This window comes from Terrihabitans rhizophilus, assembly GCF_033898525.1.
In the GTDB taxonomy this organism is placed as follows: Bacteria; Pseudomonadota; Alphaproteobacteria; order Rhizobiales; family Methylopilaceae; genus Flaviflagellibacter; species Flaviflagellibacter rhizophilus.
In genome coordinates, this window is sequence record NZ_JAXAFJ010000005.1 from 1 (window position 1) to 51,864 (window position 51,864).

A 51,864-nucleotide genomic window follows, 5' to 3' on the forward strand; every position below is an offset into this window, starting at 1 on the left:
ATCGGATGGAAGACGATCAACGCCCGCGCCGAGACGGTCGCCACCATGCCGGCGTTTCGTTCGGCGTTCCAGAGCCGCCGCTGCATCGTGCCAGCCGACGCTTTCTACGAGTGGACTGGCGAGAAAGGCTCCAAGCAGCCGCACGCCATTGCCATGAAGGATCGCGGGCTGTTCGGGTTTGCCGGCCTTTGGGAGAACTGGAAGGATCCCGCCACGGAGCAGTGGCTTCGCACCTTCACCATCATCACGACGCGGGCGAACGAGACCATCGCCGATCTGCACGAGCGCATGCCGGTGATCCTGAAGCCGGACAGCTACGCGCAGTGGCTGGCGCCCGATGCCGACGTGCGAGATCTGCTGCGCCCGTACCCGGCCGACGAGATGGAGCACTGGCTGGTCAGCCCTCGGGTCAACGGGCCCGCACTGGACGATGCGGAGATGCTGAACTCGCTGTAGTCTGGCCGATCTGGATGGGCAGGCCCGCGGTCATGTGCCTTCAGAATATTCCCCATTCCGACGGCACCGGGCGAGCGCCAACAACTCGCTTAACTGCGGCCATCGCATTTCGCTCGTCGCCGCGAAAGATCGGCATCACAAGGCCGCGATTTTGGGCCCGCTGAAAGCGGCGACGACCTAAGACGTCAATCTTCTCAAAGTCTTCCAAAAGGGCGACTACATCGAACGAGCTGTTGTCGTTCTGACCCATGATCTCTGCGTGCAGCAGCTCCGCCTCCTGCAGAGGAACGATGCCATTGGCAAAGTAGACTGCGGTGCTGCGGCCAGAGGAGTGAGGGTGGACAACTGCATCGGGCTGAAAATCTTGATACCTCTCTCCCAGCCGTCCACGCTCTTCGACTCGCGCTATATCGGCGAAGTGCTCCACTAGAGCTCGCAGAGCGTCTTCTTTGAACGTTGACTTCACAAAGTCTCGGTTCAGCCGCTCGACGTCCCGAATCCGCATGAGGGCCGAAACGAAGCGCAGGGCCATTTCGGGCAATCGCTCCTGCGATATGGTGCCGGTCCGAATTTCATAGGTGTCCGCGTCATAGTGCGCGCCTGCCGAAGCGAGCACGCTCTCGATCAAAGATCGGCGCTGACCCTTCTCGATATCGATCCCTGATGCGATGAGATGAGGCAGGTAATCGCCATCATCCTCCAGGTGAAGGCCGTCTTCGTCCTCTACGGCATAGAAGCCGATACGATCCCCTGATCCATCTTCGAAGACAGTGCTGATCGCGAGCCCGAACGGGACCGGGTTTACCGTGATCCCTGCGCAGAACGAGGAGCAGAGCGCTTTTCTGAGGCTTGTGCCGGTGTCGCTCATATCAAAGGCCCAGTGGGAAACTCGATCCTGAAGAACTTTCGAGCGTGCTCCCAAAAAGTGTGATCCCGGAACGTTAAAATTCTCCGGTGAGGCTTAGACGCGGCAGGCCAGCGCGGGATGTCTTCGCCTATCGTCGTCGGCCCCTCTTCGACGCCGGCCTTCTCACAGTGAGCATGTGCATGCAGGCCCGGATGACTGCCGTGGTACTCGAGCCGCGCGATCATTGAGCCCCCACCGGATGGCATTTTTAAGATCAACCAAGCCTTCCAATTGTCCTTCCGGATGTCCAGAAAGGTCAGGAAGATATACTCCTCTGTGGGAGAATTTGCCACTGCGGAGCGCCACCGGAGGTGCGGGGCAATAGGCCGGCTTTTCTCGTAGATCACTGAATGGCGAGGAGGTAGAGCGTCGCCGCGCCAACCCGTATCACCGGTTAGGACCTTCATGTCCTCCAGGTATTTGCGGACAATCACTCGGCGCTCATTTCACGACCCCGAAACAGCGCACCACGCGCCCGACGATTCGGTGCCGTCGACGCTACAATGAAACGCCCCTCGCGCTCCTTCCAATCCGTCAATCTGCCGCACGTTCGCCTGCCGGCACATCCGCCGCAGCTCGTGGAGAGCCAGCAATGTCTTGGAACCGCGCCCCGCACCGCGCCTCATACTTCCTCGGCGGCCGCTGCCACGGCTTTCGTTCGTAGGGGCAGTCTTTCGCGATCTCGTGCAGCACATCGACGAGGCGCGCGTCGGCGCCGAACCGGACAGCCAGCCGCACGAGCCTGTACACGCCCCGGCGCGGGCACAGCACGCAGGTGATCCGCACCTTCACCCACGGGAAATCGGAGAGTCGACTCGGCGTCCACATTGTGAGAACAAAAAGCGAACACGCAGAGGAGTCAACGATGGCCCGCGAGACCCTGTTTTTTGCTCAGTCCTTCCGCGTCGACGGGCGGAAGTTAGTTGGCGGCACGCCCGAGAAGCACCGGTCGGCAGAGAAAGCCAAGGAGGCGGCCGAGCGCATGTCGGCGACGAAGATCGGTGCAGTAGCTTTTCAGGTGACCGGCGATCATGACAGTGAGTTTGATCCGCCTGTGGTGCTGTTCAAAGCTGGCCGGTTGCCGAACGACCTTGAAGAGGCCGAGGTGTTGGGCGAACCGCAGTTCGATTAAGCGGCGAGCTCGCCCATGTGGACAGCCCTATTCGGCGGGGGCCCGGCCCGCTATGGTAAAAGCGCTCGCCGGCCGGTGATGCTGTCACCGGTTTGTTGCTCAATGCCGCTCTTTCACTTTCAAGTTCGTACGGACAGCCACGTCTTCGTTACCGAGCCGATGGAACTTGCAGACACGACGCTCGCCCGCATCGAGGCGGCAAAGCGTTCAGGCGACCTGTTACGCGAGCACGCTGAGCAAATCTGGACTGACGAAAATTGGCAGGTCGACATCACGGACGCGGCCGGCCTCATTCTCTTCGTGCTTCACATTTCAGCTCATCGGACCAGCGCCACAAGCGCCCATGGCGTAGCGGAAGCTTAGGAGCGATGATCTTGGAACCAGATGCAGGTTTTCTGGTTCTTGCTTCGACGGTGCCGGATAGGGCCTGCCACTACTAAGGCGGTGCGCTCACCCCGGATGCACTAGAAGAAATTGCCGCCCTAACCGTGAGCACTTACAGGGCGGCGGCATACTTCCGGCACCTCCTCGCCCCCCATCAGTTAAGCGCCCGTCCAGCCGACTCCGAGCCCTTCTAGCGCAGCGGTCAGTTGGTAGTGCGGGCCGCAGCCAGACGCCTGGTGTGTACGATGCTGATGATGTGTAAGACGGCACTACCTCGACGCGCTCCGATTTGATCGCTGCATGGAGCTGCACCGCGTAGGCGTATGGGTCGGGAGATGGCAGGAACGCCGCGCACGATGTCCAATGCCGCTCGGTGCTCCCGGGATGCTTGGCAAGGTGCTCCTCGAGTTCTACGGCTTTGCCGCGAAACTCGGCGAAACTGCGGTGGACGATCTCGACCTTCATGGCGGTCATGAGCCATGATACCGGCAGGGTGTGATAGCCTTGGACCATGGGCACGATACCTTCTGATACCACCCCTCTGGCCCGAGCTCTGCTCGCTGTTCGCAGGGCTCTCACCTCAGCCGCCGGCCGGATCGCATCGAGCGCTGATCATGGGCAGCAAGTCGTGACCAATGAGAAGATGCGACCCATCAGGGTCATGCTATTCACAGCCGGCCGCCAGAACGTTCAGATTGAAGACCTACGTCAAGCGATCCGGCCACAGTGCGTCAGCCATGTCGTTCTTCTCGATTTTGAAGGCGTGCTGAAAGCCGGCGATTATCATGAACTGCAAGCCCGGATAGAGGCTGGGCTCGAGGTCCTTGACGGCAGTCAGTTCGACGCCTTCTTGAAAGATCTCACGCCCTACGTGGCCAACCTTTCGGCCGAGTTTTATCGCCATGAGGATCTGGTCCTCTCGTTCTCATACTTCGACAACACCTACCTGACGTTGGCCGGTGAGGAGGACCTAGTGCGGCCGATTCTAGACCTAGTCGAGCGGCTTGTGCGAAATTCTCCAACAATGATTGATAGTTGATGTGCGGCCGTCTCGTTTAAAAGTCGCCGCCCGACGGCGTAGAGTGGTGGTGATCGGTGACGTCATGGCTGGCTGACATCGTTGTCGTGAACGAGAGCAGTGAAGAGCAGACACCCGGCGACGTGTCGGTGTTCCGAAGCATCGGCGGAGCCATGCAATGGCTTGAACCCTGGTGGTTCGCTGAAGGCCACGGCACTATCCTTACAGCCTCAGGCGAGCGTCTGAGCATGAGAGAGAGCCCACGCGGCTATGTCGAACTGGACCGCTGCGAGCCAGACGCCGAAGGCGAGCGACTCGTGCGCGAATGGCTCCACCACAAGGCCAAAGCCATTCTCCAGGTCCGGAGAGAGCGTGCGGTGAAGGGCAGAGCGATCTTGGCTTCCCATGAGAAGTCGGGACTGCTTCCGTCGACGGTAGAAGGCCTGATTGCCTATGTCGGCTTTGATGACTGAGATAATCGGGGCATGACCAACTCAAATTGGACAGCGGGTGCGGAGGCGCTCTTTGCAAGTTTCGCGGAGAGGCACGCGCTCCGTTTCGAAAAATCGGCGGACGCGAACATGGAAGTCCTGTGGAACTTTCCGGCGCCGCCCCGCCTCTCGATACCTATAGAACTGGGCTTGCAGGACAACGACGTGCTCAACTTCGGGGTCGAGGACTTCTGAACCAGTGATATCAAAGAGGCTAAAGCAATGAAAGCCAGAATATATGTTGCTCTCATCTGCAGTGGGGATGATGTGTCTCTCATTCCTGACGACGTCGCGCGGTTCCTCTCTGGCAAGAGAATACAAACCCTTGATAAAAGAATTGCTCTGCGATCGCCCCACGACGAAATCGAGTTCGACGACCTCGGCGAATGCCTGCACAACTATTGCTTAGATAAATACATTCCAGACTTCTCTTCTTTGACATTCACGGTCGAGGCATATGTTCAGGTCGTGCCGGAAATAGACGATGATGTGCTGCGTGTGTATCTAAAGTCTGAATTTCTAGAAGCTCTGGCGAACAAAGCGCTGGGATTGGAAATCCATACCCAATGATCAGAGCTAAGGACGTCGCAGCCACCCGGCCACTGCGTCGGCTTCAACGCGATTGGCGACTACAACCCGCCCGTCGCGCTGTTCAAGGCCGGGCGGTCGCGGCCTGCTGCGCCCCTCCCGCCCGGCGAGATGGAGCGCTGGATGGTGCCCGCGCGTGAACGGAGCGGCGCTGGACGATGTCGAGATGCTGAACTCGCTTTAGGCTTGAAGCGGGCGCGAATGTCCAGAGACAGATAGCGGCCCCAGCACCGTCCTCCTTGATTTATGTTATCGCGTCAGCCTCCATCAGCCCTCTATACTCCGTTATCGCCGCACTTACTCTAAGCGTATGCGGCGACTGAGTGACAGGTGCGCTCCCGCTATGGCTGGGATGCTGTCATGATAGCCAATGCCCACGCAGGTCCATTGCTCCGCAAACTGGAGACAATCGTCACGCTGACGCAAGGCGAGCGCGACGCCATTGCGGGCTTGCCCTTCATGGCGAGGGAAATTAAGGCCGGACAGGACCTAGTCCGGGAGCATGATCGGCCGTCTCAATGCTGTCTGATCCTCGAAGGCCATACCTTCCGCTACAAACTGCTGGCTGACGGGAAGCGACAAATCCTGTCCTTCCACATCGCGGGAGACATTCCCGACCTTCAGTCCCTCCATCTTCGGATCATGGATCATGGCCTGGCCACTCTCGGTGCGGCGAGGGTGGCGTTCATTCCTCACGAGATCCTGCGCCCCTTCCTCCATGCCCATCCGCGGATCTCTGATGCGTTCTGGCGCGACACGCTCATCGATGCCGCGATCTTCCGTGAGTGGGTTGTGAATGTCGGGCGTCGTTCGGCTTACAGCCGGCTCGCCCATCTCCTCTGCGAAAACTTCGTGCGCATGAGGGCTGTCGGCCTCGCTGGCCCCGGCTCGTTCGAGTGGCCGGTCACGCAGGAGCAACTTGCTGACGCGACAGGTCTATCCGCTGTTCACGTTAACAGGACCCTGACGGAGCTGCGGGACCACGGACTGATCGACCTGGCGCGGCACAAGATGGTCGTGAAGGACTGGCAAGGCCTGCAGGACGCCGCAGGGTTCGAACACACGTACCTTCATCTGCAGACCCCGCCCGAAGAGAATGGCACCATGGCCTCATGAAGCTTTGGAGCCACAGCAATCCTATTGTCTGGTTCCGCACCCGCATGCTCGGTCGACACTAGCGCGCCGCCGTGTACGGTGACCTTATGGCGAGATTTTTTTTCGATGTGCGCGAAGGTCACAAGTTCTTCTCTGACGGGGAAGGACAAGAGTTCCGCGATATAGCTGCGGCGGAGCATGAGGCCGCGTGCGCTGCGGCAGAGATCGGCCGAGAACGGCTTCCGAAGGGCGACCTCCGCACCATCATTGTCGAGGTTCGGGACGAGCAGGGGCAGCGGGTCGCGACTGCGACAGTTTCTCTGACCATGGAGCGGGTTGACCCCCCGCCCGAGCATTCATCGCCTTCCTGAGGTCTTCAGACGTCGCATGCAGCAGAGATCATGCTGCTTTGCGTCGCGGCGGTACGTCCGCGCTGGACAATGCCGAGATGCTCAATCCGCTTCAACCGTTGTTCTCAAGACCCTGCCCGTGTTCTCTACGGGATTGGGACGTTGGTGACGGATAACGGGAGGTCGCTCAAATGAGCTTAGTGCTAGGTGCCGTCTGTTTTTTGGCCGGCCTTCTCATGATCTTTATTGCTCGACCAGGCTCTACCGGAGAGAACCCGGCGTTCGTCCGCAACGGTTTCGCTGAGGTCTTTTACCCTGTGACCTGCCTCGGACTGCTGGTCGTTGGAGCCGCTTTCGTCGGGAAGGGGCTAGGCTTGATTTAGGACGACATGTCCTCCGCAGACCGCGCTGTGGCTTCGATATCCTGGAACCGCACGCCGCATTTAGGATGCGTACTTCCCGCTGGCCGCTGCCTAAGGCTCACGTCCGCTACTGCTGCGGCTTTTCTCGCAATGGAAGTGGCGGCCCCTCGGTAGGCGTAGCAGCATACTTGCTGGCCATAGTCTCCCACTCCGCGGCCATCTTGAGCCAGGATGCTTGATCGCTAGGATGTGCGGCCTTCTCTGCGTTTGCACGGCACTCCTTCGCTCTCAATCGAAATTCATCGCCGGCATTTCGTCTCTCGTTCGCCATACGGACCGGTCCCTAAATTGCCGGAGTGTTCGGCTTCGGAAGAACATGATTTTACCGCTTCATGTGCGATCAGAAAAGGCGGACGGAACCAGTTGCAGGTTTTCTGGTTGTTGCCTCGACGGTGCCGGATAGGGCCTGCCACTACTAAGGCGGTGCGCTCACCCCGGATGCACTAGAAGAAATTGCCGCCCTAACCGTGAGCAGTACAGGGCGGCGGCATACTTCCGGCACCTTCTCGTTCCTCAGACATGATTCAGCAACACCTTCTCGGCAGGATCACCTAGCAGGGCGGCGTCTGCCTCATTGGCGTTGTGCTGGCTGCGGTCAGATCAACGTAGCGAGCACCCGAGCGAAAGCTCGCGCCCTGCACTGCTGTCAGCAACTGTCGGTAGCATTGTCTTAAACTTGATCGATCGAAGTTGCGCATAAGCGTGAGCTACTGCTGGCTGACTAAGCCTTGTGCCCCTAAGCTGATTTCGCTAAGCGCCGCGCGCCAGTTCCACCGGGGGGCGGATCATGTCTCAAGATGCTGCGAGAGAAGAGCGCGTCGCTCGCTTCGTCATGACACTGTCAATTCTAGGACTCTTCGTATTCTGCTAGCTTACCGCACGCGTGCTACATCTGGCCTAAGTTTGGCTGTGACAGGAGCCTATGGTTCAACGCTTCTCTGCCCGCCGTCTGGTTGGGTGGGGTTCCTGCATAAGCTCGATGCAGTATGCAAGTGTGGGCGAGCTCATGCCCCTGCAAATTTCCGGGGTAGAATCGTGGTGCCACCAGAAGTAAGCACTCCCCGTGAACAGGACGATAAGGATCGATCCCAGGATTAGAGGTGTAGCTTTATCCATCTCTCATTGAGGTTCTTCCTGATCTGACGAAGGTGGCGGGCGTCAATCGAGCGCGACGGGTTCGAACTGGAGAATGCAGAAATGCTGCACCCCTATGGTCCACAACCGGGGTTGTCAGGCTCAGGTGCTTCAGTGAAACGAGAAGCGCAATTTCATCACAGGGCGGCTGGCTTCGTCCGTCACGATCATCTGCCAGTCTGACGTACCGGAAGCATCCTCGCTGAACTCGCTCAGCATCTCTCCGGCGGCACGTACTGCAGACCGCCGCACGACGGCCATGTCAGCGCACTCGGCACCCGTGGTGTCAGGAATAAATCTGCTATCGATGACATTGAAATAGAAGCGTGGCATGTCGACTCCAGATCTGGGAGCAACACGCCGCCAAATGACGGCAAATGACCGTCGCCTACACATCGGCCCTCTCAAAGGTTTCCACAAGGCTTTTTAACAAATGTTAAAAATGGAAAGCTCCTAGGTGCGTAACTCGTCTGCAATGAAACTCCGGTTCTGCGATAAGAGGCGACAATGGTGACCTCCTTTGTTCACGGAGCCGGCCCTTTGATCCGGAAATTAGAGCGCCTCATTCGTCTCGACGACGATGAGCGCCGGGCGCTTGATCAGCTGCCTTTGCGCGTGGCCACGTTTGATCCCGGTCAAGAAATCGTCAGACAGGGCGACAAGCCGCAACAGTGTGTGGCGGTGCTGGAAGGCTTCTGCTCGGCGTCAAAGATCGTCGGAGACGGGGGCCGCCAGATTGTCTCCTTTCACATCCCGGGAGACATCCCCGACCTGCAAAGTTTGCATGTAGCAGAAATGGACGTGTCCCTGACGGCCCTCACTCAGACGCGGATCCTTCTCATCCAGCACGAGGATGCCCGGAGGCTCTGTGCCCAGTCTCTTAGGATTACCCACGCCTTCTGGCGCGAAACGCTCATTGCCGGCGCGATTGCGAAAGAATGGGTCGTGAACATCGGACAACGCGATGCGCTCACCAGGGTCGCTCACCTCTTCTGCGAGACTATCGCGCGCCTTGATGTCGTGGGCCTTGCGGACGATTACCGCTGTCACTTCCCGGTAACGCAGGAAAAGCTGGGCGAGGCGATGGGCCTCTCGACCGTCCACATCAATCGGACCCTCCAGGAACTCAGGGGCCGGGGCTTAATTTCCTGGGAGCGGGGAGTGCTGGAAGCTCACCGCTGGGAGGATCTGCAGCAGGTAGGCGACTTTGATCCCGGCTACCTGAGTTTGGCACCCGATTGGGTGGTGCTTCGCTGATCTCGCAATGGGGGAGCGTTCATCTAAGCCGGTCGCGGCATTATCAGCTACAAGCGCAAACAGGCATCTGAGAACGGCGACAATCCGATGACCCGAACCCCCAATGCTGCTTCAGAGGACGACTTGCGGCTTCCTGCGTTCATCCGATTGAATATCAACCCTATCGTTGCTGAGTGGATCAGCTTCGCTCGGACTCGAACCCCGGCTAGTCATACGATGACGGAACTGGCTCTTCAGGATCACATCGTGGAGATTCTGAACTTCATCGCCGATGATTTGGAGACGGCTCAAACAGCCAAACAGCAGGTAGCCAAATCAAAGGGCCTCGGGCCAGACCATGCTCCATTCGCAAAAAGTGCGGCTGAGATCCACGCAACCCTTCGCCTGGCTGACGGGTTCGACATCGACCAAATGGTCTCGGAGTATCGAGCATTACGGGCGAGTGTTGTGAAGCAGTGGCTGGCACGCAACCAGGCTCTTGCGGCTTCCGATCTGGAGGACCTGACCCGTTTCAACGAGGCTATCGATCAGGCGATGACTGAATCGGTCACGCAGTACACCGACGCAATCACTCGTTCGCGCAATCTGTTCCTGGGCATCCTTGGGCATGATTTGCGTAACCCCATCGGAGCCGCCTCCATGGCCGCTCAGGTGATGGTCAAGATGGGTGAGCCGAATGCAAAACAAACAATTTTGGCTTCAAAAATCGTTGACACCACACAACGCGCGACCAAGATTTTGAACGATCTACTCGACGTAACGCGCTCCGCCTTTGGCACCGACATCCCTATCCACCGCATTCCTATGGACATGGGTGACCTCGGGCGGAAACTGGCTGATGAGATGCAGACGCTCGGGGATGGGCGCGAGATTGGCATCGAGGTTGTCGGAGATACCGCCGGCCATTGGGATCATGGTCGAATGGGTCAGGTGTTCTCCAACCTGCTCGGAAACGCGATCCAGTACAGCCCGCCCGGTTCGCCGATCTCAGTCACCGTTGCCGACGAGAATGCGAACGTCCGCATCTCTGTTCACAACGATGGGGAGCCAATTCCACCTGAAAAGATCGATACCTTGTTCGATTTCCTGTCGCGAGGCTATGGATCCGGGCTCACAGACGAGCACTCAACCAATCTGGGTTTAGGGCTATTCATCGCAAAGAAGATCGTGGCGGCGCACGACGGGGAGATCCATGTTGCGTCGGACAGTCATAGTGGAACAGTCTTCACCGTTATCGTGCCCAAGAGCCTCAACTGAGCGGCGGATCGCAACCGAGACCACTACCTTAAAAGCCGCATTTCGATTCACAATGACTATGTAATTGAGGCAGCAAGCTTTTCGTCCTCGGAAACAGCCGAAAAGGCCTTGTGGAATCGCACCCCCTTCAGCCGCCTTCGCGGCGGCGCTGGATGAGCTGATTGTTGATGCGGTCCTCTTCCGCCATGCGGGCAAGGATCTCGCGAACGCCCTTCAGTTCTTCGTGGAGCCGGCGCAGCTCGTCGGCGACGCATTCGATCTGCCCGGCCGCGCTTTTGCCTTCGCGATAGGCCATTTCGGCAACCTTCGTCGCGCCCATGATCTGGGCTGCGAGGTCCCGCACGGGCTCCATGTCCACGAAGCCGCCTGCCGTGACCATTACATCCTTGCCGACCGTCTCGGGTGTCGCCTTGGTGGCTTTGCCCCAGGTTTTAACGCCGCCTAGAACAGTGATGGCGAGGATGGCAATGTACAGAAGAGCGCGAAGCTCGGGCGGGAGCGCATTTACAGTCTCAGGGTCAAGCCCGTTCATGCTGCGTCCTCGCTTCGCCCATGTCGCTTATCGCGCGCCAGACATTGATGATCTCGATGGCCAGGATCATCGCGTAGGCAATCCTTCCCGTCGGGCTTGCCAGAAGCCCGATCCAGACTGAGGTCCACACGAAACAGGCTACGAAACCGGTTGATGCCCTCAGAAAGGGCGAGTGGCGGAAGCCGTCATAGGTGCCGTTGACGAACAATGCGACGAGACGGATGAAGCCGACGGCGACCGCCAGCCAACCCCATTTCATCTCAGACATGATGTCGGCCATGCCGGCCATGTACACGCTCGCGGAAAACACCGGTTCCGGGCCGAGTAGCGACATGCCCCAGCTCGCCAGGCCGACGCTCGTTACCCATTCAGGGGCCCGCGCCGGAAAGTGCTTTGCGATGTTGCGGATCACCAGCATCGGCATCAGCGCCTTATCACCATCTTCAAGCCGCCTGCCACGAAGAGCGAGCCGACGATCAAGCCCATCCACTCGTCCAGAGGGGGCGGTAGAGCGGCAATCGTCCATGCCTGCGGGAACGCGCACCGCTGGCACCACAGCACGCTGTAGATGCACACCGAGGCGAACCAGATGCCGGCCGGAATGAGGAACAGCAGCGGGAACCACCAGCCGCGCCCGGTGAGAACGCTGACCTGAGCGCGGAGGTAGTTCGATATGAACTCGCCCTTGATGCGCTCGCGTTCGGTCTCGTTGTCGACGCGCTTGTCCAGCGTGGACAGGATGCGGTCGAGGGTGCCGCCGGTGAACCAGCCGAGGATCGTGCCGAAGAAGCCCATCAGACGTGCCTGCCTTCCCGGTACGCCTCGACCTGTGCCTTCACGAAGCGGTAGCCGCGCCAGAGCATGAAGCCGCCGACGGCGAGGCAAGGCACCCACCAGGGGATGGAGAGAACGGTGTCGATCAGCGTCTTGAGCTGGCCGGCGCCGTCGGTGAGGCCGGATGCCACCTGCGCGAGACCACCGATGCTGCCGAGGCCGATGGTGCCGATCCCGACATCGCTCAAGTTGATGCCCTGACGGACAGACTTGCTGCCCTTCAGATCCTGCGCAGTAGCTTTCGCGCGGCTTTCGGCCACCTCACGCTTGGGCGCGCGCACCAGATTGGCGATCAGCGTGTCGTCCAGGCCGGAGGGCTGCCAACCGTAGTGGTTCGCTGCGGCTGCGATGGTGTCGCTGGTGCGCTCGCCCATCTTGCCGTCCACCTCGCCGACCTCGGGCCACCCCTTGTCGCGCAGCAGCTGCTGGATGACCTTCACCGTCGCAGGCTCGACCTCGATGCGGGCCACGATGGGCTCGGGCATCTTCACGGCCGGCTTGCTGGATGCGGCAAGCGCCTTCTTCACCGCCGGCAGGAACTTGGCGTGGTAGCCGGCGATCACGTCGGCCTTGTCCATCTTGTTGACGATGCGCCGGGCCTGCCTCGGGTCGTCCACGGTGTCGTTGAAGTAGTCCGACAGCTTCTTGCCCGTGAAGAGACCATCGACCATGCCTCGTATCGCGATGCGCGCGCCCGTGGTGCAGTCCAGCGCCAGGTCGGGATTGTTCAGCAAATCGATGCCGAGCAGCTGGCCGAGGCGTAGATAGTTGTCGGCCCATGTCAGCTGGATCTGGCCGCGCCCGTAGTAGACGTGCCCCGTCTTTGGATCGGCCTTTCCGTACTTTCGGCGGGCCACGACCTTGCGGGCGCCGATGTCCGTCTCGGCAAAGCCCTCGCGGACCGGCACCATACGCCGGCCGGTCTCATGGAAAACCTGCGCGAACACGTTGGTGAGCTGGCGCGGATCGCTACCGTACCGGCCACGCTCCCACTCGGCGAAGAGGGCGTTGCAGCCGTCCACCTGCTCCTGGGTCATTTGACCCCCGAACAGCGGCGTTCGCACCGCGTTGAAGAACGCTGCGTTCATGGTGGTCTCCAGACATGAGAAAGCCCGCTAGCGGATGTGCGAGCAGGCGGGGGTAGAACCGGAATATGCGCGGTTCGAATTGTGAGGCACTGCGTGTCTAGGCAGGCGCTTCGGAAGAAGCCGAGCCACCGGCGTCTCAGCCAGTGGCAGTCCCGGCGGGCTCTACCGTGAAGCCACGCGGGAGGGTGAGCTGCGACACCTCGTCAAGCTGGCATACGGAACACCAAAGCGCCGACTCGGTTCTGCATTGGTCGATTGATCGCCCGTCCCTCGGGCCTTTTGTGGAGCAGGCGTGTGGCAAACCACTACCTGATCATCGCCATCTGGGGCGCTATCGTAACTCTGGGATATGGTCTGCTTCTGTCGGTCGGCAGAGGCCAGACGAGTGGTCGGCAACGGCGCGAATAAATCAGCGCCGCCACAAAAGGCACCGCGTGACTATGACAACCTGAGAGGGTATACGGCTCGTATAACTACGGGTGTCCGATGGATCCTTTCAGCCTCATCCTCGTCAGAGCATCCGCCGTTTTCGTCCTCGGCTCAATCTGGTTGGCGACAGCCTCTCGCAGATCCTGAAGCGCAGTGGATCGGGCGTTCCTTGGGACACAGGGGAGCCCGCTAGGGGTCGCCATGTGCCGCGTGGCGGCCCCGCCTTCTCAGAAGTCCTCGGCGTCCAGCTGCGTGATGATGATGGGCAGGCGCTCGGCCACCGCCAGGTCGTTGCTCGGCGGACGGTCGCGGAGCTCGGACAGCGTCACCTCACGGGTGTCGCCATTGACCGTCTCGATCAGCTTGCGGTCATTGCGCACCAGCTTGTAGCCGGCGGTGTCGATCAGCGTGGTTTCCATGTGGGCCTCCTCAGGCGGCAAGAGCGTAGGCGTAGGGCTCGGCGATCATCGACGCGCCGACCTGGCCGGGATGAGTGACATCGTTCATCCAGCTGCGACCGTTGGCGACTTCCCAGCTCACGAACATCTCGCGGAGATCGAGGAACGGCAGGTCCAGTTCGATAGCCATGGCGACGATCTTGTTGACGTAGATCATCTGCGTGACGAGCGGCGTATTGGCGACCGCTCGGGGCGTCGGGTTGACGAGGATCACCGTGGCACCCGTTGCCATGAGAGCCTGGAGGAGACTGCGCAGCGCCGGGTCGAACAGGGTGGGGTCCGTGTTCTGGATCCAGTTGTTCATGCCGATCTGGACGAAGACCACGTCAGGCTGGGCGGCCACCACGGCGCTACGAGCCGACCAGGGATTGGCCGTGTTGTTGATGGTGTCGACGAGTGCGCCCGAGATGCCGGCATTCCAGACATCGATAATAGCCTTAGTGCTGTCGTAAGCCGTGGCCCAGCAGAGATTAAGCGCGCCACCAGAGAGGCGCTTCCAGTTGATGGCGCGCAGCGAGGCCGGGCCACCGAGTGTCACCTTGCGGATAGGGGCGGCACCGGCAGCGTTCGCCGCCACTACGGTCTCCAAGGCTGCACCACCGATGTCCACCGTGAAGGTCGCGGCGCCGGAGAACTGCGCATAGGAATATTCAAGCGTGTCCACCGGCACCTCGGGCATCCACGCCAGCGGATCGCTTGTGGTGCTGTTCTGCCAATAGCCGCCGCCGATGCCTTGGCTGATGTTCCCCCAGCCGGGGCCTGGCACGAGGCGGCTGGCACCGCCGTAGTAGTCCTGAACCGTCACGCCACCGGAGACGCCTGCGCCGCCGGTAATTGCGATGGACTGTGCCGGCAGGAGCTCCCGGTTTACCTGCTCGGCCACCTTGCGAGGGAAAGCCTTCTGCCGCGCACCCGAGAACCCGTTGGCTCCCGTGCCCGTGCCATGCCCCCCAGGGATGCTATCGCCCATGCAGATCACGCGGCCGTTCTGCTTCCCCGAGCGCACATTGCCGCGCATGGTCTGAAGCTTAGCCGTGTTGCTGTCCTTGAAGTTGTAGCAATAGGGCTTCTTCGCACCTGAGAAGAACTCGGCGATCTTCGCGGGCCACGACGAGCCGGGAAGAGCGAAGGTGTAGTCGAAGATGGAGGTGACGGGAGGAGTGGCCATCAGGTGCCTTCCGGATATGAAAAAGCCCGCACGCGCAGCGGGCTGGACGGGGGGGTGGTGGTGATCGGGAGGACTAGACCGGCGCCGCGAGGTAGTTGCCCTCGGGCGTGGTCACGTAGGAGCCATCAGGGAACTTCAGCAGCGTGTACCCTGCCGGCGGCGTGGGCACTCCCCCGCCGGGATCTGGCGGGATGACGATGGGCCCCGACCTGGAAGGCAGCGACAGTCCGAGGCCGAGGTTCATCGGCATGTCTCAACGCACCGCGACGATGTTCGAAGCCGTGGTTCCTGTGCTCCACACGCGCGCCACGGCGAACGGATAGAGCCCTGCCGCCAATCCAACAAAGGGAACCGGCTGCGCGTCGTCAACGAAGGTCACCCGCAGATCGCCGGCCGTCCCCACATACAGAGAGCGGGATACCCGGGAGAGATCGGCATTGTCCGACGGGGTCACCACCGCAGCAGATGTTGCCGGCCCGGCCGGGACTTCATTGCCGTAGTAGGGGTTTTCTGCAGGCATTGGTCACCTCATGAAAAAGCCCGCACGAGGCGGGCGGATGTCGAACACTATGGATACGGGCGGTTACTCAGCCTCTCGGCTGTCCTTGCCGGCATCGCCTTGGGGCTGCTTGATCTCGAGCGTGGTGGTCGCGCCAGACGACCGCGTGGCCTTGTGCGTCACGCTCACGATCCGATAGGTGCCATCCACGCCGGGACGAGCGCCTGAAAGCACCAGCGTGCCCTCGGCCTGCGCATCCACTGTCAGGTCCATCTCGATTGTGCCGTCGCCACCTTCCCGCTCGGAGTCGGACTTGTGGCCCTCGACGAAGCCGCCCGCCTGTTCCTCATCGGCAGCCGTGCCCCGAACCTCATCCGAGACGTCGACCTCGTCGTCGCCGGTCTCGATCTCAATCTCCTTCGTCTTGAAGCTGGCGCTCTTCCGGTCGAACCAGCGAGCGCGCGCTTTTGAGTAGCGTGGGCGACCCTTCGAGGGATCAACGCTGCACGAGATCACGTTGCCGGGGATGCGGGCCTGTACGGTCGGCATCGCCGCACCTGCGCCGTTGCTGCCAGATCCGCGCTTCACGAACACGGCCTGATCCCCACGGATCTTGAAGGTTGCACCGTGCTGGCGGGCCAGCTTCTCAGCAAAAGCCATGAACGACGCGCCGTCCGGTGTCCAATAATCGCGTTTGATAGCCCCTAACTCGGGATCGACCGAGACGCCGGACAGACCGGCGACCTTGGCGGCTTTGTTCAGAGCATCGTCCAGGGTGCCGTCGTCGAGGTGCCATTGCTGGCCTTCCTTGACCTTGCTCCGGGTGTCGAAGCCCTTCGCGTTCACCTGCAGCATGCGTCCGCCGCCGCGCGTCATCGTCCACGGCGTCGAGTCCACCACGCCCTGGAAGGCGAGCACGCCCTGCAGGAACACCGACACCCTGGCTCCCGTCTTCGGCAGGAGGCACTGCCCGCCCGCATCGTCGAACGTCAATTGCGCGGTGTCAGAGCTCGTGCCGTCCTTATCGGAAACGCTGATCTCCGTCAGATAAGGGCGCATGTTTGTGCTGACGTCCGATCCATTGATCGTGACGCGCCAGTCTACCGTCCAGGGCATGCTCAGGCCGACCCGAAGAGCGAAACGGGCTGCACGACGGCTGCGCGAGTGGTCGGGCGATCAGGGATCAGGATCGTGCGACCCATGGGAAGAACGGCTCCTTCGTCAGCCAAGCCAGGGTTAAGCAGCAGGGTTTCAGCGAGAAGCGTGCGGGCCAGCACGGGCCCGAGCTCGCGATGCAAGATCTGGTCGAGCAGGATGTTGTCGCCGCGGACAGTGATTTTCTTGGGCATCAGGCCAGCGCTCCGAACAGGGAAAGAAGGGAGCCGATGATCGCGGGACTGGCACCCTCCGGGGACGTCCGGAACATGCTGATCGTGTAGCCGACGAGGAAGCCGACGCCGTCCCGGTTCAGGTCCGTGTGCCGTTCGCTGATGCTGGTGATGACGAACCAGCCAAGCATCCTGCCGTCGCCCCGCATCACGGGAAGGCGCTGGCCGCCGCGGCGAAAGCCATGAAGGGCCTCCAACTCCGACAGGCCGCCCACCTTGGACGGCAGCAACTGGCCCGTGATCTTAAGCTCGTCATCGCCTTCGCCCATGAACTCGCGGCCCGGCATCGACCCGATCAGCGGCTTCACCGCGAAGTCGGCCGATGCATCGCGGTCTGCGCCCTCTGCATTGAATGGGCGGGTGTCGATGGTGACGGCGCCGAGTTGATAGAGGGACATCGTCAGTACCCCGGATAGGTCGTGTCGGCATGGAGGCCGTCGGCATCGATCCAAGCCCGGGCGGCAGATTGAGAGGCCTCTGCTGCCAAGCCGGGGATCCGCTGCAGGGCAGAGGCCAGAGCTTCGACCTCCCCGCGAGCGGCGCGGATGCTCGATGCGTCGATGTTCGGCCGCGCGGAGACACTGAATGCCTGCTCGATGCGGCTGCCGATTTCCTGCGCCTTAAGGGCAGCAGCTTCACCTTCGGCAGCGATAGGCGCCAAGACGTTCGGCCGAGGCGCAGGTAACGGCATCGTGGCGGCAGCGGACTTTTCCGCAGGCTTTGTGACGATGGGCTCAAGGGGGACCGGCGCCGGAACCATGCGTTCGATCTGTCGAGGAGCCTTCTCCAGAGCAACCTGCTCTCGGCGCTTCCAGAACCAGTCCCAAGTGTCCTTCACGCCGTTGCCGGAGCCTTTGTCCCGGGCTTCGTTCATCCGCCTTTCGAACTCGGCTTTCTTCTCAACGTCGGGGTTAGCCAGAAAGCCAGCGGGATCGCGGGCGAATTCACCCAGCTCTCGCGTCACCCGGATGATGCTGTTCAGATCCGCCGCGAGAGTGCTGACGGTGCGAGCAAGCCGCTCGAAGAAGCTGGACGCTGTCGACTGGCTCGTGTCCATGCCCAAGAACTTGCTCATGCCCTCATTGAGCTCAAGAACGGCGTCCTTGGCCTTCTGGACCTCGGCCCAGTCGATCTTTGCCTCCATCGAGTGCATGCCGTCCTGAACCTGTTTTACCAAGTCAACAGCGCCCTGAAGGCCCGCTTTAAACGCCGGCATACCCATAGTGCCGAGATCAATGGCAAGTTCGCTGATCTGGTTCTTCATCAGCTGCCACTGCGACCAGAAATCGTCCAGCTTCAGGGCGTACGCCTTGTCGAGCGAGCCGAACCACGCCGTCTCATTGGCAGCGAGCGCTTGGTTGCGCCGCAGTTCGCCGACTGCATCGGACAGGCGGAGGATCTTCGAGGCATGCTCCATCCCCACGAAGTTCTTCAGGAAGTCCATGCGGTCTTCGCTGTCGAGCTCCTGCACTCGATCAAGCAGCGTGAGCAGCGCACCGTTCGCGTCTTTCCCCACCGCCTTCGAGAACTTACCGACCGGCCCCATGAACCGCTCGAACGTCTTCCGGGCCTTACCAGTGAGGGTGCCGACCGTCAGCATCTTGGTCGACATGGCTTCCATAGCTGTAGAAGCCACGTCAGAAGACATGCCGATGTTGAGCAGCGTGGCGCCGGCTGCCAGCGTATTTTCCATCGAAAGACCGAGGGTCTTCAACGAGGCGCCCGCGCGGTCCACGAAGTCGACGATGTTCTTCTCGTCGGATATGCCGGCATCTGCCAGCGAGTTCGTCAGGTCGAAGGTGCGGCGGATGGCTTCATCGGACAGGCCCAGGCTCGTCTTTAGCTTGGCCGCAAAGTTGCCGACCTCTTCCGCCGGCATTTCGAAGGCGTCGGATGCCTTCACCGACAAGGCGGCAAACTGCTTCAGGTCATCTATGGGGATGCCGGCCGCAGCGCCGCGTTCGTAGGCGCCAATGATCTCCTGGATAGGCACAGCCAAGTCGCCGCTGGTGGCCAGAGCCTTGATCTCTTCGCCGAGCCGCGCGGTCTCGTCCGCGGTGGTGCCGGCCTTCTTCTGGATCCCTGTCAGCGCGCTTTCGAAGTTGGCCGCCTGAGTGATGACGGACTGTCCGCCCATCGCTCCGGCCACAGGTGCGAGATACGACGCGGTCGTGGCGAGCATCATTGCGTTGGCTTTCGCCATACCCGCTGCCGACTGAGCCGTCAGCTTCGCCTGCCGACGCATCAGTCCCATCGCCCCGCGCTGCTTGCGCTCCAGATCATCGATGGCCCGGCCGACCCCACGGGCGGGCCCGGAGACCTTGTCGGTCAGGCTCAGGACTAGTTCGGAGGAGAGCCGCGCCATATCAAGCAGTCCGCAGCGCAGGCGCAATGTGGCGTGCGCAGACTGTTACCAATTCAGCGTCTACCCAGCGTAGGAATCGCAACGCGTCCGTGGAGACGCCAGCCATGCGGGCATGAAGCTCCAACTCGCTGATGTCGCCCCGAAGCGCGTCCTCGACGTCGCTGAACGCCGGGTGACGAAGCTCGATCACGGCCACGCGCACGCCAGCCACCTCGAACGGCGCACTGAGCGGGATTTGAACAAGGGGCGGAGTGGGGTCATAGGTTGCCTCGATCCGAGGCCAGACCACGACTTCGGCGGCGGGCGCATTCTGGTGCACTGGACCTGCTGCCGTGGTGTCGGTCTCGGACCCGGATTTGCGCAGGCGGGCGAAATCTGCCTGCCGCGCTTCGACGTCAATCGACCATCCGCTTTCGGCACCAGGCGCCTCTTGGCCATCGCGAACGCTGGCTGCTATGTGGGTTGATGCTTCGGTCAATGAGTAAATCCTTGAGAGCGAGAAGGCCGCGATGCTGCACAAACTTGCCTATGCCGCTTTGCTCCTGACCGGGTTGGGGACCGGCGCAAAGGCAGAATTCTTTTCTGGCAACGACCTCATGGCCGGCTGTCAGGTCCGCTCTGCGGCGGTTTCGAGTTATGTGCTAGGCGTCGTGGACGCTGCCGAACTTCATGCCGTTGCGGGAGGGTCGAGCATCAAGATTTGCGCCCCGCCCGGCGCCACCGGCGAGCAGCTGCGAGATGTCTTCTGCAAGGCGCTTCTGGCCAAGCCGGAAGATCGTCACCGCCCAGCTGCAGCATTAGCGTCGTTGGCGCTGGACGAGGCCTTCCCCTGTAAGGACTAGCACCGCCCCTTTGCTCAGGCGCCGAGCGCCGTCCGCACACTTCGGAACAGGTCGACGCCGTCACGCCGAACGATCCGCTCCCAGAAGTCGAAGTAGATCAGCTCCTGGCCGTCGAGCGTGAACTCAAAGTGCGTCACCTCATTGAACGCATAGTTCGATGCCTGCATCTCAGCAGGATCGCTTTCGTCGGGCTCCCACGATGTCACTGCGCCTTCGATGATGCCGCGGGCGGGAATGTCCCGGTTCGTCTTCTTGTCCCGGTAGGCCGCCGCGAACGTCCAGCGGTCGACGACGCCCATGCCCCGGATGACATCAGGATCGATGCCCTTTGCCGAGAAGGTGGGTTCCAGCGCCTCGATCCGGGGCTGGGTGAAGTTCACCGTGCCGACGCCACCGCCAGGCGAGTGCTCCGACGTGATGAAGTTCACCGGCGGGATCGTCAGCGTGTTGATGGTGGTCGCGTGCGACGTGCCGGTCTCGGTTGCCCGGCGAACGTCTACGGCAGTGAGCATGAGAAGCGGCTGCTGAGCCATGGTCGGACCTCTTAGGCGGTGGTGTTGAGACGGGCGACGATCTCGGCGACGAGACCTTCGACGGCGGGGCGATAGCGGCGGATATCCGTGTCGGCGCGCTTGAAGACCGGCGCCGGCTCGATGCCGAGGTCGAGCTTGATGCGACCGAGGCGGATCTGCTCGGGGCTGTTCTGGTCGGGGATGAAGACGTCCTTGTTGTAACCAAGGATGTCGTCGTCGGCGGCGTGGTCCCGCAGCATGAACAGGATCGAGTTGATGTAGGCCTCGACCAGGTCGGGCGAGACCTTGCGGCCGAGGAACTGGCGCGTGATCTGCATAAGCTTCACGGTGATGTAGTCGGCGCCGCGGACCTGATGGATCTGCTTCCAGAGCTCACCGGTGTCCGTGTCGTCGGTGCCGATGAAGACGAAACCGCCATCGGCGACAGCCCCGTCCACGTTCACCTCGCCCGGCACCACAATGGACACCTCACCGTCCAGCAGCATCTGGCCGTCGGTCGAGCCATCGAGGAGCGAGAAGCCGATCTTCCGCGACAAGCCGGCCAAGCCATAGATCGCCCGGTTGGCGATGGGATCGAAAGGCTTGCCCTCGTTCTCGTTGTCGACACGGGCGAACAGGCCGAGGATGCGCGGACCCATCGGGCGCGTCACGACCGTTTCGCCCTCATAAACCCGCCCCGCCACGCCGACCGGCATGAGGCGCTGGGAATTCATCGTCTCGCGGGCATCAATGGCCTTTGCGGTGGCCGTGTCGTCGACGTCCACGACCGAGATTGCCAGAAGATTGCCGCACGCCTGATCCAGCGCGGCCACCACGGGATTGACCAGGAACTCGCCTGCATTTTCCGGGTCTGCCGGCCGGAACGACGTGCGGCCGGCCCAGACGAGACGCGGGGTTGCGTTTACCGCCGACGGGATCGAGGACACATTGCCCAGCGCTGCGGCGATGTTTGCAGCCGTTGCCGCCACCGTGCCGCCCTCGGCGACGCGGACGACGGTGACGTCAGCGCCACGGTTCTCGCCGGTCAGCTGCGCGTTGATGCCGCGCACTGCGTCCGCAAGGTTGCCCGTGCCGAGCCCGGCGACGGCGTCCTTGTCACTGGACGAGAAGCGGACCGGCGTCCCGATGGGGAACTCCGCATCCGATGCACCGGTGGAGCTCTCCACCAGCAGCATCTTGGAGAAGTCTGCGCCGAGGACGGGAACCGGCTCGTCTGCAGGTCGGGAAAACTGCATCCCGAAAATGGGTGCGCTCATGATTGTCTCCTGTGGGAAAGAAACCGGCGCTCGCGGCTCCCGGTCGGGCAAAGAAAAAGGCACCCGTGAAGGTGCCTGCGATCAGATCCAGTTGTTGCTCGGCGGTTCAGTCGAGCCCCCATTTGTTCCGGCGGATGGAGCCGTCATCGAGGACGGCGGGCGCGATGCAGAGCGGCCGGGTAAAGCTGCTCATGCCGGCTTCTTCACCTCAAAGGCGAGGCCGACGAGGAGGTTCCTGGCCCCGATGTCAGGCATGTCAACGGTGACGGCCGGCGAACCCTTCTGGAAGATCTTATAACCCGCCTGCAGGTTGAGATCCCCGGCGCGCATATCGATCCTGTCGAACTCGGACATCGTGAGCCGCTGCGTGGTCGGGGAGCCGGTCGATGCGTGAGAGCTCATGTAGCCGAGGACGATAACCGGATGGTTGACGGCATATGCGGACACGGTCTGCGCCGCAGGATCGTTCGCCGAATAGGTTCCCACTTGGCTGCCTGAGATGGGCGCGCCAACCACGCCCTGTCGGATAGCTCTGAAGATGAACGTTAGGTAGTCGCTGCCGACACTTCCGCTCATCGCGTTGTAGGCGCCGCTCTCGGTGCCGTCGCACGTCTTGCGAGAGCACAACACCACCGCGCCGTTGTAGGTCATGCCGCCGGCAGCGGTCATTCCTGCCGGGTAGGCGTAGGATGGCGTGGCGAGATTGCTGTTCGCGGCGGCGTTGATGATGACGGCGAGGTCGCCCGCCTTGATGCCCGGCGGCCAGTAGTTCTCGGTCCATGGCGTGGCAAGCACTTGCTTCACGCGGAGCGGGCCGCCGATGAGACCGACACCGCCGATCATGGCGCCGGCCAGGTGATGCCGTCTGCGACAGCGATGGCCTCTTCTATGCTCCCCGCCGCATTGACCGCCTTCTTAGCGCCCAGGCGCTTGCCCTCGATGGAGCCGCCTATCAACTCCCACATTGCGTTCTGGTTGAGGACGACGTCCACGACACCTTCCATGGTAGGCGCCGTGATGCCGACCTCGAAGCTCAGGAGGACGAAGTCTGCATCCTGCGGGTCAGCCGTCTCGCTCCAGCGGCGCGCTTCTGCGAGCTTCGCCTGATAGGTCATCTCTTGGCCCGCGCTCACGGTGATGAAGCCCGAGCGCGCCGTGCCGGCGGCGGCATCGATCTCAGCAGCCAGTCGGGCCTTCACCTCGGAAAGCGCCGGGCTCTGCCACTCGGCCGTGCCGATGACCACACCATCTTCGATGCTGATCAGGGTGCCGATTTTGTCGGCGAAGCGATGGGGCCGCGCGATCTGCTCCTGATAGGGCAGGATCGCATGACCCTCTTCTGCCCAATCTTCCGGTGCGCACATCACGTAGACGCCCTCGACCATGAAGGGCGGAAACTCCGGCCCTGCGCTGGTCTGCAAAAGGGTCAGGGGATCGAGCTTGACGAGCGCGCGCATCAAAGCCTCCGGATGTTGCAGGTGTTGAACCCGGCGCCGCCGGCTCGCCGCAGCTGCACGTGATAGGAGCCGTCCGTGGCGATGGTGTCGCCGTAGTCCGCGGAGTTCTGGAACCCGGCCGCTATGGTGACAGTGCCGCCCGTGCCATCCGTCCAGAAGAAGAGCTCGACGAACCCGTCTTCGGTGAGCGGGGCAATGGTGAAGGCGAACGATGTCCGGCGTCCATACTTGAGATTTCCAAGCCCGGGATCGAACGCGAGCGTCCCGGTGAGCGCGCCGATGTCCTTACCGGTGGTGCGAAAGCCGCCCGTGATGACTTGCCCGAGGCCGGTGAGCGTCGCCGCTCCGGCACCTACCACCTGCGCGAGGAGCGCAGCCGCATCGGCGAGCCCCGCCAGAGTGCGGCCATAGACCGTGAGCGCATAGGTGCCGAACGCAGTGCCACTGGTCGAGAAGATACCCCGGTTCGCCGCATAACCGCCGGCGCCAGCTATTCCGGTGAGGATGCCGCTCGCCTGTTGCTTCGAGCCAAGCAACCCCGCCTGTGTGGAGATGGCCTGATTGATTGAAGCCAGATCGTCGTCGAAGCCGGCGATGTCCTCGCCCAAGGCGTTGCTGGCGGCAACCAATTGCTCCACGGCTGCCTGGACGTTCGTCGCCGTGAGCCCGGCTACAGGCGCCAAGGTGGACGATGCTGCAGGCAGAACGCCAGTAGCGATGTCCTCATAGGCCGCGATGATCTGGTCGGCGGCTTCCTGGATCTCGATCAGCGTCTGGCGCTGGACGTCCACCACCTCGGTGATGTTCGCGGAGACGATGGCCAGCGCCTGGCTGGTGATGAGGTCGATGGCCGACTGATAGTCAGCCTCGGTCATCTCCAGCGAACGAAGCCGCTGGCCAACGCTCGTAAAGAACCCCTGGAAGAACTCCCGCGTGGCACTCTGGCCGAGCGGGATCAGGTAGTCGTTATCGGGGCTCGGCGCTGTCAACGACATCCGGACCCTCCTGCTCAACGATGGCCTTCAGGGCGCGGCCGCTCATCTCGTGCCGCGGCAAAGGCAGCAGCATCGCACCGCGGTAGTTCACGGCGCGGGTCAGCTTCACCTCGTAGGTGCCATCGCTGTCGTAGGTGATTGTGCTCGCTTCAGACATCGGCTTCACCTCAGAGCGCGAAGAGCGCGGTGTTTTCGAGGAAGGCGGTCAGGACGATGTTGGTCGTCGTGAGACCGGGGGCATTGCGGACCACCGATGTGCCGGCGGGCACCGTGTAGGTGGACAGCACCTCGCGGCGCTCGGGCCGGTCTTGATCGATGATCGTGGTGCTGACGTCCGGCGCGATCAGCGTCTGGGACGCCCCCGCCATGATACGCGGCGAGAACCCCTGCACCGCGGGGTCGAAGTCGTCGATGGTCGTCAGCGTCTGGATCGTGGTGGTCGTCAGGCCAAGGTTGATCGCTTCCGACACTGCGCGCAGCTCCGGTGCCGGCCGGGCCGTGCGGGAGACGGCGAACGCATCCATCACGATCATGGGCGCCAGATCTGGAGTGGCGAGCATCGTGCAGCGCAGCTGAACCAGCGATGGCAGGCTCGCAAGCGGCCCATCCTCGGCAACGTCCAGGAAGCTCCAAGGCAGCTCGTCGACCGTGCGGATCTCCCACTCGATGGCGGTCCCGTCCGGACGCCAGTTCGCGTAGAGCAGCATCAGTTCGGTCATGCCGTTTTCCAGCGTGACTGGCTGGAAATTGACGACCGTTCGGGTGTTCGCGAAGCGCGCGGCGTTGAGGCGGAAGTTGAAGTCGAATTCCAGATCGCCTTGCGCCCAGGCACCATCCGTCAGACGGAACGAGGTTCCGCCTGAGTAGGCATTCCCAGTCGTGCCGCGCAGCTGATGATTGCCGACCGTGACCGTGAACCAGGCATAGCGATTGCCGGGGGTCAGGTAGGTGGGTGGCAGGTTGAACTTGTTGGCGCCAAGGACCAGCTCGGAGCGCGGTTTCGTGACGTTCGCTAGCACCGCGGTGACAACAGGAGCGCCGGTCGGGTCCGTTTCGCAGAGGAACAGGTGCACGTCGCCGTCGTTGCCGACGCGGCTGAAATCCAGGTCTATCGAGGTGGCGATTGTCGGCTGCGAGACGAGGATCGTTTCGCCATGGACCGAGCCGTTCACGCCGATTTCGGTGGTGACGTAGTCCCAATAGACGTCGGTCCACTCGATCTTCTTGACCGTGCGGACGGCGTAGATGTTGTGGCCTCGGTCCTGCCGCTTCACCAAGCCGACGGTCTCGAACGTCTCGCCGTTCTTACTGAAGGTGCGGCTCGCTTGGAGATCAGGCGAATAGCGTGACCACTCCTTCGCGTTCTCGCAGATGTGGATGGTCTCGCCGTATTCGAGCTTCGAGCGAGCCACCTCGCGCCTTATGGCGTTCACCTCGCTGTGGGTGGTCTGCGAGATGTCACGGGTGGCTGTGCCGCCCCAATTGGACATGCGCGTCACTTCAGACCATGCGGGCATCATGCGGCGCCCGGTGAAGCGGATCCTCGGATCGTCCTCGGTCACCAGTTGAAGCTGGGCTTCCTTCTGGTTCGCATAAGGATGGTGGATGCCCTCGTCGACGCGGCTGCGCCACTGCGCATGGTTCGGGTCCCACTGGTCATAGAGCAGGCCCGGATCGTACCAGTCGGAGCGAGCGCCAGCCGGCACGTTGTTCTGCTGCCGCATGGCGGCGACGTCCCGGCGGATCTGCCGGATGATTTCCGGGCGGACCATGGCCCGGCGCAGATCGTTGATGGCGCTGTTCGCGTTGGCGAGGTCGGTTTCGAGCGTGGTGGTGCGCAGGAACAGCGCGGCAAGATTGACCTCGAGCGCGGTGACGCGGCCCTCCACTTCGTAGAGCGGCTTAACGCGGTGACCCTCGCTCGGCACGATGGTCTGAACCCCGGCGCTGGTCAGCCGGACGAACGCAATGCAGCAGTCGGTATCCGCCACGACCGGACGCAAGGCCGGCGCGGGAGATGCGAGACCCTGCTGGACCACGATGCCGACCACCCGACGCTCAACGTTCGGCGTGGAGCGCATGACGACAGACGCGTCATCGGCATCCTCCGCCAGATCCTTGAAGGGGCGGATGGCCTCCTCGATGTCCGTGCGGCCGCGAAGGATCAGCGCCACCCAGCGCTCATCGCTGACGACTACGGGCAGATAGGCCTGCAGGTTGACGTCCTGAACGCCGGTTGCCTCGAAGACGGTGCGGTCCTCGTGGTAGCGGCCCGGAGAAACTGTGACGACCTGGGTATTGGCCGCGGCCGAGACGGTGAAGCGCGCCCAATGCGCCGGGTACGCGATGGCATCCTCGACAAGATTGTCGATAGCCGCCTGCGGGAACAGGGTCATATCGTCGAAGTCGGAAGGCTCAAGGATCTCGGCCTCGGCTGTCAGCAGGCGATTGCTCATCAGAGCCTCTTACGGTCGCGGAAATCGCCGAAGCGAAAGGAGCCATCCAGCGGAAAGCCGTCATCGATGGTGACGGGCCGGCGGTGGCCATGATTGATCGTGATCAAGGTCTCGGGGGCCTTGGCGGCCTGCACCGCGCGGCGCACTCGGCGGATAGGTTCACGGTCGACGGTGCGCAGCGCGTCACGCCGTAGAGCCGAGCGCCCGACCACGAAGGCGCCGGATGGAAAGCGGAGCGGCACCTTCACGAGCAGATGCGCCGTGAACGGTTTGTGGCCGATAGGGTCAAGCCCTATCGCGGAGAAGCCAACGACGAACCGTCGAGGATGCGAGATCCTGTCGATGATCGAGGCGTCGACGAAAGGCAGGAACCGGTCCAGCGCCGCCCGCGTGCCGACGAGTGCGGCGAGCTCTGCGGCTTCGGCGATCATCTGCCGCTTACGATCAGCCGACCAATCGTCGAACCAGAGGTCTACGGACTCGTGCGCGGCCAGGAACGGCAGCCAATCCATCGGAGACGTGGCCGAACCGAGGATGGCCCGCAGCGGCACCGGCAGATCATCTGACGCTGCAAAGGATACGGCCTTTGTGAACGGTCCTGAGGAAGCCGGCAGGATTTCGTCTGCCGTCGCCTTCATGCGCGCACCTCGGCCGTGACGGTGATGCTGGTACAGACGGGCACCGTGTAGGGGTTCGGAAGCACCACGACCGGCACAAGATCACGAACCTTGATGACGTTCGGTCCGTAAGCGGCACCCGGCAAAAGCCCTGGCGGGATTTCGCCACCGATCAAAGTCCGCTCGTCAGTCGCCGCCCGCACACGGCTCGCGGTCTCTGCCACCAGCAACGCGGCATCAGGACCCGGTGGGACCTCGATCACGAGCGAGACCACATATTCTAGCCGCGTGGCGCGGAGCACGGATACGCCGACCGCCTCCGGCTGCACGGATGGATCCAGAACCGCGGCCCGCACCGCAGCCATTTCCTCAGTGGTGGCATCGCGTCCGCCGGGCCCCACGATCACAACGTCGGTGTCACCCGGCCGTCCATGCACGATGCGGCCATTAACCTTCGCGTCCCCGGCAAGGGGAAACACGCGAAAGACCTCGTAGAGATAGCGGCCGGCAGACCCTGCCGACGGTCTGTCGAAGGACAGCAGGTAACGGCGCAGCAGGGCCGCGTCCGTCTCCAGCACCGCAGGGGTGTTCAGCGCGATGTTCGCCGGGACAACGATCAGGCGCTGGATGCCTTGCCGCGCGACGATGTTGTCGAGGTCCGCGCCGGAGGCCAGAGGCGCAAGCACGGCGCGAACGGCGTCGTTCACTCGTGCCCGGTCCATCAGCCGTAGATAAGCCCAGGCCTTGGCGAAGATCGACGCCGGGTTTGCCTCAAGCCCTGCGACTTCGAAGGCCGGCAAGCTGGCATCGCGTCCACGTTCCTCGTCCCAGAACGCGACGAACCGCGTCAGGAAGTCGGTCTTCAGCCTGACCGGGTCCAGCGGCTCGATGGCGTTTGGCGCTGGCATACGGGAAAGATCGACGGTCGTCGGAGCGAAAGTCATGCGCCGACCCTCCTGATGCGATTGCCGAACAGGCCGAATGTCTGGACGCTCTCGACGGTCGGGTCGCCGAGGTGGCCGCGTGGCCGCCAGTCGACTTCGATGCGAACACCCGCCTGTCCAAGCCGGAGCTCGTCGACGCTGCCCGTGAGCGAGACGCGACGAACCCGAAACCTCGGCTCCCATAGATCGATTGCAGCCGCGAGCAGGATCGCGAAGGCGGCGACCGTCTTCGGTGTCAGCGCCCGGCCAAGAAGTTCGATGATGCCGGCGCCGAACTCGCGGAGCAGCACCATTTCCCCGAGCCGGGTCGCGAAGATGATCTCCACCGATTGCAGCGCCGAGGCATAGTTGTCGATGACAGCCCCGGTGCGCTGGTTGAGATCAGCCACCCTCAGCGCCTCTTGGCTGCCTGAGCAGGAGTCGCCGGCTCTGCCTCGGCCGGCACAGCGATCTCGCGCTCTTCCTTGAGCTCAATGCGTCCTTGATCCAGGTCGAAGCGAGCCTCGGCCGCCGTCAACTTGATCTCGCGGCTCTCAGGCACGCGGCTGCCGTTGACCCATTCCACACCGGGAAGGGCCTGATAGGTCTTCTTGCTCATGATGGTTCCTCTCAGGGGCCGATGAACACGTCGGCGCTGCCAGTGGCGGTCCGGCTGCCACAGGCGACAGGATCGCCGATGCGGGCTGCCTGCTTGCCGTTGCAGAAGACGGTCGGCGAACCGGCCGCCAGTACGCTGGCGTGCGTTTCCGGGATCTCGGGACAGGTGTGCGGAAGCCAAGTGTCGCCTTGGCGGTGAAGGGCTATGCCGTTGACGAAGACGTCGGGACTGGCTTCTGCATTCGGACGCGGTGGCCAGCAGCCGTGACCGGTGCAGAGGTCGCCGAGACGATGCGCAGCGGACATCAGTTCAGGTCGATCCGGGCGGACTTCATCGTGATGCCGCCCGCCGCGATGACGACGCTCGTGTCGCCTGCGGTGATCGTCAGAGCGTTGTCGGCCACAACCATGCGCACGCCCGCATCCTCGAACACATTGGCTTCCATGTTGTCGTTCGGGCTTGGATTGCCGTCGGAGTAGCCGCCGCGGAACATGAGGCCCTGCCGCATGTCACCGGTGGGATTGATCACTCCGACAATCTGGCCCTTCTTCAGCGGCACGCTCGTCTTGCCGGTCTCCGGGTGCGGATACCATGGGCTCAGGAACGGCCCATCAGCGCCTTCCCCAAGCTTTAGCCGGTAGCCCCTCTTCGCATCAATCTCTTCGACCGGGCCGACCTTCAATGCGTTGCCGAAGGCGCTCTTCAGCATCTCGATGTCGGTCTTCATTCCGTACAGGTCGAGCCGCATCAGGCGTCTCCCGCGTCGTCTTCGGTTACGCCCGGGGCCAGTGCAGCCATCTCAGGCGCGGTCAGCCCTTGGCGTCGCTGCAGGATCGTCCGGTTCGGTGCCGAGCCTTCGATGAAGCGGCGCATGGTGGCCGCTTGCTCTTGGTAAACCAGGCTGTCAGACGCCTGCAGCTTGTCGAGGAAGTCAGCGAGTGGGCTTCCGGCCTCCAGCGGCTCACCGCGTACCGGATCGTCCATCAAGGCCACGGAGATGCGGACCTGATGACCAGCAACTCGTTGCCCGTCGTCCGTTGTGCGCCTGGCGCCGATCTCGATCTTCGTGACCCGGTAGTGCAGCCGGCGGTAAATTTCGGCCCATTCGTTGTTCGGATCGGTCAGAGCCTCAACGATCTCGCGCTGAACGATGTCCAGGAAGAATTCGAAGCCACCGTCGGAGGCTGGGATGGACACCCCGACCATTTCGGACGCGCCGGTCTCCTGATCGACGACCGTCATGGCCAAGCTGATCCCGGACTCGATCACCAGCTCGCAGACGCCGTTCTCGACCAGACTACGCCCCGTGATGTCCTCGGCTTTTCCGGTGTCCGTGAACACGGCAACGAACGGCCGATCTTCCGGGGTTCGCAACGTGCCGTTCGCCTGGATGTCCAGCGCACCGTTCGGGCTGTCGAGCACGTTGTCCTCGACGAGTGTGCGACCCTTGATGGCCTCTACCGCTGCGATGCGCAGCGCGATCCTTGCGAGCGACATCAGACCTCTCCGAGCTCAAGCACAAGGCGGGTTTCGCCACGATCATCGACGCGCAGCACTTCCCACCACGGCTTGCCCGGCCGCGAGAGAGCGCAGATGCGGTCCTTCGTCTTGATGGTTGGGCCGCTGTAGACGGATGCATCGATGTGCAGTTCGGCCTTGCCGGCAGCGATTTGAGTTCGCCACGCCTCGCTCGAGCCGCCGGCCACATTCGACTGCTCGCCGCCGCCCACTCGCAGCACGGCAGTGATCTCTGTGACGGCACGCGCCGGGTCGGCGGTGCCGTTCTTCAGGAAGGAAACCCGGATCGGCTCTGCGAACTTGCGGTCGACTGCCGCGAGGACACGTTCACGCAGTGCTTGCGGGTTTGCGGCAACTGGCATGACGATCCTCAATGTGAAACGGGGCCAGCTGGACCGGCCCCGCCGTTCACTTGGCTTCCAGGGCCTTGATGATCTCGACCTTGGTGTCGCCAGCCTTGACCTCGACGCCGCGCCGCTGGGCTTCCGCCAGCAGATCGTCCTTGGTCATGCTGTTGAGGTCGACCGGCTTACCGGCTACGGGCGCCGCGCCCGCAGCCGGCTTGCCGTTCTCGCTGATGTATTCATGGGTGCCGGCGTTCACCGCATCGGCCGCCGCACCATAGCGCAGCGCGTCGATCTCACCGGTGGCGAGGTTCTTTACCTGCATGATCAGTCTCCTCAGTTGCCAGAGATCAGGCGAACGAGCAGGCCCGGGCGCTTCACCATGGGCAGCGGGTTCGACTGGCTATGGATCTTCACCCACCGCTGGAATTCAGGATCGACGGCCTGACGGACGTAGATCTGCTCGCCGAGCGTGTTCACCGTGTCGATGAAGTCGGCAGGCGCCCAGTAGGTGCGGAAGGTGTCGATTGTGCCCATCGGGAAAGCGATGGCTTCGCCGGCCGGGATGAACCGGCGGGAGCCATAGGTGCCGTTCTCCTGCAGGTAGTTGGCGGTGCCACGGTATTCCTCGAACGTCACGCCGCGATGGACGAACTTCTTGCGCACGTCCTGACGCAGCACGTTGAAGGTGCCGTCGTAGTGCGCCCAGGCTTCCTTGACGTTCTTGTGGCTGGTCAGCTTCGCAAACCATTCCGGCGAGCAAAGCACATGCGCGTTGGACATGACCTCGCCATTGAGGTTGTCTTCCATGTAGCCCGACAACTCGTCGATTTTGCCGCCGACGTTCGTGTCTGCGGTGCCAAGGAGGAAGTCGATGCTCTTCTGCGTCACGCCAAACGACGTGAACAGGTTCAGCAGCGAAGAGCCGTCGGAGTCGAGGATTTCGCCTCGCAGAGCGCTTATCCGCATGTGCTCCAGCGTGATCGCATGCTTGCGGCGCATGTTGATCTGCTTGCGGTTCACAACAGTCTGCACGCCCTCGAGCGCGCCATCCTGACCAACTCGCGCGAGGATGTTCTGGACGTCGTCAGCTTTGACGAAGTCGTCGTGCGGAATGTGGAAGGCCGAAAAGACCTTCGCGTTGCGCTGGTCCGGCATGCCAAGCGACGACGGAGCGCCGCGCTCGCGGGTTGGCAGCAGGTTAAGGGTGCCGTTCTCGAATTGCACACCCACGGTGGTCGTCGGGATCGGCTCGTTCTCGAACAGGCCGAGCTCGTTAAGCCGGCCATAGGCGTTCGGAACGATGTTGATCGCAGCGGTCAGCGACGTTGCCGAAAAGGCGTCGTTGCTGAAGATGTCGGCGATGACGGTCATTGATTACGCTCCTTCGCGCACGAGGATCGGCGGATTGAGCGCGCCGAGAGCTGCATGGATGGCTGCGCGTTCGGCAGCCGTGTCGACGTCGGCGCCGTAGCGCAGGCCCTGGTGGACCACCTTCGCCTTACGGGCGACGATGACCGCGGGTTTGTCTGCCGCGGCGTTGACGGTGTTCATCAGGATCCCTGCGGCGGTCTGGCTGCCGTCACTGGCGCCCACTGTGACAGGCTTGTACTTCCCGGTACTTGTGACCTTGCCGAGAACGGTGCCGCTTTCAACGACGCCGCTGCCTGCCGCGATGACGACCTCCTCGACGGAGTAGTCGTGCTCGTATTCCTTCAGCCAGTCGCTGGAACGACGGCCCTCAGTGATGACGGTAGCCATTATGCGGTCTCCTTCTGGCCAAGCAGCTTGCGCATGTTGGCGACCATCGAGGTCGTGCCCTTGGCGGTGGCAGGTGTCGGCTTGCCGGGGGCGTTGAGGCCTTCGCCATTGAGGCGACGGGCTTCGAGCTCGGAGACGTCGTCCGCACGAGCGGTGGCGGCGTCAGCCTTCGGCGCGGCAGCCAGTGCGGCCTTGATGCCGTCCTCGGTCAGGTCCGTGTCGATGAGGTTTTCCGCAAGAGCTTCGCGGCCCTTGACCTCTACGAAGGCCATCACCGTCTTGCGGCGTGTCTGGTAGGCCATCACCGCTTCGCGGCGTGCCCGTTCGATATCGGCGGTGTTCGGCCCGCCCTGGTTCGCTTCCGACATGGAATTCTCCTCTGCTTGTCGGGGGTCAGCGGCGGACGGGGCCGCCATATCGGCATCTTTGCGATGCCAATTCTTCTTTGCCGCCAGCGCCCGCAGGCGCTTCGGGGCATGCGCGTAGGCGCGATAGTCGTGAGGCGCTGCCGCCCGGGCCTTGGTGTCGCCCGGAGCATCGGCAAAGCCGGCGGCGACAGCCTCTTCCGGCGTGAACCACGTCTCCGCTTTCATGAGCGAGCGGCACTCTTCCGGGCTCTTGCCGGACTTGCCCGCGTAGATCCGGGCGAACGAGGTCGCCAGCGTCTCTAGATGCTCGATGCTCTTGGCGTGGGCGTCCGAATTGCCGACCGAGATGTTCTCCGGGTCGTGGATCATCATCGTGGAGCCGAGCGTCATCGTGATCGTGTCGCCGGCCATGGCAATGAGCGACGCCGAGGACATCGCCACTCCGTCTACGACGACATTGGTGGCGCCCTCCCGACGTGACAGCAGCGCGTGGATCGCCGCGCCTTCTGTGGCGATGCCGCCGGGCGAGTTAAGGCGCACGGTCAGTTCGCTGGTGTCGTCGATCTGCGCCAGAGCGATGACCACGTCGGAATACGTGAAGTGATCGTCGAACCACGCATCGCCGACATCGCCGGAAGGCGTGAGCTCTCCGCCGTTCAAAATTGCAGCCATGTGGTGAACCTCAGTAGGGGCGCGTCATCCGGCCCGATATCGCGTAGCGGGTGCGCTTCGGCCGTTCGCCGCGCTCAATCGCGCAGTTGCGCAGTGCTTCGTTCAGCGCCTTGGTGACATCAGACAGAGACGTCGAGGCGAACTTGGTCATGTCCGCGCCGAAACGGGCTTCAGTGACCATCTCGCCTGCGAGGATAGCGGCCTCGACCTCCCGCAGCATTGTCGCCCGCGCGCACCAGTCGACCTTCCGCGGGTCCGGTTCGTCGACCATCAGGCTTCTTCCTTCGCCGGCTGTCGGTTGCCATCGGCCGCCATGCCGTTCGGGCCGGCGCCACCGGTGGAACGACCGAACGGGTGCGGGATGCCACGCTTCGCAAGCGCCGCCATCTCGCGTTCGATCTGGGTGGCGTTCTCTTCCCAATCCCTGCCGTACTCGGCGCACTCGTCGGCTAGGCTCGACAGGCCAGTCTCTAACCGCAGCTTTGATGCCATCGCGCTTTTGTAGTCGTCGGCGGTAGGCTTGGCGGGGCCCTGCCATTCTGCCCAGACCACGCGCTGCCGATTGGCGAGGAACGCCTGATAGCCGCCCTTCATGGGGATACGGCCCTCGGCAATGCTCTCTTCAAGCCACCGCTCGTAGACGGCCTGGGCGAAGGGCGCCGCAATCCGCTCGCGCCGCCGCATGACGATGGGCCAGATGGACGAGATGCCCATGCGCACCGACGAATACGATGCTCCTGTGTGGTCCATCGAGTACGACTCGAGGGTGATACCGAGGCGCCGGGCCACTTCCTGCTGCAGGTTCTTGGAGAACGGCAGGTAGTTGGACCCAGGCGTCTGCGCGGTGAGAAACTGCAGCTCCTCGCCGGGCCCGATGTGCGCGATGCGGGCCGTGTCCGAGAGGTTCACGCCCCCGCTCTTCAGCGCGTTGATGCGCTGATCCCAGACGCCAATCAAATCCTGCTGCAGTGCGCCGACATAATCCGCCCAGGCGACGGGGCCATCCTCAAACCCGTCGGGCATCTCGGTGTCAGCCAGCGTCTGGATTGCTCCGAATGCGTCGGCGCTAGGTTCCGGGCTCTTGATCGTGGCCGCAAAGATCGTCTGGAGCAAAGCCGTTGCGAGCGTTGCGTCGGCCAGCTGGTCGGATTGAGACATGACCCTCAAGACGGGCGCCATCACCGAGATGCCGCGCGGGCTTCCAGGATTGTCGCCGCGGTCCATGAGGTGAACGACGTCGCGCGCTGGCACCGCGCTTTCCACGTCGATGCCGGACTCACGGCGTCGGAAACCGTAGAACTGCGCCCGCCCCAGAGCGTCGTGATAGATGCCTTGCTCAAGGCCTTCGAACTCGCGCGTCGTGCGGGGAAGGCGATGCGGCGCGACAAGCGAAACTTTCGTGCCAGTCTCCAGGCCAAGCGTTCGGCGACGGCGCACCGTGAGGTAGTCGAAGACGCCGAAGGCTTCGCCGTAAGCCAGATAGTGCCGGACGACGGCGTCGAGCATTTCGGCCACCGTGGACTTGCCCGCCAGGTCACACTCGGCGGGGTTCCACGCGTAGCGTCGCCACTGCGCTTCAACGATGCGGCACCAGGCCGACCGCTCCTCTTCGGTGTACCCGAGCGCCGCCAGATCCGGGCGGGCGTTCAGCTTGAGCTCGGTGCCGATGGTATCCGAGATGATCTGATCGGCAGCGCCGGCCAGCCAGCCGGAATTCTGCATGAAGTCGAGCGCCAGCGCCGAAGCGCGTTCTGCCGCCTCGAGCACGTCCACCTTGGCGTCGCGCGTCACGGCGCGGCGCATGCCCAGTATCCCGCTGCGGTCCGGGCGCAGATACCTTGCTGTCGGACGGTTCGGTCGCGCCAAGGGCTCGACGTCACGGGCCGAGCGCGCCGGCACGCGATATCGTGGCTTGGCTTCGACCATTCAGCGGTGTCCTACCTGTAGGCGCCCCAAGAAGCGCGGGATCTCTTAGATCTGGTGGGCTGCGCAGCGGGCGCGGCGCCCACACGCTCGGCGTCGTTTTCAGCCGTGATCTGCTCGCCTGGTTCACGCTCTGGCGCTTTCACCGGCTTAACCTGCCGGCCAGCTGCACGAAGCCTGTTCGGCAGCGATAATCGGGCCGCCATGCCGTACACGAAGCAGTCCAGCGCCTCGTTGCGGATGCCCTCGGCTTTTGGGAACCACTTGCGGAACTCGCGGCCCGACTGGAACACCGAAACCGCCTTCTCCGACGTCAACTGCTCGAAGTAATCCGAGCTCAGCCCCTCGTGCGGGAAGTGAATTGCGAACGGCACCGGCTCGCCCAGGTCATCGGGCTGGATCATCAGCCGAGAAGCTAGCGCGTCCTTGGCTGTGTCCACGCCCACGATGTAAAGGCGGTCTCCGGAGTTCTTCGTCCGGCTCGGCGTTTTGGGCCAGATCAGCTTGGAGCCTTCGGGGCCATTTCCTCGGCCCGCGATGGCGTAGATCCGTCGGCTTTTCCTGGCCCTGCAGAACGCATGGACCATCTCGCCGCGGTGACCTCCGCTGTCGATGCATCCGGCTTGCGGAACCAGACGCCGGCCGTCTTCGGTCAGGAAAGGCTCCTTCACCAGCTTGTCGAGCGTGTCCCAAACTTGCTTCTTCGCAGTGTCGCCGAGCAGCACCTCGTGCTTGAGGACCCAGCACTCTTCGTCGGCGCCCCATCCCTGAAACGTCACTTCGATGCGGTCATCTTGCGTGTCAGCGCCCCAGACGATCAGCTGGACCGCAGCGGGCACGCTCTCTGCGCTGTAAGGCTCGATCCGTTCGGCCAGCGCCTTGGGGTCTAGCCTCTCGACCTTCTCTTTCCAGACTTCGGCCAGTGCGGTGTTCGTGAACTTCCGCAGCTTCTCCCGGCTCCTGTGAGCGCCGAGCCATTCGCGTACCACGGCGGATAGGTCGTGCCTGGTCGAATAGAGCTTCGACACCTGGAAGCTGGCATGGCCGCCGTACATCGACGGCTTGCCGCAATCCGTGCAAAGCGAACGGCCCTTGTCGTTCCATGCCGTAGGTGACTGCTCGACACCGCAGCACTTGAACTGCTTCGTCTGGCGCCAGCCCTTATCCGGCTGCTCCCCAAGCGAGCGCAGCGCGTGGACGCGTTCAGCCTCGGACCATCCGATGCCGCAGCCGCGGCAGTGATACCGCACCGTTTCCGGCAGATGATTGCCGTCGGCGTCCTTGTCCCAAAGCACCGTCTGAGGTGACCAGACGAGCGTCTGTTCCTCTTGGCAGTGGGGGCAGATCACGAAGCACTTGCGCTGGTCTCCGGCTAGGTACTCCTGCCAGATGATTGATGATGTCTCGTCGGACGGCGAGCAGGCCCGAAGGTTCTTCCGGCGCTTCTTGAAGGTCGACGAGCGCTCTTCCGCCAATTGCAGAGGCGGCCCCATGCCGCTCGCGTCCGCCGGGTACAGGTCGATCTCGTCGCAGATTGTGATGCGCTTCGGGCGTGATGCCAGATCCACCGCGGAGTTCGCCCCGACGAAGTCCAGCATCCCACCTGGGTATTCCTTGTGCGTGATGGTCACGCCGCTGTCCCGCGACTTCGGATCCGGGACAAGCGCGGCGATGGCCGGCGTCACTTCGCGGGTCGGGGCAAAGCGCTCCTTGGAGAACGACTCCGCCAGCTTCTGCGTCGGCTGCACGAACAGGATCGAGGATGGATCCTGATGGATGAAGTAGAGCGCCGTCGTCAGCAGCCATTCGGACTTCACGAGCTGCGTGCAGGCCATCAGCGTGACGGTCTGGGTATCGGGCTCGGTCACCGCCAGCATCGGCCCGAAAGCCACGGGCACTCGCGAGGTTTTCCACTTGCCCGGGTTCGCGCTGTTCTGCTTCGCGACGTACCGGTACTCGTCAGCCCATTCGATCAGATTAAGCTTCGGCGGCGGCCTCAAGGCCTCCGCTCTCGCCTTCCTGAGCCGTGTCCTCAGACGCGTACTCGCTGTCTGCTGAGAGCTCATTCAGGATTTCCGATACCTTGGTCGCAAGCAGCTCCTCGATCTCGGATGCCTGCAGGTGCTCGAGGTCGCCGGCTATGTCGCCAGGCATCGACGAGAAGTTCGCCCGGATCGTCGCGTACTCGGCCTCGACGACGGCGCCGACCGCCTCGACGAGGACGTATTCACCGCGCCGGATGGCCAGATCCATTTCTGCGAGGGCCGCTTCTGCTGCCGTCTTCCGGCGCCGGGCTTCCTCGATGTCCATTGCGTTCGTGTCGCCGGTCGCAGCCAGCGCCACCTGCTCCTCACGCCAGCGCGCAACGGCAGCGGTGTTGTAGGTGGAGGCCTTGCCCTTGCCGCCCTTGGCCACGATTGGGAGGCCTTTTCGCTCCCAGGCGCGCACGGTCACCACCGTGATGCCGAACAGCGCGGCGAGATCCGCCTGAGTGACGTTTCGACCCGTTCCGACGACTGACATGGAGACCCCTTGAGACCTTCGCCCAGCTAAGCCAGTTGCGCGAAGTCCCCGACTGTCAGTGCGAGCCTACCGCGCACGCTGCCATGGGCGTCGAAGGTTTCGCTCGCGACCCTATGCAAATCTTGGGCGGTGAGCGATAGGCGATCGATTACCGCCTGCACATCGCGGGAGATCAATATCCGGATGACGAAACCGGTGGCGGTGTCCTTCATCAGGATAGCTGGGATCATCCCCTCGGGCGCCGCTTCTCTAATAGGTGTGAGCGGCATCAGGACGTGGTCCACGGACAGACCGAACCCTACGAAGAGGCACGTCGCCAAGAGGCTAGCTAGGTCACGGAACCGGGAAAGCAAACCCAACTTTGATAAAGCTGGGCCTAGCTGTATTTCGGGGTCTCGCGCCCGCTAGGGTTTGCGCTCCCCGCATACGGTCCCTGAACCGGGGGTCAGCAAGGAGTCGGGACGGGGAAGAGCAGAAAAAGGCAAGTTACGAAACCCGCTATCAGAGAGACAGCTGCAATGAGCATTGCACCGTTCATGAGCCGGCCGTTCCGCTTCATTCCTTTGAAGTTGTCTTCGATGCCTTGATTGAAGAAACACAGGTTGATGCTTTGGATCTCTCTTGCCGTGGTGCCCCTCGCCAGTTCCTCTTCGAAGGCATCCGGTTGATTGCCGGGTGCAGTCATACGGATCGAGCGAGCGCCGCACATCGCAACGATCATGGAGAGTAGAAGCCCTGCAGCCACCGACAGCGCGACAACGCCGAACGGTCGCATTCCATCGTCACTCGCTAGGATTAAAGTTACGCCCGCAGCAACGAGCCCAGCAGCAGCTGCTGCGATCACGCTCGAAAAGGCGACAGCTCTTGCGTCGGCCGCGGTGCTCAAGGCGAGTTGCGCTTGAAGCATGGACTCGGCACTTCGATTCAGTTCTTCTAGAACCTTATCGTCGGCACCGCTTAGCTGCTCCGGAGTGATCGCCATGGAACCCTCTATTTACACGCAGGCTAAGAACAAGACGATCATCCACAAAAGTAGCACCGAGACCGCCAAGCCCATTAACGAGAGCACCGGTCCCGGCAAGAAAACCAATCCTAACACGTCAACGGAAAAGGGCTCAGGCGGCAAGGGCAAGAACAGCAAATAGTCTAACGATCACGACAGCACGCCCTTGGTGATCAGCTTCAGGTGCTTGGCGATCTTCTCGTCCAGCTTCGTGCTGCCGATCCGTTGGAACGTCTCAGCCGTGGTGCCCTTCACCATCTCGCGTGGGATGATGACGCCGGACTTCACCTTCCGGATCGGGAGGCGCCCGAAGCTGGTTCGTTCGAAGACGTGGCCGCCTTTGCCGATGTCCTTCCGGTTCGGAAACTTGCCGCCCTTCATGAACGTGCCGTCGTACACTTCACGCCGGCCGAACGGCGCTGCTGAAACACCGCCGCGCGTCTCGCGCGCACCGAAGTGCTTGAGGCTGATGTCGCCACCGCTCCCGGTCAGCTTGTATTCCAGTGTACCGGAAGACGCCTTGCTCTCTCGCAAAGCCTTGCGTGTGGTCTTCACCTTCAGGCCGGTCTGCTTTGCGAGCGCGCGTCCGGTTGCCGTCTTGGTGTCTCGGCCTGCTTCGTTCAGCGCGCGGCGGTAGCCGTTGCGGGCTTTGTTCTCGCCCAGGATCTCGACCGCCTCGTCGAACCGCTCAAGTCCATTGCCCCGGATCGTCAGCCTCAGCGCCATGTGCTTGCACCTTGAACACTAGCGTTCGGTCGGCGCGCGTCGCATCGTGGCGCGTTGCCCGATCACAGGAGGATCCCATGCATTTCGAAGTGCTTCAGAACGCGCACAGTCAGTGGCACTGGCGGCTCAAGGCCAGCAACGGCCGGGTCATTGCGGATGGAGCGGAAACCTATGTTCGCCGTGAAGACTGCATCCATGGCCTGCTGCTGGTCGCAGAGGTGAACGACGACACGCGGGTTCAGGCAGGAACCATAACTTCGCTCTTGGGCGGCGAGACGGTCGGGTCGCTCCGCAGGAACGAGCGACCCCACGCGCTGAACCTTTGACAACCAGAAAAGCCGCCCGCAGATTTCTCCACGAACGACCAAATAATCGTACCCATTACGATAATAATGCTTGAAGCAGCGTAATCACTACGCTATAACAATCTCACCGGGGCGCAGTGCACCGGCAACTGAAAGGGGGTGAAGTGCATGAAGCTTCGGATCGTCCGAATTGAAATAAAGCTGCTGATCGCGAGTCTGCTGCTGATCTTCAAGTAGGACACCAAGGGGGCCGGGAGAAATTCCGGCCTCCACCCGAAGGGTTCGCACTTCACCCCTTGCCGAGGAGATTAGCATGGCACCCGAACAGTTCAAGGCATGGCGCGCGCACATGAAGCTTTCGCAGGCTAAGGCCGCAGACGCGCTCGGGATCTCCAAAGGCTCCATCGAGCACTACGAAGCCGGCAAGACCCGCGACGGCCGCCCTGCGCCTGTGCCAAAGACCGTTGCTCTTGCCTGCGCCGCGCTCGCGCTCGGCATCACCTCGTACGAGGGGCCAACGGCGTAACGGCTCAGATGATGATGGTGGAATGGTCGGGAGCGCCCAAGTCGCTATTTCCGACGTTCCTCCTTTGTCCCACATCAGCTGCCACCTGTCAACGGCCCGTACTCGGCGGAACTGGCTGCCAATGGCCCCGGCGGTCTACCTTCCATTCCTGCGCGCCAGACAGATCTCCAACTTCACGAGAAACCGCCGGCTTCCTTGCCCGCGATCCAATGGCGTCAACGCCCCATACCGCGATCAAATCGTCAAGCGCCTCGCGGAAGCGCCCCGAAACATACGCGCGAGCCGCTCGCTGGCTTTGCGCAGGGCAGCGCCTGGCTAAATCGTCAATGCTCACCGCTTCTCCGATAACGACGCGCAGCAAGGCTGCGCTCCGCGTGCCCAGTTGCTGGCCTACATCCTCTAGAGTGCGCATAGCCTGCCTGGTCCGATCTGACGGCTGATGCGCGGCGATCTGGCCGCCGTCTACCGGCTCAAGCATAGGGTTCGTCGCCCGCAGCGGGCTGACTTGGGCTTGCTCGTACAACCTCCGGAACCGCTCACCTGCAAAGACCTGCGACGGCGAGAGATGCTTGCGCGCCACCATGTGCTCGAAGGGGCTTTCGCGGGTGTTGCACATGACGGTCAAGACGGCGCCGGCTTCGAAAGGATCAGGCACTTCCTTGAAGCCCTTTTCGAACGGGCGCTCGTTTTGCTCGCCCGGCCGCTTGCGGCCTACCTTCGCGCGCGTCTCGCGTGCACGTGCATGTGCGAGGTGTGGGTGCGCGTCGACGTTCGCCTTGCCTGCGGTATTCATGCTGCTTTCGTCTCCGCTTGAAGGGCATCGTTCCAGTCGAGGCCGGGATCGATCGGCAATTCCACGCGGGCCTTCAGCGCGCGCTGTCCGGCTGCGAGGCGATGGGCAAGGGCGTATGCCGCTGACTGCCCGCCGAATTTCTCGTCGTTGTCGCCGAACACGTAGATTTCGGCTGCGCACTCTGGCGGCTCCCAGCCCATCAGCATGGCGCTGTTCACTGCCGCCCAGCACGGGATGCCCCAGATGATCGCCGCAGACAGGGCGGTCTCGATGCCCTCGGCTATCCCCATGATCGGCGCCGCTGGCGCGAGACGGATTGCAGAGCCCTTTTCGATCTTGCCTGGCATGATGCGGCGCGGATCGGAGACCGGCGCTTTCTGCCCGTCATTCGTCAGGTATGTGCGATGGATCGTTGCTGGCTTGCCGTCCGGGGCAGTCACCTTCGCCAGCATCGCCGGGTGATAGGTCGAGCTCCCGCCTTCCACGAAGAGGCAGCTTTCCGCATGCCGCAGCACGGTCGGGAACTCCTGCAAGCGGATGCCTCGGCGTTCCAGGTACGCCGCCACGGGATCGCCGTGCACGAGAGGCTTGGATCCCGACCAGAGGCGGTTCATGGCCTCGCGCAGCGCCACGTCGGAGCGCGCCACCTTCGGAGCGGTGCGGGGCATGTTTTCGACGAAGGTCTCGATCTCGGCCGCGACCTCCCTGAAGTCCAGTTTCTTGACGCCCATCGCCAGTGCGAAGCCGTCCCCCGCGCCGCACTGCGAGCAGATCCAAGTGCCGCGGCCTTCCTTGTCGTCGAACCGGAAGCGGTCGCGACCAACGCAGATGGGGCAGGGGCCATGCTTCCCGGTCAGGTAACGGGCATCGACACCGAAGCGCGGAAGGATCTCGCGCCATCGGCCCTGACAGCGATCACGCGCGGGCGCTGTCATAGGCTGCCCCCTGACGCCGCTGCTTGGCTTCCTGGCTCTTCGCGTAGGCGATGGCCATGGACTTGATCTTCGACAGCAGCCCGGCGCTGGGCTCTAGCTCCGGCACGCCCGTGTAGGCGTTGGGCCACACCCCGGTGATGTCCCGGAAGATGTTCGATGTCCGGCCTTGGCTGCACCGCACCCGGCGCTGATAGCCCTTCAGCTGCCCGTAGAGCTCCGACTTCTCAGCAGCGGTCCACTGCTTGGCCTTTGGCTTCTTGCTAGCCTTCACCTCGGCGAGCGTGCCGTCCTCGCATTTCACCGTGGATTGCAGTTGCGGCTTGAACCCGCACGAGGGGCATTCCGACAGCCCAACCGGCTTGAGGAAGGAGCACGATGGGCATTCCTTCGGAAGCCGTTCCTCGCGTGCCCGGCTTTCGCTGGCGGATGCCTTTCTCGGCTTGCCGTCGTCGAGCTCGGCATGATGGATGTCGGTTACAAAACCGAGCTTCAAGGTTGTGTCGCTGTGGTCGAGGATCAGGCAATCGGACTTGCCGTCAGCGATGCGCAGGCCACGGCCGATCATCTGCACATAGAGCATTTCCGAGCGGGTCGGACGGGCAAGCACGATGCACCGCACGTCCCAGTCCACGCCCGTCGTCATGGTTCCGACGTTGCAGACCACGCGGACATCGCCGGCATGGAAAGCCCTCTCGATAACCTCGCGGTCGTCCTTCGACGTGTTGGCGTCGATGTAGGCGGTGCTCACGCCAGCCTCGACGAAGCGGTCCCGCAAGTGCCGGGCGTGAGCGCAGTCGACCGCGAAGACGAAGGTGGGCCGATTTTCGCCGAGGCGGCGCCATGTCTCGACCACGTCGGCGGTGAGCGCGGGCTTGTCCATCGCCTCGGATAGATCGCCCTCGTGGTAGTCGCCGGCCTTGGTGCGCACCCCGCTCAGATCGGGATGCGTCGGGGCGAAGGTGCGGAACGGGGCGAGGAAGCCGCTGTCGATCAGATCCTGCGCGGTGGTCGGCGTGATCAGATCGTCGAAGTGCTTGCCGAGCCCTTTGGTCCAGGGCGTGGCGCTCAGCCCGACGAACGGGATGCGCTGCCATTCCGGGCGCGCCATCCATTCCGCATAGAACTGGAACCAGCGGTGCGCCTCGTCGATCACGACGATGTCGGCCTCGGGGATTTCCCGCTTCTCGAGCGATTGGACGCTGGCGACCTGCACCGGCTGCCGGCTGTTCGTCATCTCATGGCGCGCCTGGATCACGCCGACATCGCGGATGCCCTCGTTCCAGAATGCGCCGACGGTCTGGTCGATCAGCGACAGCGCCGGCACGCAGAAGATGACGCGCTTGTTCTTGCGCAGGGCCCCGTCGACAATAGCGGCTGCAAGGAGCGTCTTTCCAAAGCCTGTTGGTGCCTGGATCATCGGCCTGCGCTTGCCCCCGGCCAGTGATTGGCGGAGCTGCGCGATGGCGTGTTCCTGATGCGGCCGGAGTTCGCGGATCATGCCGACGCCCTCCGGGGAAACGGCACGACTTCGGCGGCTCGCGTGTGAGCGCTATCAGCAACCCCGGAACAACTGAGGTTCACGCCTTGGCTAGGAAGATCTGTTACTTCCTTGTTTATTCCCCGGAACTCGGGTTCCGCTTGTAACGACCCCACAGTTCCGGTTGGAGAATTGGATGCTGGCGGTAGTAGAGTTCCGCTTGTAACGGTCCTTTCAACCGGAACTGTGGACCCGGGTGCATCTCGCGCCTGCTTGGCTTTCCTGATGTCGGCCCCAGACACATCGAACATGCGGTGCATCGACAGGATGATGTTGTCGGACATCCGCCCCTTGCGGCCTCTGCTCCTCGGCATTCGCACGATCAGTCCCAAGGCTTCGAGCAGGGCCAGAGACTTCCGTATCTGCCGCTCGGACAGCCCCAGATCTTCGGCGAGCGTCGCCTGTGCGACGAAGGTGAGCCCGTCGTTGTTCGCGCGGGTGGCGAGGGCATTGAGCAGGGATTTCAGGTGCGGCTTGCCTATCCGCTGCCGCCGCGCCCACAGGATCGCTGTCGAGCTCAAGCCGTGGTGTCCGCCGCGAACACGTCGGGCCGCAGATCGTGGCGCTTCACCTTGCCGCCGGTCAGCTCCTCGATCTTGGGGGCATGCTGCGCGGGTACTCCTTTCTTGGAGTGCCAGAGCCAGTACCAGACTTGCGACTGGCTCACCCCAAGCCCTCGTGCGAGCTTGCACTGGCTGGTGGCCTCTTTGATTGCCGTCTCGAGCGCTTCTTTCCGGGTCATCAGTGCCTCATACCGAAACCACCGATCAGTACACCGAAACCTTTATTAACCGCAACCTCGGTTGAGCGCCGCGACCGCCTAGACGGCAACCGAAAAATTGTTTATTCGGTTATCCCCATGAAAAAGCTGAAAGATCTGGTGCGCGAGCGCCGCGAAGAATTAGGCCTCTCCCAGGCGCAGCTCGGCGCGTTGGCGGGCATGTCCCAGCAGGGCATTGTCTCCATCGAAGCCGGGGCGAGCCAGCGGCCTCGTAGGCTGTTCCAACTGGCAGCGGCTCTGCAGATGCCGGCCGAAGACTTGGCTGCAGTGACAAGCGGCGCCTCTCACGCGAGCGATTTCGTCCTCGAGAAGGATGGGGACGAATTGATTGCCCGCCATCGCCCGCGGCCACGACCCGCTCCAGACCTTGGCCCGGCGACTGCGGTGCAGACGATGGCGCCGTTCAACTTCGCTGCCATGCCCAGAGACGTGCCCGTGCTGGGAACGGCTTCGGGCGGCACGTCCGGGGACTTCCTCATGAACGGGGACACCATCGACTTCGTGCGCCGCCCGCCAGGCGCCGCGACGCTGAAGGGCACGTTTGCCCTCTACGTCACTGGCGCCAGCATGTATCCCCGTTTCGACGAGGGGCAGCTGGTCTACGTCTCATCGGCCCGTCCTCCGGCCATCGGCGATGACGTGATCGTGGAGCTGCACCCGGAACATGATGGGGAAGCCGGGCGCGGGTTCATCAAGCGGCTGAAGAAGCGGACGCCCACCAAAGTCGTGGTCGAGCAGTTCAATCCCGCGACCGAGATCGAGTTCGACGCCGACGAAGTGAAGCAGATCCTCCGCATCATTCCGTGGACTGAATTGCTGGTCGTGTGAAAAAAGTAGTCGGTACACCGAAAACACGGTTGACCGAAATATCGTTAATCCGGTAATCCTGATTTCGGTAGCAGTGCTTCGTTGCTGCGACGGAGATCAGGGCCATGGCGAACAAGCCTAAGCGCGACCCCAGCAACAGGGTTCAGGACGTTCTCACGCAAGCCCTGCTGATGGCGGTCGCATTCGGCGTCCCGTTCTTCGGCCTGGCTCATTGGGCGCGCTGGTCTGCGGAGAACCTTCCGCAATGACCGTGATCCCCCGGCCTACAATCTCCGACATCGCGCTTGCCGAGTTCCAGAGCGAGCCGCGCGCCAAAGACACAGACCTTGGCCGCAAGCTGGGGATGCCTCGCCCGCGGGGTATCCGCGAGTTGATCAAGCGGCATCGGGTCGAGCTCGAGGCCTTCGGCGATTTGGTCGAAACCGAAGCTGCGACCCACGGCGGCACGCGCCGTACGGTAGGGCGCGTGTATTGGCTGAATGAAGAGCAGGCGCTTCTGATCTCCACGAAATCGGATGCTCCGCTCGCGGCTGAAGTTCGGCAGATGCTGATCCGCGTCTTCGTGGCCTTCCGGCGCGGCCACCTGGTTCCAGCACTGCCTCTGGCTCCCGCAGAGGCGGCGCGAGCCGTGACCGAGACCTTCGGTGCGTACTTCGACGCGGCCACCCGATTTCTTGGCCTCGACCGAAATCAAGCAGCCCTCTGCGCCGATAGGGCCACGAAGGCGGCAACCGGCGTGACCATGCTCGGGGCAATGGGCGTCAACTATCTGGAAGCGCCGAACCAGTCGGCGCTCGTCACCCCCACGCGCATCGGACAGGAAATCGGCCACCGCACCGGCTCACCCATGTCAGCGAGGAAGGTGAACCTCGCCCTGATGAATATGGGCCTGCAGATCTTATCGCCGGGCGGCACATCCAATTGGGAGCCCACAGAGAAGGGCAAGCACTTTGGCGGGCGGATGGTCGACGTGCCCCGCGCCAACACCGAGGGCAACGCCCAGCAGCTTCTATGGCCGCTCAGCGTTGCTCAGATCGTCTTCGGGGCGGTCGCCACGAACTTTGAAGCCCCAGAGGCCAATCAGGCCTGAAGGAAAGGCGACGGCGGGGTCTGCCGGCAAGCTCGATCCCCGTCGTCGTCCCCACCGGTGCCGTCAGTGACGACAGCACCTCATGCGCACCATGGCTAAGGAGCAGCCAAGATGAACGACGTGCAGACTACTACAGCAAAGGCCACCGCGAAAGAAGAGGGCGCAAACTGCCCTGTGACATCACTGCTTCGGCTGGTTAACGAATGGTCCGAGGAGCATGACCGCCTTGACTGCCTCGGAAAGGCTGGCGCGACAGCATTGAACGAGTGCTGGCGCGAGAATGCTCAGGTAGTTCTGATGGAACGGGTCCTGAGCGCGCCGCTCGCGATGGCCTATCTACCGGCCCGTTCTCTTGAAGGCGCGGTGTCTAAGCTCATGATCGCCGCCACGATCTACGAAGACCTGCCAGACGAGGATGAGAACGAGCGGTTCGTCCGGGAGCAGAGGTTCATCGCAGCCTCGTTCTTGGCCGATGCGACGCGATATTTCGTTGAGGCTCACGGCATCGACTTCACGCAGACGGCAGTTAACCGCCACCTGAGCATGAGGCGGTGGCCGGATCAGGCTATCGCGGTCGCCAAGACGATCACCGACATCACCGTCGATGACGACGCCACCTACCAGAAGATCTCGGGCACGTTCCTCGGGTTCCAGGGAGGTGTCGCAAATGCGTGAGCGCTCCGTCGGTCTCAAAACAGTCGATATCGCGGACCGCATCCACGACGTGATGGATAGCATTGCTCTGGTACAAGCTGCGCTTCCCGCCATCGCGGACAGTAGCGCTCATGGCCGCGCCAGCGACGCGGCTGACGCCGTGCTTGAGGCTGCAATCACGACCTTGGGGGCACTTGCCGGCGAAATCCACGTGGAAGGAGCGGCACAATGACCGCGATCCCTGACAGCGCGGCCAAAGCGCCGATGCATCCTATCGACGAGCTGTTCATGGTCCGGTGCCGCATCGCAGTTGCGGCTGCGTCTCTTCCACAAGTGGGGGGAGATCAAGAGCGGCATATCCTGCTCGGCGTGGAGGAGATCCTAACCGGCGCGCTCCGCGATCTGGAAGCGATTGCTCGCCGGATCGGGAAAGGCGTTGCCGCATGACCGCCGCGACCACGCCCCCGCCGCTCTCTACCGGCTTAAGCGACCCGCGCCTTGCCATCACCACGAAGCAGGTGTCGGAGCTCGATCAACTGATCGGCGAACTACATCACCGCCTTCGTGCCATGTCCGCGATCTTCGACCGGGTTTCGGATCTGGCGGACGAAAGTGAGGGTCACCACCTCACGTCCGATGACATTCATGGCTTCGACTGGCTGCTCTCGGGCGCCAATCGCGCCGTGAGAAAGCTCAATGACCTGTTCGAGAGCGATGTCTACAACGCCGTGGTCGAGGCGAACTTCAAGTCGGACCTCGCGGCGATCCCCCGCGCCAAGGTTGTGAAGGGCGGTCGCGAATGAGCGCCCTTCGCCCCATCGCGGCTGTGTCCGCAGCTACCATCGAACCCGGCGTGATCGGCGGGGCTAAGCCCATCTTCGAGTGGGTGGAGCCCGCGAGTCTTCTGGTGGATGAAACCTACCAGCGGAACCTGTCCGAGAAGTCGATCCGGCTCATTCGGCGCATTGTCGCCGGGTGGGATTGGAACCGGTTCAAGCCGCCGGTCGCCGTCATCACAGACAACGGCCTGGAACTGATCGACGGGCAGCACACGTCCATCGCGGCAGCCACGCATCCCGACGTGCACCAGATCCCGGTGATGATCGTCGAGGCTGCCGACCGTGCCGACCGTGCGGCGGCGTTCCTCGGCCATAATCGGGACCGGCTGAACGTCACGGCACCGCAGATGCACGTCGCTGCGGTGACAGCCGGCGAGAACCACGCCGTCGCGGTGGACCGCATCTGTCGGGCCATCGGCATCGAGGTCTTGCGCACGCAGCCGAAGACCTTCCGGCCACGCCAGACGATTGCGGTGTCTGCGATCACCGCGCTGGTGAAAGCCCGCTCGGAGGAGATCGCCGTCCGCGTGCTGGTGGTGCTTGCCAATGCCCTCGTCGCGCCGATCCGGGGCGATCAGGTGAAGGCGGTCGACCTCCTGCTGACCGACGAGCAGTTCGCGCCTGAGATTGCCGAGGACAAGCTGACGGAGGTGATCCGCGGCATGGGCGTGGAAGCTGCGGATCAGGAGGCGAAGACCTTCGCGGCCACGCACAAGGTGCCGGTATGGCGGGCGCTGGCGAGCGTGTGGTTCCGCGACCGCAACAAGCGGTGGCCGAAGGGCAACGTGGAGCCGCCGAAAGGGGAGGCCATCACGGCCCTTCCTTCACCATCACCCACGCGCCCTACGACGCGGCCCGTGACCATCCCTGACGACATCAAGAAGGACATGCGCGAGGAACTGCCGGCTGCCGGCTGGCGCTCGGGCGTCCATATCCGCCGGTGCTCAAAGTGCGACAGCCGCTTCCACGGGCACCCCACAGCCACGACCTGCGCCGACTGCGCATATGAAGGAGCCGAGGTATGACCTCTCTCTACCGCAAGCCCGGCCTCGTCACGATCCCGGATGATCCCATGATGGTCGAGATCGAGCCCGGCGGCCGGCGTGTCGCAGAGCTTCAGACCATTGAAGAATGCGAGGGCGCGCAGCTCACGCTTATGGCCGCCATTTCCGACATCGGGAGCCAGATCGGCCTGGCCGAGGATCGCCGACAGGAGAATGCCGGGCGCCACGAGGATCTGCGCTGGCTCCGCTCGGCTCAACGGGCCCAGCGTATCAAGAAGGTGGCTCTGCAGGCCGTCCAAACCCGCATGGCTCAGATTAAGCGATCCCTTCCGGGTGCGGGTGGCATGACAGCGAAGCTGCAGGCGGCCCTCGTGGAGATCAATGCTGAATTCGGCGAGGCAGCCGTGCGCCGGTGTTTCGACCGCGCCCGGGCCAAGAACCCTGACCTCTGGACTGGGGGTGAAGCATGAGCAACGTCGTTCCGCTTTTCTCGGAATCGAAGCTGTACCTTCAGGTCGGACGACTCCGCGCTTCCGATGGCACCAGCGGTGACCGCTACGGCGTGATCTGCGTTGAGGCTGACGGCAGGTGGCACTGGTGGAGCGAGTTCTTTCTGACGGAAGCGACCGCCCACATCGAAATGAGGCGGCTCGCAACTGAGGCGGATATGTTCTTCCGCCCTGATGTCCTCGCTATCGGCGAATGGGATGGTCAGCCGCCGAGGTCCGCAGCATGAGCGCCGTCCGCGACGCCATCGCCGCGCACCTTGCGCTGATCGAGCACGACGAGACGCTGTTCAACGACGACGACGACATGATCGCGTGCCCGGCCGAGGTTGAAGCCAGTGAGCGCGCCTGCCTCGCATCGTTCAACAACCTGATGGCCGCGCCGTGCCTTACGCTCGAGGATGTCCGGGCCAAGGCGGATTATCTGCTGCACGGCACAATCGGCGAGCGCAAGCCGGTGCTGGACGATCTGACCGGGCCTGAAGGCAGCGACGTGAACGATCCGGCTGGGCCGCTCGTCGCGTTCCTGAAATCACTGGCTGGCGATGGAGCGTTCGACGGCGCTCCCACCGCAGAGGAGGAATGGATCACTGTCCATGACGAAGGCAGCGCCTTCGACTTCGACAAAATCCAGATCACAACGCGCGAGCGGCTGAGCAAAAATCTCGTGCCCATCGCTTATGTGGAGATCGGCTTCTCTGAGGCGATGAACGCCGAGCAGCGCGGGTGCGCGGATCTGATCGTCCGTTCTGTGAATGCCAACCTTTCGCAGGTGCGGTCGTGAAGTTCGCATGGTGCACAGCCTGCCTCTTGGTCGCGTACGAATGCGCCAAAATTGCTTGCGGCGGTCGACCGCAGTTTCTCTTCGCACCTGGCATGATCTGGCTGTGGTGGGTTGTCTGCGGCTGGTGGGTCATCACCGCCATCTGCACGGTGCGGGTGAAGGTCAGCTTCCGGGTAGACGAGGGCGGCGCGGGATGAGCCAGACGGAGGTAGACCTTCAGCAGCAGGGCCTCTTCCCGTGCGATGCGGAGGTGGCCCGGCGTCTCTCCATGGGCGCCGACAAGTTCCGGCGCCTCGCCCCTGCGCTGGAACGGGCAGGGTTTCCCACACGCGATCCACTGGTCGGTAACCGTTATTGGCCTGCGGTGAAAGCTTTCTGGGATAACCGCTACGGGCTCGCTACTCTCCGGCCATCCGTCCACGAGGACGGGGAGGAGAACCTTGATGCGCTTAGAGGCAGATGAGCCTGTCAGAGCGCCCGGGCTGAAGCCCCGAGCGAATTCTGACGGCAGTCGAAGATACTACTGGTACGCCCCGAAAGAGGCGGTGGCCCTCGGCTACGAAAGCAAAATCGTGCGGATCGCGGGCGATGACGGCGACGTTGTCGGCCGCGCGCTGATCGCTCAGGAAGCAGGCCGGCTGTCATCCGATGCCGCGGCTTGGCTGGATCAGCAACGAACAGGGAGCGTTCGATATGATGGCTCCCTGGGTGCCCTTGTGCGGCTATACCAGAACCACGACGCCAGCCCATACCACGAGCTGAAGTGGAACACCCGTCGGACCTATGACCACGAGCTCAAGCTGATCAGCACGGCCTTCGGCAAGCGGCAGTTGGCGGCGCTCAAGATCGACGACTTCCGGCGCTGGTACGCCGAGGCCAAGACACCGGCGAAGCCCGGAGGGGTCGAGCACGTCCGCAAGGCTCACGGCATCATCAACATGCTGCGCAGGATCTTTGCGTTCGGGGTCACCGCCGAGGTGCCGCAATGCAATCGCCTCGACGCCATCCTGGCGCGGGCTCGCTTCAAGCAGCCGGCACCATCCCGTGAGAAGCTGACGCGCCAGCAGGTCGAGGCTTTCATACCGAGGGCACGAGCAGCCGGACGGCTCAGCCTCGCGATAGGCACCGCCCTTCAGTTCGAAAGCACCTTCCGCCAGCGTGACGTGATCGGGGAATGGGAGCCCATCCCGGCCGGCACGACGCCCAGCGGCATCGTCCTAAACAAGCGCCGGTGGACGCTCGGCATCACGTGGGGCGACATCCGGCCCGACTGGACGCTGGAAAAGCTGACCTCGAAGAACGGCCAGTTCGTCGGGCACGACCTGAAGCTCTACCCGATGACCTTGGCGCTCCTGATGGAAGTGCCGGAAGCTTCCCGCATCGGGCCGCTGATCATGGATGAAGTCGAAGGCCGGCCATATGCAGAGTTCGCATATGCTCGCGAGTGGCGGGTGATCGCAACCGAGGCGGGCATTCCGAAGACGGTCTGGAACA

Annotated in this window: 73 protein-coding genes (1 of these 73 only partly in view); 27 read left to right on the forward strand and 46 right to left on the reverse strand. The window is 62.8% G+C overall.

Annotation, left to right across the window (positions count from 1 at the left end; genetic code table 11):
• A partial coding sequence (locus SCD90_RS09365) for an SOS response-associated peptidase (protein ID WP_319844410.1) occupies positions 1-456 on the forward strand: 456 nt, incomplete at its 5' end.
• Between the two features lie 40 nt (positions 457-496).
• Here SCD90_RS09365 and SCD90_RS09370 read toward each other — a convergent pair.
• A complete protein-coding gene (locus SCD90_RS09370) occupies positions 497-1,324 on the reverse strand; it encodes a DUF1828 domain-containing protein (protein ID WP_319844411.1) in 828 nt (275 codons plus the stop codon).
• Between the two features lie 904 nt (positions 1,325-2,228).
• Between SCD90_RS09370 and SCD90_RS09375 the strand changes: the two genes are divergently transcribed.
• The 8 genes from SCD90_RS09375 (at position 2,229) to SCD90_RS16615 (ending at position 6,442) form a co-directional block, all read left to right on the forward strand.
• Positions 2,229-2,495, forward strand: coding sequence for a hypothetical protein (locus SCD90_RS09375; protein ID WP_319844412.1), 267 nt, complete (start codon positions 2,229-2,231; stop codon positions 2,493-2,495).
• 102 nt (positions 2,496-2,597) lie between these two features.
• Complete coding sequence (locus SCD90_RS09380; RefSeq protein WP_319844413.1) at positions 2,598-2,858, forward strand: DUF6894 family protein; 261 nt, start codon at positions 2,598-2,600, stop codon at positions 2,856-2,858.
• A gap of 649 nt (positions 2,859-3,507) precedes the next feature.
• Positions 3,508-3,918: a hypothetical protein gene (locus tag SCD90_RS09385; RefSeq protein ID WP_319844414.1), complete on the forward strand. Its 411-nt coding sequence runs from the start codon at positions 3,508-3,510 to the stop codon at positions 3,916-3,918.
• A 56-nt stretch (positions 3,919-3,974) separates the two neighbouring features.
• A complete protein-coding gene (locus SCD90_RS09390; RefSeq protein WP_319844415.1) occupies positions 3,975-4,370 on the forward strand; it encodes a hypothetical protein in 396 nt (131 codons plus the stop codon).
• A gap of 12 nt (positions 4,371-4,382) precedes the next feature.
• Positions 4,383-4,583, forward strand: coding sequence for a hypothetical protein (locus tag SCD90_RS09395; RefSeq protein WP_319844416.1), 201 nt, complete (start codon positions 4,383-4,385; stop codon positions 4,581-4,583).
• A 27-nt stretch (positions 4,584-4,610) separates the two neighbouring features.
• Complete coding sequence (locus SCD90_RS09400; RefSeq protein WP_319844417.1) at positions 4,611-4,958, forward strand: hypothetical protein; 348 nt, start codon at positions 4,611-4,613, stop codon at positions 4,956-4,958.
• A 378-nt stretch (positions 4,959-5,336) separates the two neighbouring features.
• The gene (locus tag SCD90_RS09405) at positions 5,337-6,092 is read left to right on the forward strand and encodes a Crp/Fnr family transcriptional regulator (protein WP_319844418.1); all 756 of its coding nucleotides are present in this window, start codon (positions 5,337-5,339) and stop codon (positions 6,090-6,092) included.
• An 86-nt stretch (positions 6,093-6,178) separates the two neighbouring features.
• A complete protein-coding gene (locus SCD90_RS16615) occupies positions 6,179-6,442 on the forward strand; it encodes a DUF6894 family protein (protein WP_425265671.1) in 264 nt (87 codons plus the stop codon).
• A gap of 1,646 nt (positions 6,443-8,088) precedes the next feature.
• Here SCD90_RS16615 and SCD90_RS09410 read toward each other — a convergent pair.
• Entirely contained in the window at positions 8,089-8,310 is a 222-nt protein-coding gene (locus SCD90_RS09410; RefSeq protein ID WP_319844419.1) for a DUF6894 family protein, read from the reverse strand.
• Positions 8,311-8,484: 174 nt separating this feature from the next.
• Between SCD90_RS09410 and SCD90_RS09415 the strand changes: the two genes are divergently transcribed.
• Together SCD90_RS09415 and SCD90_RS09420 are read left to right on the forward strand one after the other, a co-directional pair.
• Positions 8,485-9,234 carry a Crp/Fnr family transcriptional regulator gene (locus SCD90_RS09415; RefSeq protein WP_319844420.1) on the forward strand — a complete coding sequence of 250 codons (750 nt, stop codon included), beginning with the start codon at positions 8,485-8,487 and terminating at the stop codon, positions 9,232-9,234.
• An 87-nt stretch (positions 9,235-9,321) separates the two neighbouring features.
• A complete protein-coding gene (locus tag SCD90_RS09420; RefSeq protein ID WP_319844421.1) occupies positions 9,322-10,491 on the forward strand; it encodes a sensor histidine kinase in 1,170 nt (389 codons plus the stop codon).
• 127 nt (positions 10,492-10,618) lie between these two features.
• Here the strand turns inward: SCD90_RS09420 and SCD90_RS09425 are convergent, their stop codons facing one another.
• From SCD90_RS09425 to SCD90_RS09485, 13 genes are all read right to left on the reverse strand, one after another.
• Positions 10,619-11,023: a hypothetical protein gene (locus tag SCD90_RS09425; protein ID WP_319844422.1), complete on the reverse strand. Its 405-nt coding sequence runs from the start codon at positions 11,021-11,023 to the stop codon at positions 10,619-10,621.
• Positions 11,010-11,447 (reverse strand): hypothetical protein, encoded by a 438-nt coding sequence (locus tag SCD90_RS09430; protein WP_319844423.1) that lies wholly within the window; start codon positions 11,445-11,447, stop codon positions 11,010-11,012. Before SCD90_RS09430 ends, SCD90_RS09425 begins: the two co-directional genes overlap by 14 nt.
• Complete coding sequence (locus SCD90_RS09435; RefSeq protein ID WP_319844424.1) at positions 11,447-11,818, reverse strand: hypothetical protein; 372 nt, start codon at positions 11,816-11,818, stop codon at positions 11,447-11,449. The genes SCD90_RS09430 and SCD90_RS09435 overlap by 1 nt, the downstream gene beginning before the upstream one ends.
• Positions 11,818-12,945: a glycoside hydrolase family 19 protein gene (locus tag SCD90_RS09440; RefSeq protein ID WP_319844425.1), complete on the reverse strand. Its 1,128-nt coding sequence runs from the start codon at positions 12,943-12,945 to the stop codon at positions 11,818-11,820. Before SCD90_RS09440 ends, SCD90_RS09435 begins: the two co-directional genes overlap by 1 nt.
• A gap of 656 nt (positions 12,946-13,601) precedes the next feature.
• On the reverse strand, positions 13,602-13,793 hold the full coding sequence (locus SCD90_RS09445) for a hypothetical protein (protein ID WP_319844426.1): 192 nt from the start codon (positions 13,791-13,793) through the stop codon (positions 13,602-13,604).
• Between the two features lie 10 nt (positions 13,794-13,803).
• Positions 13,804-15,000, reverse strand: coding sequence for an SGNH/GDSL hydrolase family protein (locus tag SCD90_RS09450; RefSeq protein WP_319844427.1), 1,197 nt, complete (start codon positions 14,998-15,000; stop codon positions 13,804-13,806).
• A gap of 73 nt (positions 15,001-15,073) precedes the next feature.
• The gene (locus tag SCD90_RS09455) at positions 15,074-15,244 is read right to left on the reverse strand and encodes a hypothetical protein (protein WP_319844428.1); all 171 of its coding nucleotides are present in this window, start codon (positions 15,242-15,244) and stop codon (positions 15,074-15,076) included.
• A gap of 9 nt (positions 15,245-15,253) precedes the next feature.
• Entirely contained in the window at positions 15,254-15,520 is a 267-nt protein-coding gene (locus tag SCD90_RS09460; protein WP_319844429.1) for a spike base protein, RCAP_Rcc01079 family, read from the reverse strand.
• A 63-nt stretch (positions 15,521-15,583) separates the two neighbouring features.
• Positions 15,584-16,615 (reverse strand): phage late control D family protein, encoded by a 1,032-nt coding sequence (locus tag SCD90_RS09465; RefSeq protein WP_319844430.1) that lies wholly within the window; start codon positions 16,613-16,615, stop codon positions 15,584-15,586.
• Positions 16,616-16,617: 2 nt separating this feature from the next.
• Positions 16,618-16,848, reverse strand: coding sequence for a tail protein X (locus tag SCD90_RS09470; RefSeq protein ID WP_319844431.1), 231 nt, complete (start codon positions 16,846-16,848; stop codon positions 16,618-16,620).
• A complete protein-coding gene (locus SCD90_RS09475; protein WP_319844432.1) occupies positions 16,848-17,285 on the reverse strand; it encodes a phage tail protein in 438 nt (145 codons plus the stop codon). The genes SCD90_RS09470 and SCD90_RS09475 overlap by 1 nt, the downstream gene beginning before the upstream one ends.
• Positions 17,286-17,287: 2 nt before the next feature.
• Positions 17,288-19,252, reverse strand: coding sequence for a phage tail tape measure protein (locus SCD90_RS09480; protein ID WP_319844433.1), 1,965 nt, complete (start codon positions 19,250-19,252; stop codon positions 17,288-17,290).
• A gap of 1 nt (position 19,253) precedes the next feature.
• Positions 19,254-19,730, reverse strand: coding sequence for a phage tail assembly protein (locus SCD90_RS09485; RefSeq protein WP_319844434.1), 477 nt, complete (start codon positions 19,728-19,730; stop codon positions 19,254-19,256).
• Positions 19,731-19,761: 31 nt separating this feature from the next.
• On the opposite strand from SCD90_RS09485, the gene SCD90_RS09490 reads away from it, so the two are divergent.
• The gene (locus SCD90_RS09490; RefSeq protein WP_319844435.1) at positions 19,762-20,094 is read left to right on the forward strand and encodes a Rap1a/Tai family immunity protein; all 333 of its coding nucleotides are present in this window, start codon (positions 19,762-19,764) and stop codon (positions 20,092-20,094) included.
• 14 nt (positions 20,095-20,108) lie between these two features.
• On the opposite strand, the gene SCD90_RS09495 is transcribed toward SCD90_RS09490, so the two are convergent.
• The 26 genes from SCD90_RS09495 to SCD90_RS09620 form a co-directional block, all read right to left on the reverse strand.
• Positions 20,109-20,627 carry a phage major tail tube protein gene (locus SCD90_RS09495; RefSeq protein ID WP_319844436.1) on the reverse strand — a complete coding sequence of 173 codons (519 nt, stop codon included), beginning with the start codon at positions 20,625-20,627 and terminating at the stop codon, positions 20,109-20,111.
• Between the two features lie 11 nt (positions 20,628-20,638).
• Positions 20,639-21,883, reverse strand: coding sequence for a phage tail protein (locus SCD90_RS09500; protein ID WP_319844437.1), 1,245 nt, complete (start codon positions 21,881-21,883; stop codon positions 20,639-20,641).
• Positions 21,884-22,072: 189 nt separating this feature from the next.
• Positions 22,073-22,726: a hypothetical protein gene (locus SCD90_RS09505; protein WP_319844438.1), complete on the reverse strand. Its 654-nt coding sequence runs from the start codon at positions 22,724-22,726 to the stop codon at positions 22,073-22,075.
• Positions 22,723-23,340 carry a hypothetical protein gene (locus tag SCD90_RS09510; RefSeq protein ID WP_319844439.1) on the reverse strand — a complete coding sequence of 206 codons (618 nt, stop codon included), beginning with the start codon at positions 23,338-23,340 and terminating at the stop codon, positions 22,723-22,725. Before SCD90_RS09510 ends, SCD90_RS09505 begins: the two co-directional genes overlap by 4 nt.
• On the reverse strand, positions 23,340-24,335 hold the full coding sequence (locus SCD90_RS09515) for a hypothetical protein (protein ID WP_319844440.1): 996 nt from the start codon (positions 24,333-24,335) through the stop codon (positions 23,340-23,342). Before SCD90_RS09515 ends, SCD90_RS09510 begins: the two co-directional genes overlap by 1 nt.
• Positions 24,307-24,492, reverse strand: a complete 186-nt coding sequence (locus SCD90_RS09520) for a hypothetical protein (protein WP_319844441.1) — start codon at positions 24,490-24,492, stop codon at positions 24,307-24,309. Before SCD90_RS09520 ends, SCD90_RS09515 begins: the two co-directional genes overlap by 29 nt.
• A 10-nt stretch (positions 24,493-24,502) precedes the next feature.
• Positions 24,503-26,791: a hypothetical protein gene (locus SCD90_RS09525; protein ID WP_319844442.1), complete on the reverse strand. Its 2,289-nt coding sequence runs from the start codon at positions 26,789-26,791 to the stop codon at positions 24,503-24,505.
• Complete coding sequence (locus SCD90_RS09530) at positions 26,791-27,429, reverse strand: phage tail protein I (protein ID WP_319844443.1); 639 nt, start codon at positions 27,427-27,429, stop codon at positions 26,791-26,793. Before SCD90_RS09530 ends, SCD90_RS09525 begins: the two co-directional genes overlap by 1 nt.
• Positions 27,426-28,352: a baseplate J/gp47 family protein gene (locus tag SCD90_RS09535; protein ID WP_319844444.1), complete on the reverse strand. Its 927-nt coding sequence runs from the start codon at positions 28,350-28,352 to the stop codon at positions 27,426-27,428. The genes SCD90_RS09530 and SCD90_RS09535 overlap by 4 nt, the downstream gene beginning before the upstream one ends.
• Positions 28,349-28,741 carry a GPW/gp25 family protein gene (locus tag SCD90_RS09540; RefSeq protein ID WP_319844445.1) on the reverse strand — a complete coding sequence of 131 codons (393 nt, stop codon included), beginning with the start codon at positions 28,739-28,741 and terminating at the stop codon, positions 28,349-28,351. Before SCD90_RS09540 ends, SCD90_RS09535 begins: the two co-directional genes overlap by 4 nt.
• 2 nt (positions 28,742-28,743) lie before the next feature.
• Positions 28,744-28,950 (reverse strand): hypothetical protein, encoded by a 207-nt coding sequence (locus tag SCD90_RS09545; protein ID WP_319844446.1) that lies wholly within the window; start codon positions 28,948-28,950, stop codon positions 28,744-28,746.
• Between the two features lie 11 nt (positions 28,951-28,961).
• Entirely contained in the window at positions 28,962-29,255 is a 294-nt protein-coding gene (locus SCD90_RS09550) for a PAAR domain-containing protein (protein ID WP_319844447.1), read from the reverse strand.
• Complete coding sequence (locus SCD90_RS09555; protein ID WP_319844448.1) at positions 29,255-29,698, reverse strand: baseplate assembly protein; 444 nt, start codon at positions 29,696-29,698, stop codon at positions 29,255-29,257. The genes SCD90_RS09550 and SCD90_RS09555 overlap by 1 nt, the downstream gene beginning before the upstream one ends.
• Positions 29,698-30,447, reverse strand: a complete 750-nt coding sequence (locus SCD90_RS09560; protein WP_319844449.1) for a hypothetical protein — start codon at positions 30,445-30,447, stop codon at positions 29,698-29,700. Before SCD90_RS09560 ends, SCD90_RS09555 begins: the two co-directional genes overlap by 1 nt.
• A complete protein-coding gene (locus tag SCD90_RS09565) occupies positions 30,447-30,830 on the reverse strand; it encodes a hypothetical protein (RefSeq protein WP_319844450.1) in 384 nt (127 codons plus the stop codon). Before SCD90_RS09565 ends, SCD90_RS09560 begins: the two co-directional genes overlap by 1 nt.
• A gap of 46 nt (positions 30,831-30,876) precedes the next feature.
• Entirely contained in the window at positions 30,877-31,137 is a 261-nt protein-coding gene (locus SCD90_RS09570) for a hypothetical protein (protein ID WP_319844451.1), read from the reverse strand.
• An 11-nt stretch (positions 31,138-31,148) separates the two neighbouring features.
• Complete coding sequence (locus SCD90_RS09575) at positions 31,149-32,186, reverse strand: major capsid protein (protein WP_319844452.1); 1,038 nt, start codon at positions 32,184-32,186, stop codon at positions 31,149-31,151.
• Positions 32,187-32,189: 3 nt separating this feature from the next.
• Positions 32,190-32,573: a head decoration protein gene (locus SCD90_RS09580; RefSeq protein WP_319844453.1), complete on the reverse strand. Its 384-nt coding sequence runs from the start codon at positions 32,571-32,573 to the stop codon at positions 32,190-32,192.
• Positions 32,573-33,613 (reverse strand): head maturation protease, ClpP-related, encoded by a 1,041-nt coding sequence (locus tag SCD90_RS09585; protein ID WP_319844454.1) that lies wholly within the window; start codon positions 33,611-33,613, stop codon positions 32,573-32,575. The genes SCD90_RS09580 and SCD90_RS09585 overlap by 1 nt, the downstream gene beginning before the upstream one ends.
• Before the next feature lie 10 nt (positions 33,614-33,623).
• Entirely contained in the window at positions 33,624-33,884 is a 261-nt protein-coding gene (locus SCD90_RS09590) for a hypothetical protein (RefSeq protein WP_319844455.1), read from the reverse strand.
• Complete coding sequence (locus tag SCD90_RS09595) at positions 33,884-35,539, reverse strand: phage portal protein (protein WP_319844456.1); 1,656 nt, start codon at positions 35,537-35,539, stop codon at positions 33,884-33,886. Before SCD90_RS09595 ends, SCD90_RS09590 begins: the two co-directional genes overlap by 1 nt.
• 11 nt (positions 35,540-35,550) lie before the next feature.
• Positions 35,551-37,536 (reverse strand): phage terminase large subunit family protein, encoded by a 1,986-nt coding sequence (locus SCD90_RS09600; protein WP_319844457.1) that lies wholly within the window; start codon positions 37,534-37,536, stop codon positions 35,551-35,553.
• Positions 37,514-38,059, reverse strand: a complete 546-nt coding sequence (locus SCD90_RS09605) for a terminase small subunit (RefSeq protein ID WP_319844458.1) — start codon at positions 38,057-38,059, stop codon at positions 37,514-37,516. The genes SCD90_RS09600 and SCD90_RS09605 overlap by 23 nt, the downstream gene beginning before the upstream one ends.
• 26 nt (positions 38,060-38,085) lie before the next feature.
• Positions 38,086-38,271, reverse strand: a complete 186-nt coding sequence (locus SCD90_RS09610) for a hypothetical protein (protein ID WP_319844459.1) — start codon at positions 38,269-38,271, stop codon at positions 38,086-38,088.
• Positions 38,272-38,504: 233 nt separating this feature from the next.
• On the reverse strand, positions 38,505-39,041 hold the full coding sequence (locus tag SCD90_RS09615; RefSeq protein ID WP_319844460.1) for a hypothetical protein: 537 nt from the start codon (positions 39,039-39,041) through the stop codon (positions 38,505-38,507).
• A 171-nt stretch (positions 39,042-39,212) separates the two neighbouring features.
• The gene (locus SCD90_RS09620; RefSeq protein ID WP_319844461.1) at positions 39,213-39,788 is read right to left on the reverse strand and encodes a hypothetical protein; all 576 of its coding nucleotides are present in this window, start codon (positions 39,786-39,788) and stop codon (positions 39,213-39,215) included.
• A 77-nt stretch (positions 39,789-39,865) separates the two neighbouring features.
• Between SCD90_RS09620 and SCD90_RS09625 the strand changes: the two genes are divergently transcribed.
• A complete protein-coding gene (locus SCD90_RS09625; RefSeq protein ID WP_319844462.1) occupies positions 39,866-40,114 on the forward strand; it encodes a YegP family protein in 249 nt (82 codons plus the stop codon).
• 292 nt (positions 40,115-40,406) lie between these two features.
• Positions 40,407-40,619, forward strand: coding sequence for a helix-turn-helix domain-containing protein (locus SCD90_RS09630; protein ID WP_319844463.1), 213 nt, complete (start codon positions 40,407-40,409; stop codon positions 40,617-40,619).
• Positions 40,620-40,707: 88 nt separating this feature from the next.
• Here SCD90_RS09630 and SCD90_RS09635 read toward each other — a convergent pair whose 3' ends face one another.
• From SCD90_RS09635 to SCD90_RS09655, 5 genes are read right to left on the reverse strand one after another with little or no spacing between them, the layout of a single operon-like run.
• A complete protein-coding gene (locus SCD90_RS09635) occupies positions 40,708-41,412 on the reverse strand; it encodes a DUF6456 domain-containing protein (protein WP_319844464.1) in 705 nt (234 codons plus the stop codon).
• Entirely contained in the window at positions 41,409-42,347 is a 939-nt protein-coding gene (locus SCD90_RS09640) for a DUF7146 domain-containing protein (protein WP_319844465.1), read from the reverse strand. The genes SCD90_RS09635 and SCD90_RS09640 overlap by 4 nt, the downstream gene beginning before the upstream one ends.
• Positions 42,328-43,845 carry a DEAD/DEAH box helicase gene (locus SCD90_RS09645; protein WP_319844466.1) on the reverse strand — a complete coding sequence of 506 codons (1,518 nt, stop codon included), beginning with the start codon at positions 43,843-43,845 and terminating at the stop codon, positions 42,328-42,330. Before SCD90_RS09645 ends, SCD90_RS09640 begins: the two co-directional genes overlap by 20 nt.
• Positions 43,842-44,405: a helix-turn-helix domain-containing protein gene (locus SCD90_RS09650; RefSeq protein ID WP_319844467.1), complete on the reverse strand. Its 564-nt coding sequence runs from the start codon at positions 44,403-44,405 to the stop codon at positions 43,842-43,844. The genes SCD90_RS09645 and SCD90_RS09650 overlap by 4 nt, the downstream gene beginning before the upstream one ends.
• Entirely contained in the window at positions 44,402-44,626 is a 225-nt protein-coding gene (locus SCD90_RS09655; RefSeq protein ID WP_319844468.1) for a transcriptional regulator, read from the reverse strand. Before SCD90_RS09655 ends, SCD90_RS09650 begins: the two co-directional genes overlap by 4 nt.
• Positions 44,627-44,743: 117 nt before the next feature.
• On the opposite strand from SCD90_RS09655, the gene SCD90_RS09660 reads away from it, so the two are divergent.
• The 13 genes from SCD90_RS09660 to SCD90_RS09720 all read left to right on the forward strand — a co-directional run.
• The gene (locus SCD90_RS09660) at positions 44,744-45,493 is read left to right on the forward strand and encodes a helix-turn-helix domain-containing protein (RefSeq protein WP_319844469.1); all 750 of its coding nucleotides are present in this window, start codon (positions 44,744-44,746) and stop codon (positions 45,491-45,493) included.
• 104 nt (positions 45,494-45,597) lie between these two features.
• Positions 45,598-45,741, forward strand: coding sequence for a hypothetical protein (locus SCD90_RS09665; protein ID WP_319844470.1), 144 nt, complete (start codon positions 45,598-45,600; stop codon positions 45,739-45,741).
• On the forward strand, positions 45,738-46,583 hold the full coding sequence (locus tag SCD90_RS09670) for a hypothetical protein (protein ID WP_319844471.1): 846 nt from the start codon (positions 45,738-45,740) through the stop codon (positions 46,581-46,583). Before SCD90_RS09665 ends, SCD90_RS09670 begins: the two co-directional genes overlap by 4 nt.
• 111 nt (positions 46,584-46,694) lie before the next feature.
• Positions 46,695-47,258: a hypothetical protein gene (locus tag SCD90_RS09675; RefSeq protein WP_319844472.1), complete on the forward strand. Its 564-nt coding sequence runs from the start codon at positions 46,695-46,697 to the stop codon at positions 47,256-47,258.
• A complete protein-coding gene (locus SCD90_RS09680; protein WP_319844473.1) occupies positions 47,251-47,469 on the forward strand; it encodes a hypothetical protein in 219 nt (72 codons plus the stop codon). Before SCD90_RS09675 ends, SCD90_RS09680 begins: the two co-directional genes overlap by 8 nt.
• Positions 47,466-47,684 carry a hypothetical protein gene (locus SCD90_RS09685; RefSeq protein ID WP_319844474.1) on the forward strand — a complete coding sequence of 73 codons (219 nt, stop codon included), beginning with the start codon at positions 47,466-47,468 and terminating at the stop codon, positions 47,682-47,684. The genes SCD90_RS09680 and SCD90_RS09685 overlap by 4 nt, the downstream gene beginning before the upstream one ends.
• Positions 47,681-48,040, forward strand: coding sequence for a hypothetical protein (locus tag SCD90_RS09690; RefSeq protein WP_319844475.1), 360 nt, complete (start codon positions 47,681-47,683; stop codon positions 48,038-48,040). Before SCD90_RS09685 ends, SCD90_RS09690 begins: the two co-directional genes overlap by 4 nt.
• Positions 48,037-49,101: a DUF6551 family protein gene (locus SCD90_RS09695; RefSeq protein WP_319844476.1), complete on the forward strand. Its 1,065-nt coding sequence runs from the start codon at positions 48,037-48,039 to the stop codon at positions 49,099-49,101. The genes SCD90_RS09690 and SCD90_RS09695 overlap by 4 nt, the downstream gene beginning before the upstream one ends.
• Positions 49,098-49,550, forward strand: a complete 453-nt coding sequence (locus SCD90_RS09700) for a hypothetical protein (protein WP_319844477.1) — start codon at positions 49,098-49,100, stop codon at positions 49,548-49,550. Before SCD90_RS09695 ends, SCD90_RS09700 begins: the two co-directional genes overlap by 4 nt.
• A complete protein-coding gene (locus tag SCD90_RS09705) occupies positions 49,547-49,816 on the forward strand; it encodes a hypothetical protein (RefSeq protein WP_319844478.1) in 270 nt (89 codons plus the stop codon). The genes SCD90_RS09700 and SCD90_RS09705 overlap by 4 nt, the downstream gene beginning before the upstream one ends.
• A complete protein-coding gene (locus tag SCD90_RS09710; RefSeq protein ID WP_319844479.1) occupies positions 49,813-50,370 on the forward strand; it encodes a hypothetical protein in 558 nt (185 codons plus the stop codon). Before SCD90_RS09705 ends, SCD90_RS09710 begins: the two co-directional genes overlap by 4 nt.
• 193 nt (positions 50,371-50,563) lie before the next feature.
• The gene (locus SCD90_RS09715; RefSeq protein ID WP_319844480.1) at positions 50,564-50,833 is read left to right on the forward strand and encodes a hypothetical protein; all 270 of its coding nucleotides are present in this window, start codon (positions 50,564-50,566) and stop codon (positions 50,831-50,833) included.
• A gap of 82 nt (positions 50,834-50,915) precedes the next feature.
• Positions 50,916-51,864, forward strand: partial view of an integrase gene (locus SCD90_RS09720; RefSeq protein ID WP_319844481.1) — the 5' portion only. 188 nt of this gene lie beyond the right edge of the window; 949 of the gene's 1,137 nt are visible here — the first part of the coding sequence; the start codon lies at positions 50,916-50,918; its stop codon lies off the right edge, out of view.

What these genes read in the sequence shown, in the direction of transcription:
- SCD90_RS09470 (WP_319844431.1), bottom strand. Translation starts at nt 16,848, where the DNA reads ATGCCCAAGAAAATCACTGTCCGCGGCGACAACATCCTGCTCGACCAG.
- SCD90_RS09705 (WP_319844478.1), top strand. Translation starts at nt 49,547, where the DNA reads ATGAGCAACGTCGTTCCGCTTTTCTCGGAATCGAAGCTGTACCTTCAG.
- SCD90_RS09620 (WP_319844461.1), bottom strand. Translation starts at nt 39,788, where the DNA reads ATGGCGCTGAGGCTGACGATCCGGGGCAATGGACTTGAGCGGTTCGAC.
- SCD90_RS09465 (WP_319844430.1), bottom strand. Translation starts at nt 16,615, where the DNA reads ATGCCCTGGACGGTAGACTGGCGCGTCACGATCAATGGATCGGACGTC.
- SCD90_RS09435 (WP_319844424.1), bottom strand. Translation starts at nt 11,818, where the DNA reads ATGGGCTTCTTCGGCACGATCCTCGGCTGGTTCACCGGCGGCACCCTC.
- SCD90_RS09500 (WP_319844437.1), bottom strand. Translation starts at nt 21,883, where the DNA reads ATGAGCGCACCCATTTTCGGGATGCAGTTTTCCCGACCTGCAGACGAG.
- SCD90_RS09455 (WP_319844428.1), bottom strand. Translation starts at nt 15,244, where the DNA reads ATGAACCTCGGCCTCGGACTGTCGCTGCCTTCCAGGTCGGGGCCCATC.
- SCD90_RS09695 (WP_319844476.1), top strand. Translation starts at nt 48,037, where the DNA reads ATGAGCGCCCTTCGCCCCATCGCGGCTGTGTCCGCAGCTACCATCGAA.
- SCD90_RS09715 (WP_319844480.1), top strand. Translation starts at nt 50,564, where the DNA reads ATGAGCCAGACGGAGGTAGACCTTCAGCAGCAGGGCCTCTTCCCGTGC.
- SCD90_RS09535 (WP_319844444.1), bottom strand. Translation starts at nt 28,352, where the DNA reads ATGACTTTCGCTCCGACGACCGTCGATCTTTCCCGTATGCCAGCGCCA.
- SCD90_RS09510 (WP_319844439.1), bottom strand. Translation starts at nt 23,340, where the DNA reads ATGCGCGCGCTCGTCAAGCTCGATCCCCTGACCCTTTTGCAGACCAGC.
- SCD90_RS09460 (WP_319844429.1), bottom strand. Translation starts at nt 15,520, where the DNA reads ATGCCTGCAGAAAACCCCTACTACGGCAATGAAGTCCCGGCCGGGCCG.
- SCD90_RS09700 (WP_319844477.1), top strand. Translation starts at nt 49,098, where the DNA reads ATGACCTCTCTCTACCGCAAGCCCGGCCTCGTCACGATCCCGGATGAT.
- SCD90_RS09430 (WP_319844423.1), bottom strand. Translation starts at nt 11,447, where the DNA reads ATGCCGATGCTGGTGATCCGCAACATCGCAAAGCACTTTCCGGCGCGG.
- SCD90_RS09405 (WP_319844418.1), top strand. Translation starts at nt 5,337, where the DNA reads ATGATAGCCAATGCCCACGCAGGTCCATTGCTCCGCAAACTGGAGACA.
- SCD90_RS09370 (WP_319844411.1), bottom strand. Translation starts at nt 1,324, where the DNA reads ATGAGCGACACCGGCACAAGCCTCAGAAAAGCGCTCTGCTCCTCGTTC.
- SCD90_RS09680 (WP_319844473.1), top strand. Translation starts at nt 47,251, where the DNA reads ATGCGTGAGCGCTCCGTCGGTCTCAAAACAGTCGATATCGCGGACCGC.
- SCD90_RS09710 (WP_319844479.1), top strand. Translation starts at nt 49,813, where the DNA reads ATGAGCGCCGTCCGCGACGCCATCGCCGCGCACCTTGCGCTGATCGAG.
- SCD90_RS09690 (WP_319844475.1), top strand. Translation starts at nt 47,681, where the DNA reads ATGACCGCCGCGACCACGCCCCCGCCGCTCTCTACCGGCTTAAGCGAC.
- SCD90_RS09550 (WP_319844447.1), bottom strand. Translation starts at nt 29,255, where the DNA reads ATGTCCGCTGCGCATCGTCTCGGCGACCTCTGCACCGGTCACGGCTGC.
- SCD90_RS09490 (WP_319844435.1), top strand. Translation starts at nt 19,762, where the DNA reads ATGCTGCACAAACTTGCCTATGCCGCTTTGCTCCTGACCGGGTTGGGG.
- SCD90_RS09635 (WP_319844464.1), bottom strand. Translation starts at nt 41,412, where the DNA reads ATGAATACCGCAGGCAAGGCGAACGTCGACGCGCACCCACACCTCGCA.
- SCD90_RS09495 (WP_319844436.1), bottom strand. Translation starts at nt 20,627, where the DNA reads ATGGCTCAGCAGCCGCTTCTCATGCTCACTGCCGTAGACGTTCGCCGG.
- SCD90_RS09480 (WP_319844433.1), bottom strand. Translation starts at nt 19,252, where the DNA reads ATGGCGCGGCTCTCCTCCGAACTAGTCCTGAGCCTGACCGACAAGGTC.
- SCD90_RS09570 (WP_319844451.1), bottom strand. Translation starts at nt 31,137, where the DNA reads ATGCAGGTAAAGAACCTCGCCACCGGTGAGATCGACGCGCTGCGCTAT.
- SCD90_RS09530 (WP_319844443.1), bottom strand. Translation starts at nt 27,429, where the DNA reads ATGAAGGCGACGGCAGACGAAATCCTGCCGGCTTCCTCAGGACCGTTC.
- SCD90_RS09585 (WP_319844454.1), bottom strand. Translation starts at nt 33,613, where the DNA reads ATGGCTGCAATTTTGAACGGCGGAGAGCTCACGCCTTCCGGCGATGTC.
- SCD90_RS09590 (WP_319844455.1), bottom strand. Translation starts at nt 33,884, where the DNA reads ATGGTCGACGAACCGGACCCGCGGAAGGTCGACTGGTGCGCGCGGGCG.
- SCD90_RS09665 (WP_319844470.1), top strand. Translation starts at nt 45,598, where the DNA reads ATGGCGAACAAGCCTAAGCGCGACCCCAGCAACAGGGTTCAGGACGTT.
- SCD90_RS09380 (WP_319844413.1), top strand. Translation starts at nt 2,598, where the DNA reads ATGCCGCTCTTTCACTTTCAAGTTCGTACGGACAGCCACGTCTTCGTT.
- SCD90_RS09580 (WP_319844453.1), bottom strand. Translation starts at nt 32,573, where the DNA reads ATGGCTACCGTCATCACTGAGGGCCGTCGTTCCAGCGACTGGCTGAAG.
- SCD90_RS09505 (WP_319844438.1), bottom strand. Translation starts at nt 22,726, where the DNA reads ATGATCGGCGGTGTCGGTCTCATCGGCGGCCCGCTCCGCGTGAAGCAA.
- SCD90_RS09685 (WP_319844474.1), top strand. Translation starts at nt 47,466, where the DNA reads ATGACCGCGATCCCTGACAGCGCGGCCAAAGCGCCGATGCATCCTATC.
- SCD90_RS09640 (WP_319844465.1), bottom strand. Translation starts at nt 42,347, where the DNA reads ATGACAGCGCCCGCGCGTGATCGCTGTCAGGGCCGATGGCGCGAGATC.
- SCD90_RS09555 (WP_319844448.1), bottom strand. Translation starts at nt 29,698, where the DNA reads ATGCGGCTCGACCTGTACGGAATGAAGACCGACATCGAGATGCTGAAG.
- SCD90_RS09515 (WP_319844440.1), bottom strand. Translation starts at nt 24,335, where the DNA reads ATGTCGTTGACAGCGCCGAGCCCCGATAACGACTACCTGATCCCGCTC.
- SCD90_RS16615 (WP_425265671.1), top strand. Translation starts at nt 6,179, where the DNA reads ATGGCGAGATTTTTTTTCGATGTGCGCGAAGGTCACAAGTTCTTCTCT.
- SCD90_RS09645 (WP_319844466.1), bottom strand. Translation starts at nt 43,845, where the DNA reads ATGATCCGCGAACTCCGGCCGCATCAGGAACACGCCATCGCGCAGCTC.
- SCD90_RS09425 (WP_319844422.1), bottom strand. Translation starts at nt 11,023, where the DNA reads ATGAACGGGCTTGACCCTGAGACTGTAAATGCGCTCCCGCCCGAGCTT.
- SCD90_RS09575 (WP_319844452.1), bottom strand. Translation starts at nt 32,186, where the DNA reads ATGACCGTCATCGCCGACATCTTCAGCAACGACGCCTTTTCGGCAACG.
- SCD90_RS09630 (WP_319844463.1), top strand. Translation starts at nt 40,407, where the DNA reads ATGGCACCCGAACAGTTCAAGGCATGGCGCGCGCACATGAAGCTTTCG.
- SCD90_RS09520 (WP_319844441.1), bottom strand. Translation starts at nt 24,492, where the DNA reads ATGTCTGAAGCGAGCACAATCACCTACGACAGCGATGGCACCTACGAG.
- SCD90_RS09610 (WP_319844459.1), bottom strand. Translation starts at nt 38,271, where the DNA reads ATGAAGGACACCGCCACCGGTTTCGTCATCCGGATATTGATCTCCCGC.
- SCD90_RS09675 (WP_319844472.1), top strand. Translation starts at nt 46,695, where the DNA reads ATGAACGACGTGCAGACTACTACAGCAAAGGCCACCGCGAAAGAAGAG.
- SCD90_RS09560 (WP_319844449.1), bottom strand. Translation starts at nt 30,447, where the DNA reads ATGTCGCTCGCAAGGATCGCGCTGCGCATCGCAGCGGTAGAGGCCATC.
- SCD90_RS09395 (WP_319844416.1), top strand. Translation starts at nt 4,383, where the DNA reads ATGACCAACTCAAATTGGACAGCGGGTGCGGAGGCGCTCTTTGCAAGT.
- SCD90_RS09475 (WP_319844432.1), bottom strand. Translation starts at nt 17,285, where the DNA reads ATGTCCCTCTATCAACTCGGCGCCGTCACCATCGACACCCGCCCATTC.
- SCD90_RS09375 (WP_319844412.1), top strand. Translation starts at nt 2,229, where the DNA reads ATGGCCCGCGAGACCCTGTTTTTTGCTCAGTCCTTCCGCGTCGACGGG.
- SCD90_RS09655 (WP_319844468.1), bottom strand. Translation starts at nt 44,626, where the DNA reads ATGACCCGGAAAGAAGCGCTCGAGACGGCAATCAAAGAGGCCACCAGC.
- SCD90_RS09525 (WP_319844442.1), bottom strand. Translation starts at nt 26,791, where the DNA reads ATGAGCAATCGCCTGCTGACAGCCGAGGCCGAGATCCTTGAGCCTTCC.
- SCD90_RS09615 (WP_319844460.1), bottom strand. Translation starts at nt 39,041, where the DNA reads ATGGCGATCACTCCGGAGCAGCTAAGCGGTGCCGACGATAAGGTTCTA.
- SCD90_RS09445 (WP_319844426.1), bottom strand. Translation starts at nt 13,793, where the DNA reads ATGGAAACCACGCTGATCGACACCGCCGGCTACAAGCTGGTGCGCAAT.
- SCD90_RS09595 (WP_319844456.1), bottom strand. Translation starts at nt 35,539, where the DNA reads ATGGTCGAAGCCAAGCCACGATATCGCGTGCCGGCGCGCTCGGCCCGT.
- SCD90_RS09440 (WP_319844425.1), bottom strand. Translation starts at nt 12,945, where the DNA reads ATGAACGCAGCGTTCTTCAACGCGGTGCGAACGCCGCTGTTCGGGGGT.
- SCD90_RS09565 (WP_319844450.1), bottom strand. Translation starts at nt 30,830, where the DNA reads ATGCCAGTTGCCGCAAACCCGCAAGCACTGCGTGAACGTGTCCTCGCG.
- SCD90_RS09545 (WP_319844446.1), bottom strand. Translation starts at nt 28,950, where the DNA reads ATGAGCAAGAAGACCTATCAGGCCCTTCCCGGTGTGGAATGGGTCAAC.
- SCD90_RS09410 (WP_319844419.1), bottom strand. Translation starts at nt 8,310, where the DNA reads ATGCCACGCTTCTATTTCAATGTCATCGATAGCAGATTTATTCCTGAC.
- SCD90_RS09605 (WP_319844458.1), bottom strand. Translation starts at nt 38,059, where the DNA reads ATGTCAGTCGTCGGAACGGGTCGAAACGTCACTCAGGCGGATCTCGCC.
- SCD90_RS09420 (WP_319844421.1), top strand. Translation starts at nt 9,322, where the DNA reads ATGACCCGAACCCCCAATGCTGCTTCAGAGGACGACTTGCGGCTTCCT.
- SCD90_RS09625 (WP_319844462.1), top strand. Translation starts at nt 39,866, where the DNA reads ATGCATTTCGAAGTGCTTCAGAACGCGCACAGTCAGTGGCACTGGCGG.
- SCD90_RS09400 (WP_319844417.1), top strand. Translation starts at nt 4,611, where the DNA reads ATGAAAGCCAGAATATATGTTGCTCTCATCTGCAGTGGGGATGATGTG.
- SCD90_RS09450 (WP_319844427.1), bottom strand. Translation starts at nt 15,000, where the DNA reads ATGGCCACTCCTCCCGTCACCTCCATCTTCGACTACACCTTCGCTCTT.
- SCD90_RS09660 (WP_319844469.1), top strand. Translation starts at nt 44,744, where the DNA reads ATGAAAAAGCTGAAAGATCTGGTGCGCGAGCGCCGCGAAGAATTAGGC.
- SCD90_RS09415 (WP_319844420.1), top strand. Translation starts at nt 8,485, where the DNA reads ATGGTGACCTCCTTTGTTCACGGAGCCGGCCCTTTGATCCGGAAATTA.
- SCD90_RS09670 (WP_319844471.1), top strand. Translation starts at nt 45,738, where the DNA reads ATGACCGTGATCCCCCGGCCTACAATCTCCGACATCGCGCTTGCCGAG.